This is a genomic window from Rubidibacter lacunae KORDI 51-2 (assembly GCF_000473895.1).
GTDB classification, from domain to species: domain Bacteria; phylum Cyanobacteriota; class Cyanobacteriia; order Cyanobacteriales; family Rubidibacteraceae; genus Rubidibacter; species Rubidibacter lacunae.
Genome location: NZ_ASSJ01000003.1, coordinates 1 through 46,615, shown reverse-complemented (window position 1 = coordinate 46,615; position 46,615 = coordinate 1). Strand labels below are relative to the sequence as shown.

The following is a 46,615-nucleotide window of genomic DNA, read 5'->3' as shown; positions in this document are numbered from 1 at the left end:
AATTGCTTACCTTACTTGAATCTTCAGATGAAGCCACTCCAGAAATTGATGCAATTTGACTCGGATAGTGTCCTGGTAGATTTGGACTGCGAACGTCTTGCGATCGCCGACAAGTTATGATAGATACCCCGCTGGAAATGCATGCTGTTTTTTGATCTTGGAATAAATTAAAGTCCTCGGTGAGCCGTGCTGACGCGAAGGACGGCTTTCATTTTAGTAAGCCCGGTCCGAGCCTCAAGTTTTTGGGAAGTTTGATATTGAGAGCTGGAAATAGGTGGGGTACACTGCAAGCCACACAAATAAAAACCTCTGTCTTTCTTGGGTACCTCATTTCACCGAGCGGGGCTATACCATCTGACGTGCTGTCGTTAAATCAGCTTGATTCCCTGCATTCACCATGGCTATTAGGGCAGAGTCCAGAAAATTCACCAACAGGTGTCGCTTCCGACCATAGAATTTTTTCCCCGTCACAGCCCGGTTCTGCCTCACCCACGTCAATTGTCTTCCCTGATTGGATATCGAGCCAGCCCGCGTTCGGAATCTCGTTAAGTCGAGCGCGGCATCGGACCTGGTTGCTTCTTTGGCCGTGAGTTTGTTGCCAGGTGCGCTGGCACTGCCAACGACGCCGGTAACCATAGACGGTTTGATCGGGCGGGAAGTCGTGGGGGAGTAACTCCCAAACTCAGCCGCTAAGCAGCCAGCAGAGGATGGCCTAAGTGATTTCTCTGAGGTCCACGGTGCGTTGACGAACGCGTCCAGAACCTGACTGGGCGGGTGGGAGCAAGGGGGGAAATCAGTTCCCACAGGGCGTCAGTCAAATCGGTTGCGTAGGGTTTACGAGCTATGGGAGGAGGTAGTGGTGCTCGATTGCCTCCAAGGTTTTGACTGAATTCCCGCTCGCTCCATGTCCTTCATCTTTTCTTTACAGATACCTTCTATTGCTCTATTACGTCCAAGATTTAGGGTTGGCGATCTCTGGAAACTCCATTTGAAAAGGGTCCGAGAGGATGGAAACCCTAAAAATCTTTCTTGACGCAGCACTAGTTCGACCGGCGTTGAAACGCAGTTGGCAGGAGCGCAAGCATTAGCAGCAGCCCGACCGCGATCGCCAGCGGTAGCGCCCCTTTGCCCTGCAGTGCATTGCGACCCGTCACGCCCAGCCACGTGTAGAGCATCACGCCAGGTAAAATGCCCGCGCATGTACCAAGTGAGTAGGCTCCCCAGGAAATCGGCGTGAGTCCGAGCAGGTAATTTGTCAGCGTAAAGGGGGAAAGCGGCGAGAGGCGTGCGAGCAATACGCAGCGCCACGGGTAGCGCTGGGTGACGTGCCGGAACTTTTGCACCAACGGGCGATCGCCAAACTGCCGCAGCGCCCAATCCTGGAGCAGATAGCGCGCCAACCCAAAGGCAGCCAGCGCGCCCAGCATCGCTCCGAGGCTCGTCCACAGCGTTCCCCACGCCAACCCGAAGGCAACCCCACCCGCGATCGCGAGCAGCGTACCCGGAACGTTCAACACGGTCAGGAAAGCTTGAGCGAGGACGAAGCTCGCGATCGCTATGCCGCTCGGCTCTTGCAAGTAGGTTTGCCAAAAGTCGGGCGCCAGTAAAAATGCTAGCGGGCCGCAACAAATTGTTGCAAAACCCGCCAACAAAGCCAATCCCAGCAAAACTGGCGGATTCCTTAGATACCGCTGCCAAGTACGGCGCGATCGCCTGCGATGCCCGCGTTGCGGTTCGAACCGATCGGCGCTCATGCGTCGGCCGAACTCTCGTCGGCGATCGTGGCTGACTTGGAGGGTTCGATCTCGACCTTGTTTGCCAGGGCTTTGCGCGCGACCTTGGTGACATACAACGTCACGGCAACCGTGGCAACGAAGCCGATGATGTTGATCGCCCAACGCAAAACGCTCGTTTGGTCGCCTTCCGTTGCCGCTCCCAGTGTTGCGAGATCCTTGGCCAGCGAGCCGATGTAAACGTACATCACCGTTCCCGGCAGCATCCCAATCCAAGAAGCGAAGAAGTAGTCGCGCAATTTCACCTGCGTTACGCCAAATGCGTAGTTCAAGAACACGAAGGGAAACACCGGCGATAAGCGCGTTAACCCGACAATCTTCCAGCCTTCTGCGGCAACGGCGGCGTCGATTGCCTTAAAGCTCGGGCGATTCTCGATTTGCTTGGCTACACGATCGCGAGCGAGGTAGCGCCCGACCAAAAACGCTGCTGTCGCACCCAGGGTTGCCGCGACCGACACGACGATCGAGCCTTTCACTACGCCAAAGAGCACGCCCGCTCCCAGCGTCAGCGCTGCACCGGAAATCAAGAAAACTGCCGCAGCAATGTAGATGAAGACGAATGCGATCGGTCCCCACGGCCCCAAGCTGTCAATCCACTGCAGGGCACCTTGCAGTGCGTTGTTGATAACTATCGTGATACCCAATTGCTTAGCCGCGATAATCAACACGGCAACGATACCGGCAGCGATCGCTATTTTCGCCCAAGTCTTGAGCTTTTTCTTCGGTCTAGAAGATGCCTCAGCCATCGTCGTTTTCCTCGGAGTTGAGAGCTGGTGGATGCGGACAGTAGGTTCCGGAACGCAAACATCGGGAGTGGGATGACGAGAGTCAAAGCCGAGTATTGTGCCCCGAGCCGCACGTTAGACTAAGGCGCCACCGCAGCTCGAGCCGCTACCCGCCGTGCACCCGTAGCAGTAAGGTCGCGTCTGGACCTCGCGAATAACATCGAGATCGTCGAGTTCTAGCAGCTTGGCAACGGTCAGCGGTGTACCGTCAACCATGCGCGCGGGGACGTTCTCCATCTGGTTGAAGTCGCAATCGTAGACGTTGCCGTGATAGTCAACTGACAGTTCATTACGACACATCAAATCGGCAACCGTCTTGGGGTTATAACTGGCGGCCAGAAACCGCAGATAGGGCCGGTTTAGAGCGCGGCGCTGGAGAAACTGTTGGGTGCGGCCAACTGGGAGATTGGTAATTGTCAGCAACCGGTCGAACTCGATTCCAAAGTGTTCGTGGAGGAATGCTTGGTAATCTCGCTCGAGCGATGCCTGTTGCGGCGGCAGCCGAAACTCATCCGGTGCAATCGGGACGGGGGGATTGTAAACCAAATCTAAAATCAGCTCGGGATCGCGACCGTAGCCGAGGTGGTTGAGCCACTGCAACGCACGAATTGAATCGTGGTACACGCCTGACCCGCGCTGCTTGTCGACGTTATCTTTGAGATAACATGGCAGCGACGCAACGACGCGCAACTTATGTCGGGCGAAATACTCCGGTAAGTCTTCAAAGCCGGGTACGAAATAGATTGTCAAGTTCGACCGAACGATAACTGCTTTCCCCCGCGATCGCGCTGCTTCTACGAGCGGCCGAAACCCGTAGTTCATCTCCGGAGCCCCGCCCGTTAGATCGAGCGTTTCGATCTGGGGAAAGCGATCGATCGCGGTAATTAACAGCTCGCATATCTCCGGCGACAGTTCTTCTGTTCGCTTGGGTCCGGCTTCGACATGACAGTGCGTACACGCCAGATTACAGTGCCGACCGAGATTGATTTGGAGTATAGAAATCGGCTGCTTGGTCAGTGGCATGCCGAGTTTTTCTGAAAAGGGAACAAATGCACTAGGGCCAGCGGACGTATTGATCACGGGTCTTCTTAATGTCTCTGGGAGTGTCGTTGTAAGATGCGGGACAACCATGTGGATCGAGTGGTTGCCAACCCAGCGCGATCGCCGTTAAGCTTCCTTATAGCTTAATGAGCCGCACTCGCTCGGGCGTCCTCATTTCGATATCAACATTACTTAGCCCGACTGAAATTTCCCTGAGAGCTTGCCTCTAGAAGTATTAAGTCGCTGGTGCAGCTTACGGAGACGCCCGCCACACGCAAAAAAAAATTGAGATGTATTTCGCTGGCTGACGGACACTTGTCCTGAAACCCCTGAAATCTCGACACGAGCCTGCATGGCTCCAGGCACTTTTGTCATCTGTCAGTGTATTTCGTCTCGTCAGGCAGGCGAACCATGTGTTTGTAGAGTATGTCGAGCGGGAAAACCCGAGATGTTTAAGTCGAGCGTTAAGAAAGCTATGCTGCCGAGCGACTCATCGACTGCTTTTCTGAGCCTACGCAGACTCACTAGACGTTGATGCGGTAGCCCTCGGGTCCGGCGGAGATGCCGGGTAGCCAGTCGAGCCGGGCCTTCGCGCCGAAGCGTTTGCAAAAGGCATCCGAGAGGGTGGGCGAGCTTACCTGAGCTGGGGCAGTTCTGCGGGCGTGCCCTCAACGCGATCGCTCTGTCGGCGTTAGTCGGCACGCAGACCGTAGAGCTTGTTCGAGCTATCTTCGATGTCGCTGTCGTCTGGGGGGTGCGGAAGATTTCGAGGGCGAAGGGCGCGGTGCCGATGCGAACGAAAAAAACCAGCAACGACGGCGCGTCTGCTGAGGGGGAAATCGGGACGAAAAAGTCATCGACTTGGCGGGTCTCGTTGAAGACGTCGAAGCCGGAGGTGGCGCGACCGAGGGGTTCGAGGAGGTCGGCGAGGAACTGGTTGTCGCGGTCGTCGTAGGGTTGGCGCGACATGGATGGCTTAACAAGATCGCTCCCAGCGTGCCAGATGGGAAGCGATCGCCTGATTTTTCAGTTCCTTTTTCGATAGTGGCAATCGCGTTGGTTAGTTAGTGACAGCTGCCCTGGCGGAGTTGCCAGTTGGACTGAGGACGGTCATCCGCACGCCGGTAGCCGGTGCTACCATTACACCGCGTAGTCGGGGTTGCACCGGATGAGGTTCGGCTAATTCAAAGTTGACGTAAAGCATCAGCATGGCAAGGACGAGTTTCATTTCTGTCAGCCCCAGGGCGTAGCCGATGCAGCGACGGCTGCCGCCTCCAAAGGGGAAGAATTCACTCGGACCGTACTCTCGGTCCAGGAAGCGCTCGGGGGAAAACTGTTCGGGGTCGGGATAAAGGTCGGGGTGTCGGTGCACTAAGTAAATGCACGGCACGAGGAAGCTGCTGGTGGGGTACTTGCGCTCGCCGATAGTCGCTGGTTGAGTGAGAATTCGCGGAAAGGCAGATGGTACGACCGGACAGATACGCAGCACCTCGTTGCAGACGGCACTTAGGTAAGGTGCCTGGACAATCGCGGTGGGCTCGGGGTCGGGACCGAGGGCGAGTAGTTCGGCAAGGAGCTGGGTGCGGACCGACGGGTCGCGATGCGCCCAATAGCAAGCCCATGCTAGCGATGATGCTGATGTTTCGTGACCAACGAACAACAACGATAGCAGTTCGTCGATAATTTCTTCGTCGTCTAGGGACATGCCATCCTCATCGCGCGCTTGGAGCAGCATCGTCAAGATATCCTCCCCACCAAGGTTCCCTTGCTGGCGGCGCGCGTCGATTTCCGCTTGCAACATGCTGCGGGTGCGATGGCGCTGCCTGACGAACTGACCCCACGGACTCCAAGCACCGAAATCTTGGCGCAGAAAGCGCAAGAAAAGAATGGCAGCTCCCAGTGGCGAACGGGTGATTTCTAACCACTGCTGCAGTTCGGTTTCGGCACGTTCGACGCTCGACCCAATTACTGCCCGAATGATGATGCGCAGTGTAATCGTCTCCATAAGCTGGAGAGCAACAATGCGATCGCCAGCGTTGAATTGGCTGCAGACGTCGCGGGCGATCTGGCAGATAAGACTGCCATAGGCACACATGCGCTTGTTGTGGAAAGGCGGCATCACTAGCGTGCGCCTGCGTTTGTGAGGTGCGCCGTCGAGCAGCAGGATGGACTTATCGCCAAAGAAATTGCTAAGGTAGCTGTTGATCCTACCCGAGAGGCAGCGATCGGGACCGAGGGCGAAGATCTCCCGAATGGCACTTGGATCGGCGAATATCACGCACGGGACATCGCCGACAGGAACGATACGGGTGCTGAAGCAGTTCCCATATTTGGCTGCGGTGCGATCGAAGTAGCCATAGGGATCGGCAAGCCACTGCAATTGCTGCACAAGGCGCGGCGCGGGCGGTCCGGGTGGGAGATCGGCGAATTTCATGGGTTAGTGACGAAGGGAATGCTGCTGCCACAAAACTAGCATGATGAAGGCGGTTGCACGTGCGATCCCCGCCGGACTGCAGGGCCCCTGTGGATGGGATTGCTGCACGCGATCGCACCCAATGCCCGTATGGTGATAAATTGTGCCGACAAAACCCCACAAAGCTTATAGGCTGTTTGAAAAGTCGGGTTGCGCGAACTTAGGCACTTGTCTCACGACGAGGGGACATGCTGGCTGACTGACTCATCTCTGAACGCCTCCTGGGTTGCTTGGGAAGCATACCCGGACTTGAGCCAATAGAGAGCCTGCAGCTTTTCTTTGACTCCGGCGTTGGAGGTCGACAGGAGGAGGGAGCGCAGTTCTTCAGCGGACTCAGCGATATCGATGTGGAGCTTTCCCGGCATGATGAATCATCTCGCGAACCTGACACCTACTATTCGCATCACATTTTCTCGGATTGGGTAAATGTTTTAGTTTGGTTGAGTTCTTCGATGCAGCAAGTAACATTTGTCGCTGCCAAGTCGTTTTTGTGGCGGTGACTTTCGAGTGAATAGTTTGCCCGTTCTCCGGGGCTGCAGCTAAAGTCTCAGCCGGATCGCGGTCGTAACTCCGCGCGAATGAACCGGTCTGCAGGTGATACTGACATGACTGACGTCGAGCTGACGTCGGTCATGTTACGGGCGGGAGCGAGCGATGCCAAGCGGTTGGTAACCGGAGCAAGCGGGTTTCTGGGCTGGAACCTGTGTCGGCTAGCGCGCGCGGAATGGAGCGTTTGCGTAACCTATACCCTGTAGCTATCGCGATTTTCCCACTGGTGCGCCGCGATCGCCAGATGTTGCCCTCGATAGTTCCAAAGCGTTTGCACTTGGCTACGATCCGCCATCGAGCGCGGAGGAACTGGCTGCTTTGCGAAATACTGCCAATGGAGTGCTGTAGAAGACCCCTAAAAGCGCTAGCGCGTTTCCTTAGCAGAAAGCATTGCTTGCCGGAATCCCAGGGCGATAAAAATGTTCGACACCGACAGGAAGACCTCCGCGGAACCGTGCAGCCAGTCGACGTTAGCGAGTTCGTCGTGGTATGCCACTTTGGCATAGATGCCAGCTGGAATGGTAACGAACACGAATAGCAATAGCACGTAAAACCCGATCGTTGCCAAGCGGGGGAAGCGACGCGATCGCGTCAGAAACCAGAGGAACCCAAGGTATGGGAACAGCGAAATCGCAAAGAGGTTTTGCTTGTTAAGGAGATCCATCATGCAGCGATCGCTCGGCAGAATCGTTGAAGTTGGCAGGGGATTGAGGCAACTCAGTAGACCTCGTGCCGCGCCAAATCCACCAGGCCGCCGCACACAAGGTTACGTTCCCAACGACCGTGAAGGCTGCTTGCATAGTCACCAGCCACGAGAGCGTGGGAGCATTGTCGAAAAAGTGCCAAGTGACAGCACACATGGCGCTCACCAGCGCGGGCAGCATGCCCCACGCCAGCCAAAACCAGTCGCGATCGCCTGTTAGCTCGCCAAAGCGCCACACGAACCAGATGGCGGCAGCCCATTCGATGACGCTGGAGATGTGAACGATCCAGGTGGGAATCGATAAGACGTGCAAACTAGGTGCCTCGAGTGCTTACCGAATCGATCCTAACTTGACTGTTGCAGGAGAGCGACGATCTGGGCACCGATCTCCTGGGGGGAGATGGATGCATTGCCGCGTGACATTAGCAGCTCAGCGATTGCGAACTCTCACTCGGCACAGCCAACGCCGATCGCGGAACTGGATCGGCAGCAGCGGCAAAGCGCAAGTCGACCAACCCTTCTGGGAGTGGGGGCTGATGAGGGTTAAACGTTGGTTGCCGGTGGTGTGCTTCGGCGCGATCGCCGCTGCTCTATGTTTCAACCGCGAGTCGGTCGCGTTCGAGACCCCCGCCAGCGACCGCTTGCGATCGCAGTGTCTCCAGCAGAGCAATGCGCGGGAAGTTTGGCAGGTCAAACCCAGCTCTGCTGATGACGGCGATACGATACGAGTCGCAAACGGGTCTGGGGAGAGAAAATCCGATTCTGCGGGACTGACGCGCCCGAGTAGAACCAGCCTCTCTGAGTAGCAGCGCGGAACTACCTGCGATCGCAACTACCGGACAGGACGGAGGTCGCGATCGCTCAGGTCGAGCAGGATCGCTTCGAGTTGAGGTGTAAGCGGTTAAGACTATCTGGGGAGTTCCGCAACGGCGAACAGATCGTCTGCGCTATCGAGGATACCGTTGGAGTTTAGATCCCAGTAGAACTCGCGATCGCCCAACGTCCCAGGAATTTCGATAACAGGAGTGTTAGGGTCGAGGACCATCGTGTCAACAGACGGATCGAAGAAGATAAAGGCATAGTCAGTATTCCCACCACCAACGTAGAAGGGACCGCTAGCGAGATCGCCAAAGATGAAGATGTCGGGTCCTGAACTACCGAATAGCTCGTCAATCTCGCCTTGGCCGGGGTTACTGCCGAGGGGACCAAAGTCGAATATAAATTCCCCTGTCAGGGGATCGGTCTCGACCGTGCCCTCAACACCAGCGAGGACGTCAGCTCCTGCGCCACCGAAGAGGACGTCATTCCCCGTGCCACCGAAGAGGACGTCATCCCCCGTGCCACCGAAGAGTTCGTCATCCCCCGTGCCACCGAAGAGTTCGTCATCCCCTGCGTTACCATTGAGCACGTCATCCCCCGTGCCACCGATGAGTTTGTCGTTCCCTGCGCCACCGAAGAGGACGTCCCTCCCCGTGCCACCATTGAGCAGGTCATCTCCTGCGTCACCAAAGAGGACATCATTCCCGGTGTCGCCATTGAGGACGTCATCCCCTGCGCCTCCATAGAGGACGTCATTCCCTGCGCCGCCAAAGAATTCGTTTGTATCGATGTCACCCCTTATAGTGTCATCGTTTTGAGTGCCAATGACATTGGAGAAATTCTGGACGGTGAAGCTCAGAGGACCTCTGGGGAGTCCATAGACAATCAAGGAGTCGTTGGCGAGGTCAACGTCAAAATTATTGAAGCCTCCAAAAATAGGGGGGAGGGAGCCGTCGATGGTGTTAACGATCCCGGCACCCGTCGCGCCAATAATGACTTCGACCGAATCGAGAAAATCAAAACCGCCACTTGACTTGGCGATGCCTTGGGCATTCAGCGTGATAGATACACCGAGAGCGGAATAGTCAACAGTGTCTTGACCGGCTCCACCATGGATCTGATTGTTGCCGGTGCGGTCGTTGATCAACATGGTGTCATCGCCCGCTTCAACGAATACCGTGTCGTCTAACCCATCATTGGTCAGAAAGATCGTATCGTTACCTTCAAAAGCGTTGATGATGTCGACTTCAAATGGATTGTCGAACAAGAAATCGTCGCCTTCCGTCCCAAGAATTGAAGCCATGTCAAGCTCTCCTAATTTGATTGAATTACAAATCAGCACCCGTGCACGCGTGCGAGGATTTGACGCTTCACACAAATGAAATGCCAACCTTTCACGCCTGCGGATTCGATACCAAAAACTGGAAAACTCTTGCTAGGCGATCGACCGACAAAGCAGTCTTTATCAGGAACCCAAAGCGTTAAAGGTTTCTGACATCAACAACTTGACATACGATCGAAGCTGGGCTATGCAATGAATGACTGAAGATGCCAAAGAGCTTTTGATAATGCAATCAAAGGCAGTTGGCGATCTCCTTGGCTTTGCGCCTCTATACTGCGATCCTACTCATATAGCGTCTTAGCTCAAACATGTACGTACGCGGAAAGCAAAAGTGCCTTCTGTTTAACTGCAGAAGGCTTCTTCTTTCGGAGTCAAACTGAGGTTTATATTAGTTTTTATCTCGAAACAAGTCAAGTCTTATTTCAAGTTTTATTCCTCATATTGAGATCGTGGCGTCTCTGACACCGATCGCCTATGAGGAGATGTATGCCAAGTCGCGTGACATTAGTAGCTCAGCGATTGTGAACTCTCGCTCGGCTAAGCCCAACGTCGGTCGCCGAACTGGATGAGCAGCAGCAAGGGATGGTCAGCCTATCCTGCCTGGTGGGAGATTCTGATAAGTGTTAAACCTTGGTTGCCCGCATCGTGTTTCGGCGCGATCGCAGCTGCACTGTTTCCCCAACACGAGCCGGTCGAGTTCGAGATCCCTGTCAGCGAACCGCGTGCGATCGCCCTGTCACCAGAAGCGCGATCGGGGGGAGGTAAAACCGAATCTTTGTAGGACAGCGACACGTTACGTTTCTCGAGCGGGTCGCTGGAGCTGAAGACACGGTACTGCGGGATTGACGCTCCCGAGATAGACTAGCCCCTCGGTGTGGCGTAGCGGGACTATCTGAGATCGCTGTTGCCTGACGGGGCGGAGGTCGCGATCGCTCAGGTCGAGCAGGACCGATCCGAACGGACTGTCGCGAAGATTTTCCTTGGGGATGAATCGGTTAACGCTCAGTTGTTGCCCACCGGAATGGACTGGCACCACGAGCGCTATTCGGGAAACTGCCCCAGCGCGCTGAGATTGTCGAGGCAGAGTCGTAGGCGCGATCGCAAAACCTCGGCGTGTTTGCTGAGAGGGACTTGCCGCCGTGGGAGTGGCGGCGGCGATAGTGCGATCGCTTGGTCCCCTTCCCCCAGGGGTTCGCGCTACTGCTGGTGGCAGTAGAATGCGGACTTCGACCAGGGTGTGAGGCATTAGGGCTTGTGCCGAGCAATTGTGCTTAGCGTCTGAAGCGTGCCAGGAACTCGTCGCGCGTCTGCGTGGCGATCGCCAGTAGGGCTCGCGCTTGCTCGGTCTCTGGAAGCTGCGCGATCGCGGTAGCCGCCCGAGCTAATTCGTCGTCAAGGGTGCCGTAACGCAACCGCATGAGATTCTCTACGCTTGCTCGCGCGTTTGCCTGACGACCTTCTCGGCGACCTTCCTGGAGACCTTCTTGGCGACCTTCTTGGCGACCTTCCTGACGCGCCTCTTGTCGGTTCTCTTCACGCCATCGTAAGTATGCGGGTGACAAGTTCATCAGCACCTCCTCGTCGTCCTGGTTTCTATTTTGCCGGACCTCGATGGTGTAGCGCCAGTTTTCAAGCAGTTCCAGCACCCGCGCCACGGTCGGCGACCCCGGTAGCGCGCGAATCTCCTCGATCGCCGCACGCTGTACTCGCCCGCGACCCAGCACGCGCATCATCAGGGTTTCGGGCGTTGCCGGGAGCTGGTGGATGGCGACGAGGTTGATGCGGTAGCCTTCAGGCCCGGCGTAGATGCCGGGTAGCCAGCCGGGTCGGGCCGTCGCGCTGAAGCGATCGCGAAAGGTATCGGAGAGGGTGGGCGAGAGAACCCATAGTTGCGGCAGTTCTGCGGGCGTGTCTTCACCGCGCTCGGCCCGTCGGCGCTGGTCGGCACGCAGACCGTAGAGCTTGTTCAGGCTGTCTTCGATGTCGCTGTCGTCGGGGGCGTTGCGGAAGATTTCGAGGGCGCAGGGCACGGTGCCGATACGACCGAACAAGCCCAGTAACGCTGGCGCGTCTGCTGAGGGGGAAACCGGGACGAAAAAGATATCGACCTGGCGGGTCTCGTCGAAGACGTCGAAGCTGGAGGTGGCGCGACCGAGGGGGTCGAGGAGGTCGGCGAGGAACTGTTTGGCGAGGTCGTCGTGGGGTTGGCGCGACATGGATGACTTAACGCGATCGCTCCCAGTGTGCCAGATAGGACGCGATCGCGCAGCTGGCGAGCGATCTCGCGAACCACGATCTCACCCCTGCCAGCGGTCGAGCGATCGCGGCGGTCCTCTCCCTGCTAGCCAACGCTTCCGACTTTAGGATCTATCGCCGCAAGCTGCGGGGTATGGCGAAAACGAGCGGCGATAGCTGGTCCGAACTGTCCGCCCGACCCGAGAGCGGGTCACTGGGGGAATCGAGCGCGCTTGAGACAGTTACCGGCGAGTTCCTCCTCGAGCTTGGGGTTTGGCGCGAGGTGCTGCAGTTGCTGGAGTGTCATACCGAGGACCCAGACATCGACGGCAGCGGTTGCATCCGCTGGTTCGACGCCGAGACGCTGACCAAGCTGGCGAAAGAACTACCTGATACCTACCCCAGTGCCCTGCGCGAAGTGCTCAAACAGGATTTTGCCCAGAGGGGCGAAGCGTTTGTCGGACTGCTCCTCGACCCCGTTTTGTTTTAGGAACATGGCATAGTGCGCGTTTTGCACCTGTGCCATTCTCACCGTGGGACTAAGCCACAAAGGATTCGAACAAACTGTCTAGCTCGGGATCGCGGAGAATATAAAGTTGAAAACCGATGTAGTCTTTTACGAGTTCTTTGCATTTGCTCCCGCCCTTATTGAAGAGTTTCTCGACGTTTGTTTGCCGATGGGCTATACGTTCTCGGCGCCAGTCGTGAAGGCTCTCGAACGTCGTCTCGATGGACTATTCCTCCCCAACTCTCCGGACCCGACCATTCCGCTGATTCTGCTTGAAACAAAGATGCAGGTGGACGAAGGGTTATATCGCCGCATCTTTGCCGAACTCGGACTCTAGGTAGTGCAAAATGGAGTCAGGCGCAACTGGGCGGTTGTAGTTATCTATCCCGACCGTGACACAGAGCGTCCAGCCCAGGCTCAGTTAATGGACGCACTGACCCTAAAGCAAATCTATCTTAACGAGCTACCAGCAGGCGGTTCCCGCGAATGCGAGTGCCTGCCACTGGTGGCTGCTAACCGAAACAAGGCCGCAGCAACAGCCCGAGAGCTGGTTGCCAGTGCGCGGAGTTCCTCAGAATCGGCTGAACGCCGGAGGGAGTTCGTCCGACTCGTCTCAACGATCGTGACCCGCAAATTTCCTAACTTGTCCGAAGAAGAGGTCAAACGCATGTTGGAACTCGCGCCGCTCGAACAAACCAAGCCTTATCAGGAGGGTCGCCAGGATATGATCTTCCGGATGGTGATACACAAATTTGGTGAGGTAACTCCGGAACTTCGCGAACAAGTTTCCAACATGAAATCCGAAGAGTTGGGAGACCTCGCCGAGGCAATACTCGATTTCACTCGAGTCGACGACTTACAGTCCTGGTTCCAAGACCGCCAAAGCTGCTGATTCCGAGAACGCTAAAGTCAGAAAAACGCCGCCAGATACGGTAGCAATCCCCTAAACCAGCCGCTTCGTCCCGCCCGTACCGGATGTAATAGTGTCACGCCATTGATTGTTATCGTGACTGAAACCAATAACATCGGCTCCACCCTCAACGAGGCGACACAAAAGGACATTGCGGGACCGGACACTCGGCAGCCGGTAACACCCGCCGCGACGCCAGCAACTCCACGGGAAAGCGCTGAATCATAACCATGTCCGCCTCCTGCACGTATTTGTTGAGTGTCGCATCGTCCCACCCGTGGCGGTCAACCGGCGGCACTGTCGCTACCTTCTCATCCCCTTTCCTGACCTCAAAGCCGATCGCGTGCACCCCACCCGTCGGCGGCGAATAGACCACCGCGATCGCCGCCGTCAGCACCTTGACTGCTGGCACCGGCACCGTTAGCACCACGGGACCCATCTCCGCACCCTAAACTGACGCGAGTGGGAACGCCCGTCACCGGATTGATGCCGTCGGCGCGCTCGCACAACTGAGCTACTTGGTAGCGATCGAGAATTGCATCGGTGAAGTCTGCGCCCGTGATGTCGGCGTCGAAGAAGCGCGTGCGCGTGGCGATCGCCTCAACAAACAGCACGTTGCGCAGGTTGGCGCGGTCAAAGGTAACGCGATCGACCAGTGCGCCCGTGAGATTTGCTCCTTCAAGGTTGGCATCCAACAGCGTGCCCTTCGTAAGGATGGCATTGGTTAAGTCGGAGCCGCTAAAGTCGGCACGACGCATATCGGCGGCTGCAAATACGGCACCGACAAAGTCATTGTTCGACAAATCCTCGCCTTTAAGTTCCGCGTTCGTGTAATTGACAGCTTTGCTGCTGTAGGTAACGGAGTTCTGAGAAACAGTTTGGGCGAGCGCGGGGGTAGCCTCCAGCAGCACCCACTCGGCAGCAAGCAACAACGCCAGCAGCACCATCACCAGTCGCCGCCAATTTCTAGACATCCTCTCTGACTCCACGCGTTTGCCCTAACTCGAGAACGAGCATCGCACAAATTGCCTGAAGACTGCATCTGCCTTAGTGCGTCTAGCAATAGAGACTGCAACGGCCGCGATTTTGGTTTTAGGATTTGACAGGAACGATCCTTCACGCAGGCCGAAGAGATGACAACTACCGAGTTCGATCGCGGCGCGATTGCCGACCGTCCCCCACGCATTAATGCCCTCACGACGATCCGGTTGGGGCTCTACCAAATCGCGATCGGGATGATGGCCGTGCTGACCTTAGCAGTTATCAACCGCGTGCTGATTAGCGAGCTGGGCGTCCCCGGCACCATCGCCGCGACTCTGGTTGCAATTCCCCAGTTGCTTGCATCGCCAGGCAAAATCTGGTTCGGTCAGCTTTCGGATGCCAAACCGCTTTTCGGACTCCATCGCAGCGGCTACGTGTGGTTTGGCGCAGCGGCCTACGGCACGCTCATCTTCATTGCCATCCAAATTGTTTGGCAGCTCGGCGGTGCGATTCGGTCTGTGGACGGTGCACGTGCGGCCGGTGAATGGGCTTGGACGATGCCGATCGCGGGGTGGACGGCCGTTTTAGCGCTGATTTTCGGGGTTTACGGTTTGGCCGTTAACGCCAGTTCCGTGCCCTTCGCCACGCTTTTGGTCGACGTCACCGAACCGGACGAACGATCGCGCGTGGTTAGCGTGGCGTGGTCGTTCCTGATGGTGGGCATTGTTGTAGCGGGCATCGGCGGCAGTAAGTTTCTGGATCGCATCCAATCGGCAACTGATGGCAGCGTCACTTCGATTGAGGCGCTGCAGGGGCCGATTAACGGATTGTTCGCGATCGTGCCGTTAATCGCGCTGGGGCTGGCATTTGCCGGCACTCTGGGCATCGAGCCGAAGTACTCGCGCTACCGGTTGCGATCGCGTCTGAGCGAGGGCGACGACTTGACTCTCGGTCGCGCCCTAAAGGTGTTAACCTCCAGCCGCCAAACGGGCTTTTTCTTCACGTTCCTCATTGCTATGACCGTGGGGTTGTTCATGCAGGAGGCCGTGCTCGAACCCTATGGCGGCGACGTATTCGGCATGACGATCGCCCAAACCACTCAGCTAAATTCGTTTTGGGGCATCGGCATTCTGGTCGGGCTGAGCGCGGCCGGCTTCGCGATCGCGCCGAACCTGGGTAAACGGCTGATGACACGGCTGGGCTGCGGATTGGTCGCTGCCTGCTTCATTATCGTGATTGCTGCAGGCTTCACGCGCTCCCAGCCCGTGTTGCAGGGGGCAGTATTGCTGTTCGGATTCTCGGCCGGGATCGCGACTAATGGGGCGATCGGGCTGATGCTCGACCTGACGGCAGCGGAAACAGCGGGTACCTTCATCGGGGCGTGGGGCTTGGCCCAAGCCCTGGCGCGTGGCGCGGCAACAATTTGCGGCGGCATGCTGCTCGACCTCGGCAATGCACTGTTTTCTGCTCCAGTGTTGGCGTACGGACTGGTTTTCGCCGCACAAGCAGGTTTCATGGTGTTCGCGATCGCCCTGCTCGGTCGCGTGGACGCCACTGAATTTCAGGAAAGCACGCGCAACGCCTTCGTGGCAGCAATGGAAAGCGAACTCGATTAGCAAACTAGCAGTCCGTCCTCTCGCGCGCCCTTGCCCGGTGATGAAAGGGTTTGCTCCAGGCGCGATCGCTTCATACAAGCAAGACAGCCCGGAACAAAATTGCCACGTTCGGTTCCAGGCGAGTAATGGCGAGATTGGCAAGCGCCTAACGGCGGCACATGCGTGGCGGGCAGCTGACATTACCGCTGGCGATCTCCGCGCGTCGGTTCTATCCTAAGAAGCGTTTGGCGTGAGGACGTTTGGCATGGTTCATCGCTTGCTATCCGGCGCGCTGAGCGTCGAACGTTACGAAGTCGCGATCGCCGATTTGCCGCCATCCCTGGCAGGCACGCGCATCGTTCACCTGACGGATTTCCACTACGACGGCCTGCGCCTCTCGGATTGGCTGCTGAGCGACGCGATCGCCGCGAGTAATGCTGCCGAACCGGACTTGGTTCTGCTGACCGGCGACTACGTCACCGACGAGCCCGAACCGATTGAAGATTTGGTGTTACATCTCAAGCACCTCCAGGCGCGCGCGGGCGTGTTTGCTTCACTGGGCAACCACGACTTGCACTTCCCGCGCTCCCGGAATGTCGTCACTTCAGCTTTCGAACGCGTTGGCATCCGCGTGCTCTGGAACGACGTTGCCACCCCGCTCGGTGCGGCCTTGCCGGTGGTCGGACTGGCCGATCTTTGGTCGCGCGGCTATCGACCGGAACCAGTGATGTCGCAGCTCGATCCGCAGCGTCCCCGCATCGTGCTTTCGCACAATCCAGATACTGCTGAGGGCTTGCAACGCTGGCGGGCAGACTTGATCCTTTCCGGGCACACGCACGGCGGGCAAACGTTTCTGATTCCTGGCTGGGGACCGATTCCGACAATCCTACAGCCAATTCGCCGTCGCCTACCGAAGGCACTGGCCAACGTTCTGCCACTCCTCCGCGAGTGCCCCAGTGTCGTCAAACACTGGGAGTGGGCCCAGGGGTGGTTCTCTGTCGGCAGCAATCAACTCTACGTCAATCGCGGTCTGGGGACTTATTTGCCGGGACGGGTGTTCTGCCCGCCGGAAATTGCCATTATGACCCTCGTTCCAGCCGGGTAGCGCGGTCTGTTCGCCGTTAAGGTCGAGCTCTTGCAACAATTATTGGGGGCTAGATCGGGTCCGTCTGGTCGGCGATCGCCTCTCCACGACTGAGCCTGGTGCCGCTGTTTTTTCCTTCGGAGTTACCCTACCTCCAAGACATGCGGTAACTTTGAGAAGTGCGCAGTTGTCTCGTACCGCAGCTGCTATGGTTGTTCGTTTACCTAATTTATTTACGTACTTTCAATGTTGACATCCTGGGCCACGCTGCTGCAGCCCGACCTCGTGTTAGGAGCGCCCGTAATCGAACTGACGCCCGACATTTTGGCAGAGCATGGGTTGCGCGGGCTCGTACTCGATGTCGATGAAACCCTTGTACCGCTGCGATCGCGTCAGGCGTCGGCCGAACTACAACAGTGGGTTGCGGCTATCCGCCAAGAGACCGCGTTGTGGTTGGTCAGCAACAATCTCAGCGAAGGGCGCATTGGTAACATTGCGCGATCGCTGGATGTGCCCTACATCCTCGGGGCGCGCAAGCCGTCGCGCCGCAAGCTACGCCAGGCCGTGCAAGAAATGAATCTGCCGGTGGAGTCAGTGGCAATGGTGGGCGATCGCTTGTTCACGGACGTGCTGGCTGGCAATCGGTTGGGCACGTTTACAATCCTGGTTGAGCCGATGGTTGACCCAGCGATCGCGGCACGGGATTACCCGCTGCGTGCCATGGAGGTGCGTCTCTCCCAGTGGCTCGGCGTGTCGTTGTCCGAGCGCCCGTCTCAGGCAAATTGATGCCGATCGATCTACGGCGACCAAACGACCGGAACCCATACTAGGTTGGGGCTGAAAAGAATTCAAAGAAAACTTTACGGGGCTGCTACGAGGTGAAAGCCTGACTGACTAATACAAGTGTCTCAAACCCAGCAAGCTCGCGGCAAGCTTTCAGGAGAGATATCAGTCAGCCAGCCACCAGCTAAGTAAGTTGAGGGAGCCCGGTTGTCTGTAGGTGGGGTCGAGCGATCGCCGTCCGGGACATTCAGGTAATTTCCCTTTGCAGCCACGGACGGAACTGGCGAACCCATGCATTCTCCCTCGTGATTCAACTGGTACGCAGAAACCCCAAAATGTCCTCTTGCTGGAAGATGGGTAACACGAGCGAGGATTCCTGAGGGCGGGCAGGTGACTTCGACGAGAGGAGCGAGCTCAAGGTGTTGCTGTTGAACCGCCACAATTCCGGTATGCCGAGTACTGCGAAGGTAATGAGCGATCGAGGGAGCTGCAAGGGTTGATTCCAGCGGTAAGACCCGGTCGCTCTGTTAAGGGTGTGGAGCGTCACATTCCCCCCAATCCGACCGATAAATCATTCCACTGCTGCTAGACCGATCGCCCCTCAGAGCAAGCAGTCGAGCAGCGCAGCGGCAATGCGATCGTCCGCCCCCGGCACGCCCAACCGCCGCTGCCCGTTTTCCGCTGCGAGCTGCAGGCGGTCTGGGTCTTGCAGCAAATCCTGGAGACGCCGCGCAACCGATTCCGGACTGTCCGCCAGGATCATCGAACAGCCGAGCAAGCGCGTCTGGGCTTCGGCAAATGCATAAGTAAACTGCGGTCCGCGCCCCGGCAACGCGATCGCCGGTTTCCCTAAGCCCACAAACTGCTCGGTGGCCGTCCCAGCCATGGCGATCGCCACGTCGGCCGCCGTCAGACAGCTACCGTACGCCTGCTGCGTTAACACCAACAATGCGTTACCCCGCCGATACAACTCGCCTTGCGGGTCGCAAAACGGCAGATCCGTTTGTGCATCGAGATCTTCAACCGCTCCCCAGCCAGCCGCCAACACGTCTTCCCGAAACGGAGATCGATCTAGTGCCGGGGCGATCGCCGCCAAAAAACACAGGTGTTGCTGGGTGCGCTTGGCCGCCACTGCCATCGCGCAATCGAGCAACTGCCGCCAATTTGCCTCCGCTTCAGGCGATCGCGAGCCCGGCAGCAACAACACCCGCAGCGCGCGATCCTCCGAGTCCGAAACGATTGCAAACTCTGGAGCGATCGCGTCAACCATTGGGTTGCCCAGATCGAGCGCGTCGATTTTATAGTGCTGCAGGCGCCGCGCCGTGAGCGAGTCGCGCGGGAAAACTGCCCGACAGGTGCGCCCTTGCATCAGCCAGCGCTCCCAGGGCAGATACACCGAGCCCATCCAACGCTCCCATCGCGAGGTTTGCGGCAGCCAGCCCGCCTCGTCGCGCCAGTAATAATCCGACTTCGCCGTGCCCACAAATGCGAACGGCAGCCCCGACAACCACGCCATCAGCAGCGGCACGATATCGCCCACCGCCAGCACGCGCCCGCCTCCCTTCCGCCAACGACGCACGGCGCGCCATTGCGCCCACGTCAATTGCGCCAGACCGCCGCGCAGGTCGCGCCAAAGCTGCCGTCCGTCCATATAAATGAACCCGCCCGAGGGCAGCGGCTGCACCGGACCGACGAGCGGAACCCTCGCGCGCTCGTAAGCACTGCCGCCGCCTACCAACGGCAGTGCAGCGACTTCTAACTGGGGCGATCGCGCCTGAAGCTGCGCGAGCACCCGCACCGCGATCGCGTCTTCCCCGTGACCGTTGCTCAGGCACAGTAACCTTGCAGGCATCGCACTCGACCTCGCATTTGCAACAGCGACCGGCTTCAGCCCGACAGTATAGCCCACTGGGCGACACCCAGTAGTAGCGAGTTGTCGTTGTTAAACCCGAACGTTACAATGGACGAACAAAGCACGGGGCCGTAATGGTTTCGACAGGTTGACGAAAGCTGTTCCGTGATGCAGGTCGAGAGCGAGTCACCTCTCGTTAATCCAGACTCAACCAAAAAAGTAACTGCGAACACCATCGTTCCTTTTGCTCGCAAGGCAGCACTCGTTGCCTAAAAAAAACCTCTAACCTTTAGAGCGCGAGCGTCCGCAGTTTGACTCCGTTAAGGACTGTGGACCAACCCCTAACGGATGCTCGCTCGAACCGCCTTGGCCGGCCGAGCGCTAAGACCTCGCCAAGGGTCCCCGCTATCCGGGATAAGTGATAGACCCCGCTCCGAGGGTAAGACGAGCTAAACCTGTGAACGATTGGAAGGTCAATACTCAGTCTGGACAGCAGTTCGACTCTGCTCGGCTCCACTTTAATTCAAAGCCGCTCTCTTGCAGGGCGGCTTTTGAACGTTTGGGGCGATCTCGTGGTATGCGCAGGTCGATTGGCGGTGATTAAATGTAAGGTAGGGAACGGTTCAAAAAACGCGATCGCGCGTGTCGTCGGACTCTCAGGTTTCGGATCGGAACTGCTAGCACCTGGAAGAAATACATCGTGACTGCAACTCCATCGACATCGACACCTCCCACTCCCGCACAGACAGTCGAACTCGCGCCGAGTTACCTTCTACCGTTCGCGATCTTATTGCTGTCGGTGCCGGTCGTGCTGCTACAGCGTTGGGTCGGACTGACAACCGCGGTCTTTGCCGTGTTTTTGATCGTGCAGGCAGCAACCATTCGCTTGCGCTTCACGGCAACAACCCTGGAGGTCTATCGCTCCGGGCAGCAAATTCGCAACTTCCCATACGCGGAATGGAGCAACTGGCGCGTGTTCTGGCCGCCCGTACCGATCTTGTTTTATTTCCGCGAAGTTAAGAGCATTCACTTCCTACCCATGCTGTTCGACCCGAGCGCGCTACGCGCCTGTTTAGAACAGCGCTGTCCCGTAAAATAAGCCCATCAAGGTTGAGATCGACCGGGCAAAGTCCCTCTTTAGATAAGGAGTCTTTCCACTCGTTCGATCCCATGTCTTCGATTCAGGCGTAGTTGCCGCAACACTAGTTTTCCTCGATGCACGCCGACGAACCCACGCCCGAGCAATCTAACTTCACGCCCGACGCAGCCCCCCCCGAGCCGGCTGCTGCCGACGCAGTCCCTGCTGACTGCAACACCGCCGCCGCGCCGGGCGATGCCATACCAAACGGTACGGACGGCAGCGTATCCGCCTCTGCGATCGCACCCGACGGACTTGCAGTCGCCCCGCTCGAGTCAACGGAGTTACCAGCAGACACGGTGTCTGAGGCGATCGCCTCAGATGCAGACCTTGCCAATTTGACTGCCCGCAAGCAAGCGTTGCTGCAGGAGATCGGCGAGTTGCAAGCTCTTAAAACCGGCGCGATCGCCGCCCAGGCAGACGACTTCCAGAACACTCTCACGCGCATCACCGACGAAAGCCTCAAACCTCTCGAACGCCGCCGTCAATCGCTGTTAGCTGCCGTCGAGCAACTGGAGCGGAGGCGAGATCGCGTGCGCGAAGAGATGCGGACGACCTTCGCAGGTGTGTCGCAGGATTTAGCAATCCGCGTTCAAGGCTTCAAAGACTATCTCGTCGGCAGCTTGCAAGATCTGGCGATCGCCGCCGAGCAACTGGAACTGGCAAGTCCCGAACCCCCACCGCCGCCGCCAGAACCGCGGAGCAATCGCAATACCGCACGCGAGGCAACTAATGCCCCGCCGTCGCCCGAGCTCGTGGCGCAGCGCTTCGAGGAGCAAGCACGTCGCATCCGCAGTATCCTCGACCAGTACCGTCAGTTCCCCGATTACTACGGTCCGCCGTGGCAGTTGCGACGTACTTTCGAGCCCATTCATGCCGAGCGCGTGCGGCAATGGTTGTTCGAGCAGGCCGGACGCGGGACGATCCGCTCCCTCGGCAGCCGCCTGCAGAATATTTTGATTGCATCTGCCTGTATTTCGGTGCTGCGGGCGCTTTACGGCGATCGCGTGCGCACGCTGGTACTGGCCAATTCGCCGGAGCGGTTGGGCGAATGGCGGCGGGGACTGCAAGATTGTTTGGGCATTTCGCGCAGCGACTTCGGTCCCGAACGCGGCATCGTACTATTCGAAGACCCCGAAGCCTTGGTATTGAAAGCCGAACGCCTGAGAGAAAACAAGCAGCTGCCGCTCGTGGCGATTGACGAAACGGAAGGATCGGTGAACTTGTCGCTGCTGCAGTTCTCGTTCTGGCTGGCCTACGCTCCGGACCCGAAGCGGACGTCAAGTTACGAGTACTGATGCGGACGACCAAGCAGCGATCGCTTCCGAGCGTCACATGGCTTGAAACTTGGCAGGCAATCGGATACCAATTGGATACGGGCAATTGTGCCTAGCTTCATTCAATTACTGAGAGTTAATATCCGATCGCGCTCATGCTTGTTTACCTGACAATTGCCGGGTTGATGGTTGCCGCTTACCTGCTGGGTTCCGTTCCCTCGGGCTACCTGGCCGGTCGCTGGTTGCGCGGGATCGATATCCGCGAGTACGGTTCGGGCTCGATCGGTGCAACCAACGTCCTAAGGACACTGGGCACCGGAGCTGGCGTCGGCGTTCTGGCGTCAGATGTTATCAAAGGCGCGCTGGCAATTTGGCTGGTGCGCTGGAGTTTTGGATCGTTCCCGGCGTTGCCAACAAACTGGCTGCCGTGGATAGTAGTCGTTGCCGCACTGCTGGCCGTTCTCGGTCATAGCAAATCCCTGTGGTTGAACTTTTCGGGCGGTAAATCGGTGGCAACGAGTTTGGGCGCATTATTAGTGATGGTTCCACCCGTCGCATTGGGCGGTCTGGCCGCGTTCGCACTCGTCTTGGCCCTGACACGGATTGTCTCCCTAGGCTCGATGCTTGGAGCCGTCGCTGCGATCTGCACGGCTTTCGCGCTCCACAAACCGCTGCCGTATTTGCTGTTTGTTAGTGTTGCCGGGGGGTACGTCCTCCTCCGCCACCGCGCGAATATCGAGCGCTTGCTGGCCGGCACCGAGCCGCGCCTCGGGCAAAAGGCCGCACAGTAGCGAGAATCCTTAAGGACGCACAGTCTGGGCTGGCCGACAAATCTCCTAAAACCCATGAAATCTCACCACGATCTTGCCAGGCTTGAGGTACTGATATCAGTCAGTGGACGCACTGGCTCCGAATTAGCGAGAGACGATTCAGGTACGAGACGAAACCGGTCGCGGGGCCTTACTGCATCCCTGAGGTGGTAGGTAACATGATGTTAAGCACCCACGCACGTTACCCATGCAGCAAGTTGCCTTGAATCTGGTCGCGATTGGGATTTTCGCTGTCACGCTAACGACCCTAACCGGCCCGTTTTTGCACATTTCGCCGCTGGTTCCGGCCGGCCTCACTTTCGGAGCGCTGACGTTGCTGACCACCGATCGCTTTGCGTGGGAGGGTCAGGGTGCGCTCTTGCTGGTGGATGCCTTTGCCTCAGACGAACAGCGCGATCGCGTCCTGCATCACGAGGCGGGTCACTTTCTAGCAGCGTATTTTTTGGGAATTCCAATTGCCGGCTATGCGCTGACCGCGTGGGAAGCCTTCAGACAACAGCAACCAGCAGGAGCGGGCGGCGTGCGCTTCGATACGTCAGCGCTAGATTATGCTGAGGTGGCTAGCGGCAAGGTGGCGCTAGCCGTCGATCGCTTCAGCACGGTTTGGATGGCCGGGATTGCAGCCGAAGAGCGGACTTATGGCAGTGCAACGGGCGGTGGCGACGATCGCGGGCAGCTGAAAACGATGCTGAGGTCTTTGGGCTTTTCCTTGCAGGCACGCAATCAGAAAGAGCGCTGGGCGAAACTGCAGGCACAAGCGCTTCTAGAGCGTCACGCTGATGCGTACATCGCTTTGGTCGAGGCAATGGGCGCGCGAACATCGGTCGAGGAGTGCTACCAAGTCATTCAAGAACGCTGCAAGACAGCTTGATGAGGTGATACCAACTCTAGGAAGTGCTGCGACAAATGGCAGCTCGGGTACTTTTACCCTCGGGGCTCGCTTGCTCCATCTGTCGTAGGCATTCTGCAAATTGGTATGAGATGCCATCCAACCCAAAATGTGTGAAGTTGGGATCGCTTTTCCCCCAGCAATCGCCCAACCTGCCAGTCTTCACTCGTTAATTGCTTCAAGTGCGGCACACATGCCAAGCGTTCGAGATTATGCAGAGTATGCTTGGCGGTAATAATCACGATATTCTTCGGAGAGCAAGGGCTCCCACCAGGCACGGTTGTCGAGGTACCACTGGACGGTTTGCCGCAAGCCGGAGGCGATCGTTGCGGTCGGCTTCCAGCCCAGTTCTGTGTGGATTTTGGTGGCATCGATCGCGTAGCGGCGATCGTGTCCGGGGCGATCTTTGACGAAGGTAATCAACTGCCCGGCCGTTTTGACCGGTAAGGTCGGAGCGAGTTCGTCCATGAGCTTGCAAAGCAAGTGTACGAGGTCGATGTTTTTCACCTCGTTGTTGCCACCGATTGTATAGGTTTCGCCGGGTTTGCCGGCATGCAGGACTAGATCGAGCGCGCGACAGTGATCGAGCACGTAGAGCCAATCGCGCACGTTTTGCCCATCGCCGTAAACGGGAATTGATTTGCCGAGCAGGATATTAATGCAAGTCAGCGGAATTAGCTTCTCGGGGAAATGATAGGGTCCGTAGTTGTTGGAGCAATTCGTGACAATTGCGGGCATGCCGTAGGTGTGGAAGTAAGCACGCGCTAGGTGATCGCTTCCAGCCTTCGAGGCCGAATACGGACTGTTTGGCGCGTAGGGGGTCGTTTCTGAAAAAGGCGGATCGTCGGGATCGAGGCTGCCGTAAACTTCATCGGTCGAGACATGAAGGAACGCCATGCGATTGCCGGCAGTAGCATCGGCACCAAGGCAGGATTTCCAGTGGTATCGGAAGGCATCGAGCAGGACGAACGACCCGACAACATTGGTTTGCACGAAGGCATCTGGCGAATGGATCGAGCGATCGACGTGGGATTCAGCCGCGAAGTGCGCGATTGCCTCAATGCGTTCTTCTGCCAACAGGGTTTCTACGAGAGCGCGATCGCAGATATTACCCTGCACAAAGCGCAGATTGGCATTGGCTTCGAGGTCGGCCAGGTTGGCACGATTGCCCGCGTAAGTTAGGGCGTCCAGGACGACAACGCGGTCCTCAGGATAGGTTTGGCACCAGTAACGCACGAAATTCGAGCCGATAAACCCGGCACCGCCCGTTACGAGCAGGCGTTGCGGTAAGCGTTTTGCAGAGTCTCGACCGGCCATAGTTTCTCTAACGTGCTCCCGAAGTACTCTCGTTCCGTTCCCCAACGGTCAAATTCAGACTCAGTATAAAGGTTAAAACCAACCCAACTGCACGGTACGGTCGATCGCGTGCAGCGAACCCACCGCCTCTGCAACCGAGTTAGTCGTCTGCAAGCACACTGGTAAGTTCGCTCGCCAACTTATCCATAGGGGACGTGGAGACGATGCGCTGGTCGCTCGAGGTTGACTGTGGGCTCTAAACAACCAGCTAGGCTCAGCATTGTTTTATCGCGGGCGCAGCTTGGAGCTACTTCAGGATAACGATGGGAGCGCTTACCGATGGCGCGATGCCAGCACCATTTGAGTTTGGCCGATCGATACTGCTGCAGCCCCAGTCCCGAAGCCTCCCGCCCGAGCTTCTAATGGCGCTGTCGGAAATCCGCAAGCTTGCAGAGTAAGACGCCGAAACGGGCGCAACCCCCCGCCAGATAACAAAAGCGCCCCTGCAGTTACAGAGGCGCACTTCGTATTAGCCCAACATTGACTTACTACAATGCGGGCCAAAAAACACGATCGCTTCGTCTTTCAACACAAAATCCTGTCTCTCGCCCACCTCTGGCGCTGAGTGATCTATCAGGGTGTAAGCCCGCGAACTCGAATCTTACCTCGCCGACTTCAATCGCTAAGTCGTCCGCGATCGCGGCAAGACCAACCTCCGCAATCCCCTCAAACGTGTCTTCAGCCAACCTGTAGCAGCAGCGTTTTCAAGATTGAAAAATCTGCAGTTGGTCGGTTTTTCGCGGCATCGTCCGACCTCTTACCCCGAGGAGTCCGAGCCGCAGACCCTACTCGACTCTCTAAACCGACTGGGCGTGCCCACTAACGGTGCAAGCTCCAGCACACTTAAAACCGCTTGCCCCAACGTCCCTAGCAGACACGTAAAACCGATACTCGTTTTGCTGGTCGACAGCAAGCTCGCCCGTGCTTAAGAGTGCGGCAGCAAATAAGTGAGCGAGGAACACCTAAGAATTTGCGACCGACTTTAAGTACAAGACATTTTTTGGGCGGTCGCGCACTCGCGATCGCGTAACCTGCCCTAACCGACCGCAACAAACGGGCGAGTTGGTTTTGATGGCGGCGCGCCGGTCGCGCCCCAACGTGCTGGTTTTGTCCGTAGTGACGAATACTCTGAACCGCTGCAATTCAGGAGATTAGCCGATGATGCGCAAGCAAACTTTGGAGCAAGCGACGCAGAGGCTGCAGGCGTTGCTCAGGACTTACGGGCCGACGCACCTGTCGAGGGTCGCTTACCGGTCGAGCCAGCTGTCTTCAAGCCAGCAATTGAGTCCGTATTGGCTGCACCCAACTAACCTACCGCACTTGGTGGCAGTGATGGCGAATCGTTGCCAGCTATACCGAGTCGGCCCGGTTATCCGTCTGGAACCTCCTTTGACTATTATCCGTAGCTGACAACCGACTGGCGATCGCTGAAGTCGCCCCCTCAACCGACCTATTCCCGTTTGCGTCCTTTCAGATAAACAGCGGATGCGCGACTCCATCCGCGAATTCTTCTCGTAGTTCTTCTAGAAATTTCTTGAGGTCGGCTTGGCGGTTTCTGCGGGAACTCCTGGATAGTCTTGGAGGTGGTGCCGCTGGTGGTGGCGTTGACACCTGGACGTTAAAGATCGAGTCGCCACCGGGTTTGATAGCGCAGCTCCGATCGTAAGGGTGTTCGTAGCTTTTGCGTCTGCTTTAACGATGAGTTAATTGCCGGGAGTGTTGAGGGCAGAAAGCTTGATGAAAGCATCCATGAAATCACGGATGCTTTCACTAGCGGACTCGGTTTGGGCGCGGTCTCTAGCAGCCGCAAGCCAAGCTTCGTAAGCTTCGTTGAAGACTTGCTCGACTTTGGCTTTATAAATTTCGGGAGTGATGGCTAGGGTGACGAGGGCGTCAGTGCATTTTTTTTCTATGGACTGGATGGATTCGAGAGTGATTTCTGGGTGTTTTGCCATCAGCTCGCCGAAAGTAGCGCGGAAGGCATCGGGGTTGATACCTTCTCGGATGAGGATTTGCACGGCATCCTGATTCTCGGTGTAGAGCTTTTCGAAGTCGCCGGGAGCGAAGGTTGCGGTTGGGTCGTGGGGGCGGCGCTCTCGACTACCGAGGTGATTCGGTTGCTCTAGTAGATAGACGAACTGGCAATCGACGTCGTCGAGGACTGTAGTCGGGTCGATGTTCCAGGCTTCCAGGCAGGTCCCGGTGAGATAGGCGCGGGTGAAATCCACGCCGATGCACTGCGAGCTGTTCAGGTTAGCGTCTTTGAGGTTGGCATCTTTGAGAGTGGCGTTGGCAAGGTTTGCCCCTTTGAGGTTGGCACCTTCGAGTTTGGCTCCATTGAGGTACGTACCTCCTAAATCGGCGCGCTTGAAGTCCTGCTTGTAGCCATTCCTGCTGACGAGCAGGGCACGTGCGGCATTGTTGCGGAGGATTGACGGACCCAAACAAGGGAGGGACAATTTGTGCGCGTCTTTCCAGCAAGTGCGCACGATGACCGCTCCTTGAAAGTTCGTGCTCTTGAGAGTTACAGCAGTGAAGTTGGCATCAGTGAGGTCAGCTTTATTGAAATTTGTACCACCAATAGACCAGACGAAGGATGCAAGTTTGGACCAGAGGTAGGATGCAAGGTTGCGCAACCATTGGTAGCCATAGTAGTCTCGCGCAACTATTCGCCTTCCGATATACACAACAGGGACACCGATAATGAAAGCTCCAACGAGACTAACATTTATATCAGTGACAGCTATAGATCCAGTGAAAACTCCAGCGACAGTGAAAGGGGCAGCTATGACGATAGATCCAGCAACAGCTATAGCGATAGCTCCAGCGACAGGGTAGGTGTATATGGCAGGTAACGATCCAAAGCTAGCGATAGCCGCAAAGAGGAGAGTTCCAGGGATACCGGTATCTGCACTAACAGCGCAACGGAATACGATACAAGAAGAATCACAATATGGGATAGGAAACTCGCCAAAGCGGAAAGAGCAAATACGATCGCTAACACCCCCACAACCCAACGGCGCTGTAGCCCGACTTTTGCCTTGGTAAAGTTCGTTCCGCACAATGTTGCTTCCGAGAAATTAGTACCTCGAATGTCCGCCTCGGTGAAATCCGCCCCGCTGAGGTCGGCGTTCTTGAATGATTGCCCCCGCAGACTGAGGTCGCGGAAGTCTCGGTCCCCCGTGGCGTAGCGCCTCAAAACGTCCTTGGCGTTAGTGCGGTTCGCCATCATTCATCACCTCTTTACTACACAACAGCAAAATTTGATATTTTTGTCGATTGTATGTCAGCACGATTGAATCCGTCTGTAATCGCGGTGCATCTTCGCTATCGCTGTCTACAAAGCATCAGACCCGTCGTCAGCCTTCCAATTTTCCTCGCCGGTAACCTCTGGTGCGGCCTATTGGTAGCCGCCTTGAAGCATTCGGTGACGATCGCTAAGTCTGTCAATGCACTTTTTGGGCAGGGCTCCGCGCCGCGATCGCGCTTGCAACCTTATAGGTGAAAAGGACCCAGGAGTAATTTCAGGGTGTTCTCCTATCAGCTTGTTGAAAGAAGTGAGTAAGATGTCGGGGTTGATGCCATCACGGACGAGGTTTTGCACGGGTATTCATAATCTTGGTGTAGAGCTTTTCGAATTCCCCTGGAGCGAAGGTAGCATTCGGGTTTTGGGGGCGTCGCTCTCGACTGCCAAGGTCATTCGGGTGCTCTAGCAAGAAAACGTATTGGCAATCGACATCTTTGAGGACGGTGCTGTTGTCGATGTTCCAGGCTTGAAGGCATGCCCCGGTAAGTTGGGCGCGGGTAAAATCCACCCCGATGCACTGCGACCATCTTAGGTTTGCGCCTTTGAGGTTGGCTTCTATAAGAATGGCGTTGGTTAAGCTTGCCCCTCTGAGGTTGGTATCTTGGAGGTTTGCTCTGACGAGGTTCGCACCTTCGAAATCTAAGCCCTCTAAATCGGCTCCCTTGAAGTTTGTTTGTAACCATTACCGCTGACTAGCCGAGCACGGATGGCATTTTAGCCGAGGATTGAAGGACCAGAGCGAGCGAGATGCAATTTGCGAGCGTCTTTCCAGCAGGTCCGCGCGATAACTGCTTCGTCAATGTTCGTGCTCTTGAGAGTTGCGCCAGTGAAGTTGACATCAGTGAGGTCGGCTTCATGGAAATTCGTGCCGCCTATGCACCAGACGAAGGATGCAGCATGGCGTATCCTCTTGAGAGTACGGTAATTGCGCGCAACTGCTAACCATCCCCCTAACGCACCTATGCCACTGTAAGCGACAGCTGCAAAGAAAACAGTAAAACTTTTAACAACAATACCTCCAGTTTCACCTCCAGTTATAGCTCCAGTTAGAGTGACAGTGAAAACGATACCTGCAATTACAGCTCCAGCCACAACAACAGAGAGAGCGACAGCTCCAGAGACAGCGATAGATACAGCGGCAGCAACAAAGATGGTGTAATGGGCAGTCTGAAATCCAGCTAAAGCGATAGCAACAAAGGCAGCTAAAGCGACACCGGAATACGACAAGGCATAGGCTTTCCCGGAATAGGCTATGAGGAGAGCCATAAATAGGAATAGGATTACCGCTAAAGCGGCCAGGGTAAATACGATCGCCAACAACCCCACAACCCAACGGCGCTGTAGCCCAGCTTTTGCCCTAGTGAAGTTCGCTCCGCACAACTTTGCTTCCGAGAAATTCGCACCACGAATGTCAGCCTTGCTGAAATCCGCCCCACTGAGGTCGGCATTCTTGAATGATTCCCCGCGCAGGCTGAGGCAGCGGAAATTTCGTTCCCCCGCGGCGTATTGCCTCAGTACGTCCTTGGCTTTCGTATGGCTCGCCATCGATCACACTCTCCTACTACATCACAGCAAAACATGATGTCTCCGATTGTATACCGGCAGGAGTAAATGCGACGTGATTGTCAGAAGGCTTGCCTAAAACATTTCAAAGCGCTCTTTAAAAAGTGTGTTCCTGAGTAATTCCCCTTAGTATAAGTGCTGTCGTGGTTGCACCCAAGCCACATAGCCGAGTATTAGTAAGGCCACAGCCGCAGATAATCCCACAAAGATATGAAGAACTTGGTTCCCCGTGATAATTAAAACGATACCAAAAGCGAAAGTCATAAAGTTTGCAAAAACAACATATAAAAACACTCGCCAATCTCGCATCACGATATACCAATTCCACACAAATATGATTGCAGAAATTAATTGAATGAAATTCATAATAGTTTTACTATTATGGATGCCATACGTCAATGGCACTGCTATCAAGCTACCGATCAATAAGATATCTAGCCATCGAGATTTTCTTAAGCCTAGAGCGATCGAGCACACTCCAGCATTGACAAATGTATAGAAGAGACGATTAAGAGAGCTGATCTGACTGATGTAAATCCAGTTATCTCCTATGTGCTCCGCTATCTCGTAGGAAGAACCAATCGCAAAAGCGGCATAACCAAAGTAAATCAAGGGGAGAGATCTAACTTTGAGAATCGATGTAAAGAATTCACTGCGGCGTGAAAAAATCCAGATACTGACAGCTGCCACAACATAAACTGAGAAGTGAGCAGCAATGATGCCAAATTTCAGGAGTGGATTCATTAGTATTCTGGTATTTATACCTTAAAGATAGGGGTCGAGTCTTTTGGGGTCACTTCAAATTCATAAAGGCTGAATTAAAAGGTTCCAGGGGTTTTAAACAACCCTGAGCCGACTTTGGAAAGCCCGAATTCTTGTTCTCTTGTTGTGAAGTCCGTTCCTAATTTCGCACTACTAGACTTCTCAAGCAGTCATTAAGTCAATTTTATTTGCCTTGAAACTAGCATGCACATATCTGGATGTCAATTTTTGTACGATGCAGCTATGGAAACCCGACCTTTCAAGCCAAAAATCCTTTATAGAGTAAGTTGCAGCCTTTCTAGTTGACCGATCGCGCCTGTCAAACAACAGTGTCATTGGCGGAAAACGAAAGAGCCTGGATGGTGAGGAGAAGAGTTCCCGGCAAGAGTTCAATTGCTCAGGTTAAAGAGCCTAGTGAAAGATAAACCTTCGCACCAATTAGGAAGCGAGCAAACATGAATGTGGAATCAGGACTCAAGCGAGTAGAGGCTAGGCATATCAGCTACTTCAGAACGAGCGGAACAAAAAACCTAGTAAATTGCCATTATGTATTCCGCCGTAAAGCCGACCAGGGAGGGCAAGCGCAAAGACCCGCTAAAAGTGGAATTGTCTGTGCAATCTGTCCCGCCAATAGCGACACTACCCGCCAGTATCACTGTCGTATGATACGCGCAACCCGACTTTTCAATGGCCTCTTAGGGTTCAGGTAACCTGAGGTGAGTCGAAACTATCCCTGTTTGCGGTCTCACTGGCTGATGAGCATAGGTTCGTTAGGCTTTTGCCCGTTCTCCTCAGCTTTAGTCTCAATTGAAGAGTTATTTCAGAGGTTGGCTTGTTGGGAGGCAATTCGGTTATTGTTCTAGCAAGTGACCCACTGCGAACCTAACGGGTCGTCGGAGCCGACGGTCGGCACTCAATCCTTTCGGCCTTCTCAACCTGCCGCGGCTCAGCTCCAAAACGTTAGACACCAGATACGCCTGACGCTTACCATATTTAATCTGTAGAGCGTGGAGAGACCTATAAAGATGAAAAAATAGTTTCTGTGTTCATTGATGCGAATCTATTGTCCCACCAACAAAAACCTCATGTTTGAAGGTGCCTACCATGAAGAAATTTATCCTTGCTATAACCAGTTTGCTGTTTTTGCTTGTGGGAAGTGTGACTTATGCTGGAGAGTCAACAACCCCTCCCCAGCCCAAGCCTATTACAGAAGCTGAAGTGCACGAAGCTCAAAAGATTTGGGGCGATGGCATTGTTGCCATCGGCAACGCCTTCACCAACGAAGAAGACTACAAGGCTCTGGCCGCTACCCACGTGGACACCCTCTACGCCTATGATGAAGGTGTGGTGCTTTTCAAGCCAACTAAGGCCGCCACGCAGCAATTCCGCCTTTCCGAGCCTGAGGCAATCTCGTATTTTGTGACAGGTAAGGTTCCTGAGGATCGTGGATTTGCCCTCCAGCCATGGTCAGCTGTCCGGTTTGAGAATGCAGGCATTCTCATCGACACCGACTCCGCTGTAGCCATGGGGAATTACTTCTTCACTGATACCAACACTGGCAAAGAGGCCAAAGTGGAATTTACCTTCGGCTATGTCCGTGGCGCGGATGGCAAGCTCTTGATTAACGTTCATCATTCGGCGTTCCCCTATCATCCACTCACTGATGATGGTTAAGTAAGACTGTGCAGACTATCAGTCGAAGGTGGTCTTGCCCGGGTTTAGTGGACAGGTCAGTTAAGTCGCTTGTGCGGCTTGCGCCAAGTCCGCTGGCGTTTCGTAGCCTAGGGTCGAGTGCCGTTGCCGATTGTAGAAGACCTCGATGGATTCGAAGATTTCGGACTTTGCTTCCTCCGTGTTGAGATCGTCGGTCTGATACAGGAACTCTGTTTTCAGCGTCGCAAAGAAGCTCTTCACCATCGCGTTGTCCCAGCAATTGCCCCAACGGCTCATCGAGCACTCGATGCCGTACGCTCCTAACCAGCGCTGGTATTCCTTCGACGCATACTGGCTGCCGCGATCGCACTGATGCACTAGCTGTTCGGGCCGACCGCGCTGAGTCAGCGCCATCTTCAGGGCATCTACTGCCATCTAGCTGTCATTGCACGTTGACATCGCCCAACCCACCACGCGGCGCGAGTATAGGTCCAGCACAACCGCCAGGTAAATCCAGCCGCTGCGCGTCCCCACGTAGCTGATGTCAGCCGCCGATTTGCTTTGCAATGAACCACTTTGGCACTGAAGTCGTGCCCGAGTCCGTTGGCTGCCACCGGCTGCTGGGGGTTACTATTAGTTGTGTAGGAGGATCTTTATTGTCCGCATTGTCCTCAAATGACAGCTCACGAAAATCTTGAGTCAGCAACAGCGACAACTGCTTTTTGGTTAGAGGCCAGGCCATATTGCCTTCAGATTCATTCTCCTAACGTCCTCGGGCAATGACAAGCAGCGTTCCTCCAGGAGCGACAAAGGAAGCAATTCGCTCGATTGCATCGGGGCGAAGGTTTGAAGGTAGCACCTGAAGCGTGTACAACTCGTGCACAAAAATCGAACCTGCCTTGCAACTCAAAAGGAGCAGCGAACAAGTCTGCCACGACATACTCCACAGGTGAGTTGGGGTAACGCTTTTTTACTTCGCATTACTGCCGACTTCGAAATGTCGAAAGCAGAAGTTGTGAAACCGCGCCGCGCCAGCTCTTAAGCATCAACTCCAAGGCCCTACCAATTTTGATGGCCATGTCAGTAATACCGAAGCTCCTCTAATTCAACCAAGCAACTAGATTCGGAGTCGGGGCCAAGTCGACCCGTGGGATAATTGAGGTGTCTTCGCCAGAGCGAGAGTAAAGTTCCTCCAATCACCCAAGAGGATCGCCTTAATTCAAACTTCTGTGGGCGCTCTCTCTCGCTGTGATTCTGAGCGCGTCACTCATGGAAAAAGCATATCCAAGGTTTTCCAGAACCGGGTCGCGACAGTCGATGCGCTAGTGCAAAACGTCCGGTTTCGCGACTCCGGTCCATGCGTGGGTTACCTGCCTTCCTTATCTACGTTGATTTTCCACGACAATCCAAAGCGATCGGTTACCACGCCATAAAGGGATGTGAAGCCCGATGAGGCTAGTGGCAAAACAATGTGCCCATCATCTGCTAAAGCTTCGAACATCTCGGTTGCTCGCTGCACTGAGTCCAAACGCAAAACAAAGGAAACACGCGACCCCGAAACATCTGTGTCTGGATCGTCGTAACCCACATCCGTAGCCATGAACTTTGTCTCATTAATGCGGAACGTAGCGTGAAAAATCAGCTGTCGATCCGACGCCTCCGTTTCTTTTGCAAGTGGGCTATCCGCAAATCTCATCAGGAACGTCGTTTCAGCGCCAAGTGCATCACGGTAAAACTCGAGTGCCTCCTCAGTTCGCCCGTAAAAGCTAAGTGAAGGTAGGACTAGCATCGAAACAGGTCTCCAAAGAAAGAATCAAGTCGGACAAAGCACTTGCGTAAGGCAGCTCCAAGATGGGTAGACAATATTCTGCATCAACCCCGCGGCCAAGTGACTCTCCCTGCAAGGCCGAGCAGATCGGCCGCTACGTTGCATGAGTTTGTTACATGGCATATTCGAGATTTTTGCGATATCTGACGATCTGAAGAGGCACCCCAATCGTTCTAGTTTTTGTTTTGCCATCCATTCGAAAACCTGCAAGCTTGTAGAAGCGACAAGCACGTTGATTGTCTTTCAGTACCCAAAGCGTTGCAGAGCTATATGATTGAGTGCAAAGTTCCGCGATGACTGAGGTGCATAGTCTTTGCCCTATTCCTTTGCCCCATTTATCGGGATCGACATAAATTGCCTGGATCTCGGCAATCGCTAAGGGATCGTCGTCTTCATCGCGGGTACCAGCGAAAGATGCGAAGCCTACAATGTGGCCTTCCGTGTCTGCAACCATCGTGCGGAGAGAGGCAGCGGCAATGTTGGCGGCCCATTGCTGTGTACGCTGTGAAACATCCAAGGCGTCAAGGATGTGATTGGGGACAATGCCCGAGTAGGCCTTGCGCCAAGCAGCTATATGAATGCTCGCGATAGCAGCGGCGTCACAATCATCGGCGTTGCGAATCAGCATTGGCACACCTCAGCCACATAACGCCCAGGATAAACCGGCGGCGCACCGGCGCAAAGCGGAGGTGTGCCGATCGACTTGAACCTATTGCTCCTCCTCATTTCTAGCAATGTATTGAACGACAGACGCAAAACCTGTATGGCCCTCACCCTCGCGAACCTCACGTTCAATTTCTCTCAGTAGAATTGGTTTGAGTCTGGGAAATTCGTTTCGCAGTTTGTCAACGCTCATGAGCATGTCTATATCTTTAGGGCCGCCGGTGTTTTTTGCCAACTGACTTTCAGAGTAGGACTCAAGAAGAACGATGCCATTTGGTTTTAGAGCTGTTTCAATGAGTGGGTAAAGCTTTTCACGGATTGAACTGGGCAAATGAGCAGAAATAGATAAAACCGATCCATAGTGGCCTCGTTTGGGCTGATACTCTGCGAGATCGACCACCTGGGTCTCAACAACTACCCTACGTAACTTTGCAAGGGCCTGAGCTTTTTCGAGGGCAACCGATGAGTAATCTACGCCCAACACATTTAAACCTCGCTCTGCAATAAAAACAGCATTTCGTCCTTCACCCTCAGATAGGGATAGCACAGGACCATGAAGTAGATGTGCATTTTCCACCAGGAAAGCATTCGCCTCGGTGCCGTAAAGATATTTCGTGGACTTATACCGGTCATTCCAGAAATTTTTGTCATACATAGTATTCTCCATGAGTCCTCCCAAGGAACATAAGCTAATCTATCCAGAAACGTCGCTTTGTGTTTTGGCTGGCTACAGTAGTAGCCAAGCTTTTGGCAACCGCTATCAATATTACTCAGGTGCTACTTTGCCCCGAAACTCTGGCTCAACAAACCAGTCTTTCGATTTGCATAAGAGCAGCACGAACTTCCTCTCCAGCTTACCTCTTTTTTTTCTCCTGTCCTTACTTCCAACAATCGATTCACTAAGTATTCATAGCTTTTCATGTTGTATCCCAGGTTCTTCAGTCCAATCCACTCTGCTGTTCTTGTCTGCTCGATCGCTCTCAACAATTTCCCTCTCATCTCATTCACCATCCCTCCAAAAACATGCTCCACACGCGCTCTCACTTTTGACTTCTCTCGATCCGTCGCGTTCTGCTCCTCCGTTAGCTGGCTATTTCGCTTACCGTTCTCTTGAATCTGGCTCTTCATGCCCATCGCTGCCAATACACATTCCCGCTTATCACTGCAATACGCGCTGTCTCCCCTCAGCTCGTCTGCCTCGTTCCTTCCCTCTACTAATCCTCCCAACACTTGTGAATCGTGCACGCTCGCATTAGTCACCTTCTAGGTGTGAATCAACTTGTATTCTCGGTCTTCTCCCACGGGGTTCTTGTAGCAGTAGTAACTCTGGCCGTGCTTCTTATCCATCTTGCCTCGCAGTCTTTCTGCATCAGCTTCTTGGGCTGCTGCTGCTCCGGTGTCTCTCCCCGCTTGGTTGCTTGGTTCTCTAAGGAACGGTTGTGCTGCTTTGGCACCGGCACCAGCTTCGCATCCACCATCTGACCCCCTCGCCCCTGATATCCGACTTGTCTGAGATACTCACCAAACTGCACGAACAATTCCGCAGTCAGCTCCCGCACTTTCAGCCGCGCTCGCAACAGCCACACTGTGTTGGCATCAGGGACTGCGTCCTCAATTCCCAGACCCGTGAAGCTCATGAACTAGAATCGGTCGGTCACTTAATGTTCGTGTTCATCTTCGCTTATGTTGTACAACTGCTGCAGAATCAATAGCTCGAACATCAGCACCTTGTCCACGGATGGTATCCGGGGTTGCTCCTGCATTCATTCTCGTAGTTTTGGTTCGGGGTTGTGCGGAAGCTGTCCCAGGAAATGAGCTTGTTGAGCTGCACGAGCATGTGCTTCTGTTTCCAGCTTGGCTTGGGGTTGCTCCCAATCCCAAAGGCTTTTTTGTCCCATCAAACCAACCTCTCTCAACGCTCTTTCTTCGGAGATGTTGTCTATTTTCGGGGCGCTCATTAGTAGGTCGCTATAGACCCTGTTTATGGAGGCTGTCGAGAGATAGATCAACCCCAAGATTCGCTTGAGCGTTGCATAGGGTTCTTCCTCTTCGCTATCATGCACGACTGACGACGGCTATCAGAGATATGGTAGTCAGCCTTTCCAGAAACTCGCCGCGCAGGCGGTCGGATTTCGTGAGATCCTTCTTCCTTCTGGGCATGTCGCAGTTTTCCTCTTTGGCGACTTTATCGTCGTGCACCACTTAAATAAATGAACCTAAACCTCTAGACCTGATAGGATATCGTAACCTAACCCTCACTTCTCTCAGTCACATCCAATACTACGGAGACCATTCGACTTCAAGAATGTAAGGAGAGTGGCAAAATGAGTGTAGTGACCTTTAACTGTATTAACTTGTATGCGCGCTCTGGAATTTGGAAATGCGCTTCTTGCCACCTCAACTCCTTTCCTCACCTTGTTGCTGGCAGTTGGTCTGTTCTTCTTTATTCGCGCATCAGTGAAAGACCGGACTACTCGAGTGAGGCTTACTAGCGAGTTGCCAGAAACTGAATTGCTCTTGCAGATACAGACGTATTTCATCAATCGCTCGTATCGCGTGAAATCGATCGCGCCGGGGCGGGAGCGTATCGTCCTCGAGGGTTACGTTCGTCCCAGTTGGTTTCTTGCAATCTTCCTTACTCTTCTGGCTGCATGCGGCTGCATTTGCTTAGCACTTGTGTTGTCTTTCACTCGGCCTGAAGTTCGCGATCTTTTCGTCGGTATGACCCTTCTCGCGCCTCTTGCCGGTACCTTCTATTGGCAACGCGCAGGTCGCGTTGAAGAAGTCGTTCTCGACCTGGATGCATCAGCTGCACCCGATCGCCTCGCGATTGAGATTACCGCCCACCGCGATGAAATTATTCAGCTAAGGAAGTCCCTCCCGCTGACAGGAACCGATTCTTAACCGTTGCAGTGATGTTGGGTAAGCCGAGCGGGTGCACTGACGGACAGTTTAGTCAAGCTAGAGAAGCAGTGGGAGTTAGTTCAGCTAGCGTGCTAATGCGAAATCGAAATCAGGGACGCCCGAGCCTGGATGCGACCGGCAGCTGCGATCGCGTCGAGTTCCAGTTCTGCGGACCCGTTTGGAGAGCCAACACCTGCCCAGCTGGCAAATAACCTCGCGGCCTGACGGTACACGCTGGCAATAGCAACCCGCTCTTGTAGGGCAACCTGCCAACGCAGGGGGAAACTATTCCCACTCTCAGCTCCTGCAATCGCTCCGACTAAGGCACCGACCACTGATGGCGAGACGTTGGCTCCACCCGCAACCTTGACGGCCCGAGCAACCTGCAAGCTTGGTTGCCCCGGCAGTGCGCGAGCATACAAGGCGATTGCCAGAGCGCGATCGCCCATAGGTACTCGAGCCTCGACGATCTGCTCCGCATACTCGGCCAAACCGACGCCGTTTGCACGGCTCGCTCGCGCTATTTCTAGTGGCACGGTCAGCTCGTTCGAATCGGCAGGACCGACCAGTCGGTCGAAATTCTCAGCTGGCGACCTCTGCTGGAGTGCAGTAGCAATTGCAGTTGCAAATGTTAGTGCAGCTGCAGGTGTTTCTTTCGCTCCAAGCCACAGAAATGCAGCCAGCAAAATCTCGCGTCGCAACCTCTCGGGTAATTCGTGGTAGTACAGTGCAACTGGCAGTACCGCGATCGCGGCTTCACTGCTAGCGGCCGTTCCAATGCGGGTTAGATGCGAGGCGCGATCGCAGCGCGCCTCCCAGTCGGCTGACGCAAATGTCGCTGTATCGATCGCACAACTTGCCCCCAGCATGGCAACTTGCCACCAGGGAGATGGCACGGCATTGCCGCTAATCAGCTCTCCAAGCAGTGCCCCCACCAAACATCCTTGAAAGCGAGTTAGTAATGGCACCGGACTTCCGCGCTGCCCGCACATTCGCCGTCCTCGCGACGTGTTAGCGATCAGTCGGTTAGAGCCGATTGGCGCAAGTGTGCGAGCAAGGCATCAAGACCGAGCAGATAGCTGCGCGCTCCAAAACCGCTGATTTGCCCGATAGCTACCGGCGCAATGTAAGAATGCTGGCGAAATGACTCCCGGCCGTGTATGTTGCTCATGTGAATTTCCACGGTCGGTATAGCGCAGGCTGAAATTGCATCGCGAATTGCCACACTCGTATGCGTGTAAGCTCCGGGATTGATCGCCAATCCATCGTGCTCGCCTACAGCGGCTTGAATAACATCCACTATCAGCCCTTCGTGATTGGACTGCATGCAAACAACCCTAGATCCAGCGAGCCGACCTCGTTCTTTCAGGCAGGCATCGATCTCGTCTAGGGTTGTGGAACCGTATATTTCCGGCTCTCTCCGACCTAACAGATTTAGGTTCGGTCCGTGAATTATCAGTACGCTGAGCTGGTCCAAATCAGTATCGAAACAGAATCTAGCGAGGGCGCAACTGCGACTCGTCGACCGGGATAGGAATCAATTCCGGTTCCTGCTCAGCGTCCGGACCGAGCAGAACCTCGATCAAACGACGAGTCCATTCTCGTAATCTTTCCAGAACCTTATCCAAGTAGTCCATGCCGTCGCTGGCTCCTTGTTTACGACAGATGTTTTCTAAATCGCAATTACAAGCCTAACTTACCCAACATCGACCTGCCACTTCTGATGGACGATCCGCTTGTCTCTCAGTAGACCGAAGGTCGAACGATCTGCAGCATGCTTGCCGTTGCTTTTTTTGTGAAGTTATGTAAATTCTAGCACGGCCGCTCGCTTGCCACTCTCTCGCAGGGAACAGCTTTATAAGGGTGGAACAGACCCATCGGGGTAGCAGCAGGCAAGCAGCTGACGGCGCAGTCGGTCGAGGGCATTGCAAACGCTGCTATGACGAATAGCATCGCGCTCGCGCCAGCTACCCAAATGCAGCTCGTAGCTGGTCGTTCTTCCATTTGGGTCGGCAAGACCCACATATACCAGCCCTATAGGTTTGGTGTCTGTGCCGCCATCCGGTCCGGCGATGCCAGTTATGCCGACTGCCCAGTCTGAACCGAGCTGCGTGCGAACCCCAGCAGCCATGGCTTCAGCAACATCAGCACTGACCGCTCCCTGTCGAGCAAGCAGTTCGGGAGCGACCCCGAGCAACTCAGTCTTAATCGCGTTCTGGTAGGCAATAATGCCGCCGCGAAAGTACGCAGAACTCCCAGGTACTGATGTCAGAGCATGCCCGAGTCCGCCGCCCGTGCAGGACTCGGCTACGGCCACGGTTGCGTCCAGAGCGCACAGATGCCTGCCAACGGCCGATGCCAGGGTGTCGTCATCCACACCAAAACAATCGGGCCCGGCGATCGCGCGCAGTTGGGACTCGATCGGCGCAATCGCTTCACGAGCAGCTGCTTCGGAAGGCGCACGGGCTGAAATTCGCAAGCGAACCTCGCCGCGCGACGCATAGGGAGCCACAGTCGGGTTGGGTAGGTCGAGGAAAGCCCTGACTTTTTCGGCAAGAGTGGATTCGCCGATTCCCCAGAATCGCAGCATGCGACTGTGCACGATTTCCCGTCCATAGCCCAGGCTCTTTAGGTAAGGCACTGCACTTTCGTACCACATGCACTGCATCTCCCCTGGCACGCCGGGAAAAGTCAGTACTGATAGCCCCGGCCGCGGTTGCCAAATGATGCCCGGAGCGCTGCCAGTAGGATTGGGCAGTACCTCAGCTCCGTCGGGGAAGAGAGCTTGTTTGCGGTTGCTGGGCGACATCGTCCGCCCGCGCCGCGCGAATTTTGCTTCGATCTCGGCTAATACTTCCGGACGCTCGCGCAGCGGGGAGTCAAAAAAGTCGGCGAGGGTAGCCGTTGTCAGATCGTCAGGTGTCGGACCGAGCCCGCCTGCAAACAGCAAAATCTCGGCGCGATCGCAGGCAATTTGTAGGGCGCGTTTGATGCGCTCTGGATTGTCGCCGACAACACTTTGGTAATAGTGCGGGACGCCGAGACTCGCGAGTTGCTGACCAAAGAACTGCGCGTTGGTGTTGACGATATCGCCGAGTAGCAGCTCGGTGCCGATGCAAATAACCTCTGCGCTCATAACTCTCGGTCGTGATGTTCCCTCACATTATCGCCTGCCGATCGGGAACGCCTCTCCCGCCCGAGGCGATGCTGGCGCCGTCGCAATACTTGCCAACCGACATATACCAGCAGCAGTGTCGCAGCGATCGCGTAGGCCCAACCGCTGGGAATACCGGAGAATCCCAATGCCAGGCTGCCGACCCAGAGGGTCAGGGCATACATAAAGAGCACCGTTAACCGCTGCGGAATTCCAGCTTTAAGCAAGCGGTGGTGCAGGTGTCGCTGGTCGGCGGTAAATGGCGACTTCCCCCCCCATAACCGCGAAATGATGACGACGGACATATCGGCGATCGGAACAGCCAGGATTAAAAACGGCAGCAGTACAGCCGTAACCGCAGCCGTTTTGACCAGTCCGACAACGCCGATGCCGGCCAGCATGAAACCGAGATAATACGCACCGCTGTCGCCCATGAATATTTCAGCGGGATTGAAGTTATACCGCAGAAAACCCAGTGCGCCGCCAGCCAGGGCAGCGGCAACCAAAGCAGCAGCGGGTTGGTCCATCGCCAGCGTCACGATCAACATGACGACGGCAGCAATTCCGGAAACACCCGCAGCCAAGCCATCAAGTCCGTCGAACCAGTTGATGGCGTTGACCATCCCCACCAACCAGATGACCGTGACAGGCAAGCTCAACCAACCAAGATGAAAGAGGTCGATGAAGGGGACGGACAAAAACTCGATCTGAACGCCGGTCATCCAGACCAAACTGGCAGCGACCCCCTGCAAGACCAAGCGGACTCCGGCGGAAAGGTTGAAGAGATCGTCGCAGAGCCCGATCGCGAAGAAAACAAACCCGCCGACGGTAATGCCCCAAATTTCCCACTCTTTGTCGGTCGGTAGCGTGCCGAAGCCACCTAACCGCCATACCGTCAGCAGTGCTACTAGAACGCCAATAAAGATCGAAACTCCGCCAATGCGCACGATCGGCTCGCGGTGGACCTTCCGTCTGCCGGGACGATCGACGTGTCCGCTCTTAAGACCGATCGCCTTGACTGCAGGCGTACTCCACAGCACTACAGACGTCGAGATGAGAAAGGCGATCAGATGGTACAGCTGCGCGGGCGGTACTGAAGGCATCCGAGCACTTATGGAGAAGATACTCCGAGCTTACACGACGACTCCTGATTTCGCATAGCCTCAAAGACTGCGGCCAGAACATCTAGAAGCGATCGCTGAAGATGAGGTTGCAAGACTTCAATAGAACCCGATCGCGGCGGGCGAGTTTATTTTCCAAAGGATTCTCCACTGGGAGTTTTCAATGCAGTCGATGCAGTCGATCTCCCGCGCGGCGATCCATCGCGATTGTTGTCAAGAAACTCGCAACGAACTGTTCCGGCAAATTAAGAATCGTGTCGCTGTCGGACGTCTGCATTTCCTTAAAGTGAGGGCGCGATCGCCCAGAAGCTCCGAGGTTTTGGCTATTACTGCGATATCGACTAGGTGCAATTGCCTGGCGCGAGGCTGCTAGCCGCGTTTGAGACAATGCAAGCTAGCGAAAATGCGAACACCGCAGACGCCTGTTGGAGGCGAACGATTTTATGAAGCTTGCTTACTGGATGTACGCGGGACCGGCGCACATCGGCACGCTACGGATTGCGAGTTCGTTTAAGAACGTCCACGCAATCATGCACGCGCCCATCGGCGACGATTACTTTAATGTCATGCGCTCGATGCTGGAGCGCGAACGCAACTTCACCCCGGTGACGACGAGTTCGGTAGACCGCACGGTGCTCGCCCGCGGCTCTCAGGAGAAAGTTGTCGATAACATTACCCGCAAAGATGCTGAGGTATCACCAGACCTAACGGTGCTGACACCAACGTGTACCTCCAGCATCCTGCAGGAAGATTTGGAAAACTTCGTGGAGCGCGCCCAGCTGACCGCCCGCTGCGATGTAATGCTGGCCGACGTGAACCACTATCGCGTCAACGAACTGCAAGCGGCAGATCGCACGCTAAACCAAATCGTCGAGTTCTATATCGACAAGGCACGCAAGGGCGGGACGCTCCCCACGGGCAAAACCGAGCGTCCTTCAGTCAACATTATCGGCATCACTAGCCTCGGGTTCCACAACCAACACGACTGCACCGAACTCAAACGCTTGATGGCAGACCTCGGCATAGAGGTCAACCAGGTGATTCCCGAAAAAGCATCGGTGCACCATCTCAAGGATCTGCCGAGAGCTTGGTTCAATCTCGTGCCGTACCGCGAAGTGGGATTGATGACTGCTCGCTACCTGGAAGCAGAATTTGGCATGCCGTTTGTAGACGTGACGCCGATGGGCGTAGTCGAAACCGCACGCTGCATTCGTGCCATCCAGCAGGTGCTAAACGCGAGCGGTGCTGCCGTCGATTACGAGGACTATATTGATAACCAAACTCGCTACGTGTCCCAAGCAGCTTGGTTCTCGCGCTCGATCGATTGTCAGAATCTCACTGGGAAGAAAGCGGTCGTGTTCGGGGACAACACGCACGCGATCGCAATGACGAAAATCCTGGCACGCGAGATGGGTATTCGCGTCGCGATCGCCGGTACGTATTGCAAATACGATGCCGACTGGTTCCGCACCCAGGTCGGCGAGTTTTGCGATGAAGTTCTCATCAGCGACGATAATGGTGCGGTCGCGGACGCGATCGCGCGGGCCGAGCCGGCAGCTATCTTCGGCACCCAGATGGAACGGCATATCGGTAAGCGCCTGAACATTCCCTGCGGCGTAATTGCAGCCCCCATTCACGTTCAGAACTTTCCCATCGGCTACAAACCTTTCGTGGGCTACGAAGGAACGAACCAAATCTCTGACTTGGTTTACAACTCGTTCACCCTCGGGATGGAAGATCACTTGCTGGAAATCTTCGGCGGTCACGACACCAAGGAAGTTATCCACAAGAGCATCTCGGCAGACTCCGACCTCAACTGGACCAAGGACGCCTTGGCCGAATTGAACAAAGTCCCTGGTTTCGTGCGCGGTAAGGTGAAGCGCAACACCGAAAAGTTCGCCCGCGAGCGCCAACTCAGCAGTATTACTATTGAGCTGATGTACGCTGCGAAAGAAGCCGTTGGGGCCTAGGCGATCCTGCCTCTAGCCCTGCAGCCAGGCGATCGCGAGCAGAACTTGCGATCGTTTGACTGCAGAGAAATCGTCCCTCTGACTCCAGCCAACCATCAGGGGAAATCGAGCACTTTAAAAACGAGAGCGCCCCGGACAACGCACCATTACCGTTTTATTACTACCGCAGTTGGCGGTCTTTTCTGTCTGGCAATTCTTCGGAAGCGCTTGAAGGGTGCACGAGCTTCGGCTCGCTGCTGGTAGAGTCACTTGTTGGCTTTACTAAACGGTGCTTATCCACTTCACAAGATCTAAAAGGGGATTTTCGATCGGTACTGAATCCATTAATCTTGGAGGAACTTCTCGCCGACTAACGCGGCGAGTCGGAGGCGTGCTTTAGTTCCCTTTTGCTCATAACGGTCGTGCAAACTGGATTTTCTCTGTGCAAATTCCAAAAAACGCAGTTCGTGCGCTCGACCCGGCCGCGCTGATTGCTCGCCAGCGGGCGTACTTCACCAGCGGCGCGACTCGCGAGCTAGAGTTTCGACGCGGGCAACTCTTGAGCTTGCGTCAGGCGATCGCCGACCGCGAATCCCAAATCTGCGACGCCCTGGCAGCCGACCTCGGCAAGCCGGCCTTCGAAGCAGTTGTGAGCGAAATCGTTTTCTGCTGTCAAGAAATCGACTATGCTCGCAAGCACCTGCGGCAGTGGGTGCGACCCGAGAAGGTCGGGCTGGCGCGGACTGTGTGGCCGGCACGCGGGCAAATCCGTTCGGAACCGCTCGGGGTTGTGCTGATAATCGCACCCTGGAACTACCCGCTGCAGCTCGCGATCGCGCCCCTCGTCGCCGCGATCGCAGCGGGCAATTGCGCGATCGTCAAACCATCAGAACTGACGCCCCACACGTCCCGCGTCCTTGCCGAACTGATAGCGGCAGCCTTCGCACCGGAGTATGTCAGCGTTGTCGAGGGCGATAAAACCGTCGCGCAGCAACTCCTTGCCGAGCGCTTCGACCATATCTTATTCACCGGCGGCTCGCGCGTTGGCAAAGTCGTCATGGCAGCTGCTGCGGAGCATCTGACGCCGGTTACCCTCGAACTCGGCGGTAAAAGTCCGTGCCTGGTCGATCGCGACGCAGACATTGAAACCGGCGCGCAGCGGATCGCTTTTGGCAAGTTCTTCAATGCCGGTCAAACCTGCGTTGCCCCCGACTACCTGCTGGTGGATCGCGCGATTAAAGACGACTTGCTGGCTGCCCTGCGGCGCGCGATCGCCAAATTCTACGGCGACAACCCAGCAACCAGCCCCGACTACGCGCGCATCGTCAGCGACGGGCACTTCCAACGGCTGAGCGCGCTGCTCGACCGCGACGCGATCGCGATCGGCGGACAAAGCGACTCGACCACGCGCTATATCGCCCCCACTGTCCTCGATGGCGTCGCGTGGGACGATCCGATCATGGAAGATGAAATCTTCGGACCGCTGCTGCCCGTTCTGACCTATACCGACCTCGATGCCGCGATCGCGGCGATCGCGGCGCGACCCGCGCCGCTAGCCTTATACGTTTTCTCACGCCGCCACGATGTCCAAACGCGCGTGCTGGAAGGAACGACGTCCGGCGGCGTCTGCATCAACGACACGATCGTACACATCATTTCGTCGACCCTGCCGTTCGGAGGCGTCGGCGCTAGCGGTATCGGTGCCTATCACGGCCGTACCGGTTTCGATACCTTCTCGCATCGCCGCAGCGTTGTCCGAAAAGGGTTCTGGCCCGAGATCGAGTTACGCTACCCACCCTATGAAGGGAAACTCTCGCTATTTCGCAAGTTGCTAGGATAAATCGCGTCAGCAACTCGCCGCTCAATCCGGGTGACATCCTCCCGACGCTAATGCTACGCATACAGCGCGGGCTTCCTCAGTGACTCTCAGCTACTGCTGAGACATTTCCTGAGAGATTAAGGGCTTGATGTCCCACAGCCCTATTGAGAATATTGATCGCCGCGTTGCGGTCCCTGTTTAGAACCAGTCCGCAGGAAGGGCAGCTATGCACCCTGTCAGCCAGCGTCTTTGGTACCCGCTCACCACAGCCCGAACATTCAATGCTGGTTCCGTGTGGATTCTCGGCAATGGTTAACTTGGCAGCTCTTTCAGCCTTCCAAGCGCCCATTTGCAAGAATGTACCCCATGCAGCATCAGCGATTGACTTCGCCAGTCTGGTGCGAGCAAGTCCTTTGATATTTAGCTTTTCATGAGCAACAACATCGTACTTTGAGAACAGCGAATCCCACACCTTAGAAAAGAAGTCGCGCCGCTGACGCGATATCTTTAGATGCAGTTTGGCGATGCGATTCACCTGTTTGCGCCAGCGATTTGACCCCTTTTTCTGCCTAGCCTGGATTATTCATGAGTAGGCCAAAATGGGCAGAGCCTGGGGAACATCAAGGGTAACCCAGGCTGTCGAACCTTCTCGTCGGTCTATTTCTGCCTCAATCTGCCTTTGTCTGCCTAATTCGGGCACGATTGCAGCTCATTTTCTCCGCGAAGACATACGTCTCCCTTGGCGGATTCACCGCTCATTGCGCTGTTGCGCTTGCTCCACATAACTGCCGCGCTATCTGACGGATTTCCTCGGCATATGGACAGTGGGACGATAGGTCTATTAGCACGCGCCGCGCTGTCGTTCGCACTCGCCCAGCGACTTTAATCAGCGTTGCGCGCAATCGGGTCACTTGAGCTCGCTCCAGACGCGTTCCCTTCGCTGCCTCTC

General features: G+C 55.6%; 52 protein-coding genes, 1 other RNA gene and 3 pseudogenes. 20 read left to right on the top strand and 36 right to left on the bottom strand.

Annotated features, from left to right (window positions below):
• Positions 1 to 1,040: 1,040 nt before the first annotated feature.
• The 6 genes from KR51_RS00780 to KR51_RS00755 all read right to left on the bottom strand — a co-directional run bounded on the left by KR51_RS00780 (position 1,041) and on the right by KR51_RS00755 (position 6,457).
• Complete coding sequence (locus KR51_RS00780) at positions 1,041 to 1,754, bottom strand: TVP38/TMEM64 family protein (protein ID WP_022603861.1); 714 nt, start codon at positions 1,752 to 1,754, stop codon at positions 1,041 to 1,043.
• Positions 1,751 to 2,539, bottom strand: coding sequence for a TVP38/TMEM64 family protein (locus tag KR51_RS00775; RefSeq protein ID WP_022603860.1), 789 nt, complete (start codon positions 2,537 to 2,539; stop codon positions 1,751 to 1,753). Before KR51_RS00775 ends, KR51_RS00780 begins: the two co-directional genes overlap by 4 nt.
• A gap of 114 nt (positions 2,540 to 2,653) precedes the next feature.
• Entirely contained in the window at positions 2,654 to 3,601 is a 948-nt protein-coding gene (arsS, locus tag KR51_RS00770; protein WP_051358000.1) for an arsenosugar biosynthesis radical SAM (seleno)protein ArsS, read from the bottom strand.
• Positions 3,602 to 4,015: 414 nt separating this feature from the next.
• A complete protein-coding gene (locus KR51_RS00765) occupies positions 4,016 to 4,588 on the bottom strand; it encodes a hypothetical protein (protein ID WP_022603858.1) in 573 nt (190 codons plus the stop codon).
• 91 nt (positions 4,589 to 4,679) lie between these two features.
• Positions 4,680 to 6,053 (bottom strand): cytochrome P450, encoded by a 1,374-nt coding sequence (locus tag KR51_RS00760; protein ID WP_022603857.1) that lies wholly within the window; start codon positions 6,051 to 6,053, stop codon positions 4,680 to 4,682.
• 212 nt (positions 6,054 to 6,265) lie between these two features.
• Positions 6,266 to 6,457 carry a hypothetical protein gene (locus KR51_RS00755; RefSeq protein ID WP_022603856.1) on the bottom strand — a complete coding sequence of 64 codons (192 nt, stop codon included), beginning with the start codon at positions 6,455 to 6,457 and terminating at the stop codon, positions 6,266 to 6,268.
• Between the two features lie 213 nt (positions 6,458 to 6,670).
• Here KR51_RS00755 and KR51_RS18995 point away from each other — a divergent pair, with 213 nt between their 5' ends.
• On the top strand, positions 6,671 to 6,847 hold the full coding sequence (locus KR51_RS18995; protein ID WP_232214485.1) for a hypothetical protein: 177 nt from the start codon (positions 6,671 to 6,673) through the stop codon (positions 6,845 to 6,847).
• Positions 6,848 to 7,005: 158 nt separating this feature from the next.
• Here the strand turns inward: KR51_RS18995 and KR51_RS00750 are convergent, their stop codons facing one another.
• Together KR51_RS00750 and KR51_RS00745 are read right to left on the bottom strand one after the other, a co-directional pair.
• The gene (locus tag KR51_RS00750; protein ID WP_022603855.1) at positions 7,006 to 7,308 is read right to left on the bottom strand and encodes a DUF3593 domain-containing protein; all 303 of its coding nucleotides are present in this window, start codon (positions 7,306 to 7,308) and stop codon (positions 7,006 to 7,008) included.
• On the bottom strand, positions 7,292 to 7,657 hold the full coding sequence (locus KR51_RS00745) for a DUF2499 domain-containing protein (RefSeq protein WP_022603854.1): 366 nt from the start codon (positions 7,655 to 7,657) through the stop codon (positions 7,292 to 7,294). The genes KR51_RS00750 and KR51_RS00745 overlap by 17 nt, the downstream gene beginning before the upstream one ends.
• A gap of 223 nt (positions 7,658 to 7,880) precedes the next feature.
• Between KR51_RS00745 and KR51_RS00740 the strand changes: the two genes are divergently transcribed.
• Complete coding sequence (locus KR51_RS00740; RefSeq protein ID WP_022603853.1) at positions 7,881 to 8,150, top strand: hypothetical protein; 270 nt, start codon at positions 7,881 to 7,883, stop codon at positions 8,148 to 8,150.
• 101 nt (positions 8,151 to 8,251) lie between these two features.
• On the opposite strand, the gene KR51_RS00735 is transcribed toward KR51_RS00740, so the two are convergent.
• Positions 8,252 to 9,466 (bottom strand): calcium-binding protein, encoded by a 1,215-nt coding sequence (locus tag KR51_RS00735; protein WP_022603852.1) that lies wholly within the window; start codon positions 9,464 to 9,466, stop codon positions 8,252 to 8,254.
• Positions 9,467 to 10,070: 604 nt separating this feature from the next.
• On the opposite strand from KR51_RS00735, the gene KR51_RS00730 reads away from it, so the two are divergent.
• Positions 10,071 to 10,286 (top strand): hypothetical protein, encoded by a 216-nt coding sequence (locus tag KR51_RS00730; RefSeq protein WP_040654617.1) that lies wholly within the window; start codon positions 10,071 to 10,073, stop codon positions 10,284 to 10,286.
• 12 nt (positions 10,287 to 10,298) lie between these two features.
• On the opposite strand, the gene KR51_RS20420 is transcribed toward KR51_RS00730, so the two are convergent.
• Positions 10,299 to 10,541, bottom strand: a complete 243-nt coding sequence (locus KR51_RS20420; RefSeq protein WP_232214484.1) for a hypothetical protein — start codon at positions 10,539 to 10,541, stop codon at positions 10,299 to 10,301.
• Between KR51_RS20420 and KR51_RS21120 the strand changes: the two genes are divergently transcribed.
• Entirely contained in the window at positions 10,434 to 10,721 is a 288-nt protein-coding gene (locus tag KR51_RS21120; protein WP_408638074.1) for a thermonuclease family protein, read from the top strand. The two genes, KR51_RS20420 and KR51_RS21120, sit on opposite strands and share 108 nt — an antisense overlap.
• Positions 10,722 to 10,776: 55 nt before the next feature.
• Here KR51_RS21120 and KR51_RS00725 read toward each other — a convergent pair whose 3' ends face one another.
• Entirely contained in the window at positions 10,777 to 11,721 is a 945-nt protein-coding gene (locus KR51_RS00725) for an RpnC/YadD family protein (protein WP_022603851.1), read from the bottom strand.
• A 173-nt stretch (positions 11,722 to 11,894) separates the two neighbouring features.
• On the opposite strand from KR51_RS00725, the gene KR51_RS00720 reads away from it, so the two are divergent.
• From KR51_RS00720 to KR51_RS20410, 3 genes and pseudogenes are all read left to right on the top strand, one after another.
• Positions 11,895 to 12,230: a hypothetical protein gene (locus tag KR51_RS00720; RefSeq protein ID WP_040654616.1), complete on the top strand. Its 336-nt coding sequence runs from the start codon at positions 11,895 to 11,897 to the stop codon at positions 12,228 to 12,230.
• 106 nt (positions 12,231 to 12,336) lie between these two features.
• Positions 12,337 to 12,909, top strand: a pseudogene (locus tag KR51_RS20415) (DUF2887 domain-containing protein); the annotation flags it as partial.
• Between the two features lie 6 nt (positions 12,910 to 12,915).
• Positions 12,916 to 13,140, top strand: coding sequence for a DUF4351 domain-containing protein (locus tag KR51_RS20410; RefSeq protein ID WP_269634855.1), 225 nt, complete (start codon positions 12,916 to 12,918; stop codon positions 13,138 to 13,140).
• Between the two features lie 145 nt (positions 13,141 to 13,285).
• Here KR51_RS20410 and KR51_RS00705 read toward each other — a convergent pair whose 3' ends face one another.
• Both KR51_RS00705 and KR51_RS00700 read right to left on the bottom strand, forming a co-directional pair.
• The gene (locus tag KR51_RS00705; protein WP_156914894.1) at positions 13,286 to 13,456 is read right to left on the bottom strand and encodes a hypothetical protein; all 171 of its coding nucleotides are present in this window, start codon (positions 13,454 to 13,456) and stop codon (positions 13,286 to 13,288) included.
• 31 nt (positions 13,457 to 13,487) lie between these two features.
• Entirely contained in the window at positions 13,488 to 14,132 is a 645-nt protein-coding gene (locus KR51_RS00700) for a pentapeptide repeat-containing protein (RefSeq protein WP_022603850.1), read from the bottom strand.
• A gap of 159 nt (positions 14,133 to 14,291) precedes the next feature.
• Between KR51_RS00700 and KR51_RS00695 the strand changes: the two genes are divergently transcribed.
• The 4 genes from KR51_RS00695 (at position 14,292) to KR51_RS00685 (ending at position 17,604) form a co-directional block, all read left to right on the top strand.
• Positions 14,292 to 15,755, top strand: a complete 1,464-nt coding sequence (locus KR51_RS00695) for a BCD family MFS transporter (RefSeq protein WP_022603849.1) — start codon at positions 14,292 to 14,294, stop codon at positions 15,753 to 15,755.
• Between the two features lie 40 nt (positions 15,756 to 15,795).
• On the top strand, positions 15,796 to 15,972 hold the full coding sequence (locus KR51_RS18990; protein WP_156914893.1) for a hypothetical protein: 177 nt from the start codon (positions 15,796 to 15,798) through the stop codon (positions 15,970 to 15,972).
• A 27-nt stretch (positions 15,973 to 15,999) separates the two neighbouring features.
• Positions 16,000 to 16,839: a metallophosphoesterase gene (locus KR51_RS00690; protein WP_022603848.1), complete on the top strand. Its 840-nt coding sequence runs from the start codon at positions 16,000 to 16,002 to the stop codon at positions 16,837 to 16,839.
• 225 nt (positions 16,840 to 17,064) lie between these two features.
• On the top strand, positions 17,065 to 17,604 hold the full coding sequence (locus tag KR51_RS00685) for a YqeG family HAD IIIA-type phosphatase (protein ID WP_022603847.1): 540 nt from the start codon (positions 17,065 to 17,067) through the stop codon (positions 17,602 to 17,604).
• Positions 17,605 to 17,726: 122 nt separating this feature from the next.
• Here KR51_RS00685 and KR51_RS18985 read toward each other — a convergent pair whose 3' ends face one another.
• Together KR51_RS18985 and KR51_RS00680 are read right to left on the bottom strand one after the other, a co-directional pair.
• Positions 17,727 to 17,894, bottom strand: coding sequence for a hypothetical protein (locus KR51_RS18985; protein WP_022603846.1), 168 nt, complete (start codon positions 17,892 to 17,894; stop codon positions 17,727 to 17,729).
• A gap of 308 nt (positions 17,895 to 18,202) precedes the next feature.
• Positions 18,203 to 19,453 carry a lipid-A-disaccharide synthase-related protein gene (locus KR51_RS00680; RefSeq protein ID WP_022603845.1) on the bottom strand — a complete coding sequence of 417 codons (1,251 nt, stop codon included), beginning with the start codon at positions 19,451 to 19,453 and terminating at the stop codon, positions 18,203 to 18,205.
• A gap of 125 nt (positions 19,454 to 19,578) precedes the next feature.
• Here KR51_RS00680 and ssrA point away from each other — a divergent pair.
• The 5 genes from ssrA to KR51_RS00660 all read left to right on the top strand — a co-directional run bounded on the left by ssrA (position 19,579) and on the right by KR51_RS00660 (position 23,569).
• Positions 19,579 to 19,972: a transfer-messenger RNA gene (gene ssrA, locus KR51_RS17840) on the top strand.
• Between the two features lie 181 nt (positions 19,973 to 20,153).
• Positions 20,154 to 20,552, top strand: a complete 399-nt coding sequence (locus tag KR51_RS00675) for a DUF3119 family protein (RefSeq protein ID WP_022603843.1) — start codon at positions 20,154 to 20,156, stop codon at positions 20,550 to 20,552.
• A 116-nt stretch (positions 20,553 to 20,668) separates the two neighbouring features.
• On the top strand, positions 20,669 to 21,889 hold the full coding sequence (locus KR51_RS00670; protein WP_022603842.1) for a DUF3086 domain-containing protein: 1,221 nt from the start codon (positions 20,669 to 20,671) through the stop codon (positions 21,887 to 21,889).
• Positions 21,890 to 22,023: 134 nt separating this feature from the next.
• Complete coding sequence (plsY, locus tag KR51_RS00665) at positions 22,024 to 22,659, top strand: glycerol-3-phosphate 1-O-acyltransferase PlsY (protein WP_022603841.1); 636 nt, start codon at positions 22,024 to 22,026, stop codon at positions 22,657 to 22,659.
• Between the two features lie 226 nt (positions 22,660 to 22,885).
• The gene (locus KR51_RS00660) at positions 22,886 to 23,569 is read left to right on the top strand and encodes a hypothetical protein (RefSeq protein ID WP_022603839.1); all 684 of its coding nucleotides are present in this window, start codon (positions 22,886 to 22,888) and stop codon (positions 23,567 to 23,569) included.
• 228 nt (positions 23,570 to 23,797) lie between these two features.
• Here KR51_RS00660 and rfbB read toward each other — a convergent pair whose 3' ends face one another.
• From rfbB to KR51_RS00630, 7 genes and pseudogenes are all read right to left on the bottom strand, one after another.
• Positions 23,798 to 24,904, bottom strand: coding sequence for a dTDP-glucose 4,6-dehydratase (gene rfbB, locus KR51_RS00655; RefSeq protein WP_022603837.1), 1,107 nt, complete (start codon positions 24,902 to 24,904; stop codon positions 23,798 to 23,800).
• Between the two features lie 1,742 nt (positions 24,905 to 26,646).
• A complete protein-coding gene (locus KR51_RS00650) occupies positions 26,647 to 27,432 on the bottom strand; it encodes a pentapeptide repeat-containing protein (protein WP_232214483.1) in 786 nt (261 codons plus the stop codon).
• An 18-nt stretch (positions 27,433 to 27,450) separates the two neighbouring features.
• Positions 27,451 to 27,630: pseudogene (locus KR51_RS21115) on the bottom strand (hypothetical protein); the annotation flags it as partial.
• Positions 27,631 to 27,752: 122 nt separating this feature from the next.
• Positions 27,753 to 28,172 (bottom strand): pentapeptide repeat-containing protein, encoded by a 420-nt coding sequence (locus KR51_RS00645; RefSeq protein WP_022603829.1) that lies wholly within the window; start codon positions 28,170 to 28,172, stop codon positions 27,753 to 27,755.
• Between the two features lie 355 nt (positions 28,173 to 28,527).
• Positions 28,528 to 28,911, bottom strand: a pseudogene (locus tag KR51_RS20040) (pentapeptide repeat-containing protein); the annotation flags it as partial.
• A 53-nt stretch (positions 28,912 to 28,964) separates the two neighbouring features.
• Positions 28,965 to 29,795: a pentapeptide repeat-containing protein gene (locus KR51_RS00635; RefSeq protein WP_040654607.1), complete on the bottom strand. Its 831-nt coding sequence runs from the start codon at positions 29,793 to 29,795 to the stop codon at positions 28,965 to 28,967.
• A 144-nt stretch (positions 29,796 to 29,939) separates the two neighbouring features.
• Positions 29,940 to 30,557, bottom strand: coding sequence for a hypothetical protein (locus tag KR51_RS00630; RefSeq protein ID WP_022603827.1), 618 nt, complete (start codon positions 30,555 to 30,557; stop codon positions 29,940 to 29,942).
• A 1,122-nt stretch (positions 30,558 to 31,679) separates the two neighbouring features.
• Between KR51_RS00630 and KR51_RS00625 the strand changes: the two genes are divergently transcribed.
• Positions 31,680 to 32,249 carry a hypothetical protein gene (locus KR51_RS00625; RefSeq protein ID WP_022603825.1) on the top strand — a complete coding sequence of 190 codons (570 nt, stop codon included), beginning with the start codon at positions 31,680 to 31,682 and terminating at the stop codon, positions 32,247 to 32,249.
• A 60-nt stretch (positions 32,250 to 32,309) separates the two neighbouring features.
• Here KR51_RS00625 and KR51_RS17120 read toward each other — a convergent pair whose 3' ends face one another.
• The 8 genes from KR51_RS17120 to KR51_RS17105 form a co-directional block, all read right to left on the bottom strand.
• Positions 32,310 to 32,663 carry an IS3 family transposase gene (locus KR51_RS17120; protein WP_051357998.1) on the bottom strand — a complete coding sequence of 118 codons (354 nt, stop codon included), beginning with the start codon at positions 32,661 to 32,663 and terminating at the stop codon, positions 32,310 to 32,312.
• Positions 32,664 to 32,795, bottom strand: a complete 132-nt coding sequence (locus tag KR51_RS20845) for a hypothetical protein (protein ID WP_269634853.1) — start codon at positions 32,793 to 32,795, stop codon at positions 32,664 to 32,666.
• Positions 32,796 to 33,594: 799 nt separating this feature from the next.
• The gene (locus KR51_RS00615; protein WP_022603823.1) at positions 33,595 to 34,017 is read right to left on the bottom strand and encodes a VOC family protein; all 423 of its coding nucleotides are present in this window, start codon (positions 34,015 to 34,017) and stop codon (positions 33,595 to 33,597) included.
• Positions 34,018 to 34,168: 151 nt separating this feature from the next.
• On the bottom strand, positions 34,169 to 34,684 hold the full coding sequence (locus KR51_RS00610; RefSeq protein WP_022603821.1) for a GNAT family N-acetyltransferase: 516 nt from the start codon (positions 34,682 to 34,684) through the stop codon (positions 34,169 to 34,171).
• 81 nt (positions 34,685 to 34,765) lie between these two features.
• Positions 34,766 to 35,386, bottom strand: a complete 621-nt coding sequence (locus KR51_RS00605; RefSeq protein WP_022603820.1) for a class I SAM-dependent methyltransferase — start codon at positions 35,384 to 35,386, stop codon at positions 34,766 to 34,768.
• A gap of 110 nt (positions 35,387 to 35,496) precedes the next feature.
• Positions 35,497 to 35,979, bottom strand: a complete 483-nt coding sequence (locus KR51_RS17115; RefSeq protein WP_071783172.1) for a transposase — start codon at positions 35,977 to 35,979, stop codon at positions 35,497 to 35,499.
• A gap of 14 nt (positions 35,980 to 35,993) precedes the next feature.
• Complete coding sequence (locus KR51_RS17110; RefSeq protein WP_022603818.1) at positions 35,994 to 36,356, bottom strand: IS5 family transposase; 363 nt, start codon at positions 36,354 to 36,356, stop codon at positions 35,994 to 35,996.
• Between the two features lie 126 nt (positions 36,357 to 36,482).
• Positions 36,483 to 36,782: a hypothetical protein gene (locus KR51_RS17105; RefSeq protein WP_022603815.1), complete on the bottom strand. Its 300-nt coding sequence runs from the start codon at positions 36,780 to 36,782 to the stop codon at positions 36,483 to 36,485.
• A 295-nt stretch (positions 36,783 to 37,077) separates the two neighbouring features.
• Here KR51_RS17105 and KR51_RS00595 point away from each other — a divergent pair, with 295 nt between their 5' ends.
• Positions 37,078 to 37,623: a cofactor assembly of complex C subunit B gene (locus tag KR51_RS00595; RefSeq protein ID WP_022603814.1), complete on the top strand. Its 546-nt coding sequence runs from the start codon at positions 37,078 to 37,080 to the stop codon at positions 37,621 to 37,623.
• A 92-nt stretch (positions 37,624 to 37,715) separates the two neighbouring features.
• Here KR51_RS00595 and KR51_RS00590 read toward each other — a convergent pair whose 3' ends face one another.
• The 4 genes from KR51_RS00590 to KR51_RS00575 form a co-directional block, all read right to left on the bottom strand.
• The gene (locus tag KR51_RS00590) at positions 37,716 to 38,591 is read right to left on the bottom strand and encodes an ADP-ribosylglycohydrolase family protein (RefSeq protein ID WP_198016645.1); all 876 of its coding nucleotides are present in this window, start codon (positions 38,589 to 38,591) and stop codon (positions 37,716 to 37,718) included.
• A 50-nt stretch (positions 38,592 to 38,641) separates the two neighbouring features.
• Positions 38,642 to 39,100 (bottom strand): type II 3-dehydroquinate dehydratase, encoded by a 459-nt coding sequence (gene aroQ / locus KR51_RS00585; RefSeq protein ID WP_022603812.1) that lies wholly within the window; start codon positions 39,098 to 39,100, stop codon positions 38,642 to 38,644.
• A 378-nt stretch (positions 39,101 to 39,478) separates the two neighbouring features.
• The gene (locus tag KR51_RS00580; protein WP_022603809.1) at positions 39,479 to 40,759 is read right to left on the bottom strand and encodes a competence/damage-inducible protein A; all 1,281 of its coding nucleotides are present in this window, start codon (positions 40,757 to 40,759) and stop codon (positions 39,479 to 39,481) included.
• Positions 40,756 to 41,880 carry a glycosyltransferase family 4 protein gene (locus KR51_RS00575; RefSeq protein ID WP_022603808.1) on the bottom strand — a complete coding sequence of 375 codons (1,125 nt, stop codon included), beginning with the start codon at positions 41,878 to 41,880 and terminating at the stop codon, positions 40,756 to 40,758. The genes KR51_RS00580 and KR51_RS00575 overlap by 4 nt, the downstream gene beginning before the upstream one ends.
• Positions 41,881 to 42,341: 461 nt before the next feature.
• On the opposite strand from KR51_RS00575, the gene bchB reads away from it, so the two are divergent.
• Both bchB and KR51_RS00565 read left to right on the top strand, forming a co-directional pair.
• Complete coding sequence (gene bchB / locus KR51_RS00570; protein ID WP_022603807.1) at positions 42,342 to 43,868, top strand: ferredoxin:protochlorophyllide reductase (ATP-dependent) subunit B; 1,527 nt, start codon at positions 42,342 to 42,344, stop codon at positions 43,866 to 43,868.
• A 421-nt stretch (positions 43,869 to 44,289) separates the two neighbouring features.
• Complete coding sequence (locus tag KR51_RS00565; RefSeq protein ID WP_022603806.1) at positions 44,290 to 45,687, top strand: aldehyde dehydrogenase; 1,398 nt, start codon at positions 44,290 to 44,292, stop codon at positions 45,685 to 45,687.
• 76 nt (positions 45,688 to 45,763) lie between these two features.
• On the opposite strand, the gene KR51_RS00560 is transcribed toward KR51_RS00565, so the two are convergent.
• Entirely contained in the window at positions 45,764 to 46,246 is a 483-nt protein-coding gene (locus tag KR51_RS00560; RefSeq protein WP_269634854.1) for an RNA-guided endonuclease InsQ/TnpB family protein, read from the bottom strand.
• Positions 46,247 to 46,421: 175 nt separating this feature from the next.
• Positions 46,422 to 46,615 (bottom strand): transposase (locus tag KR51_RS17835; RefSeq protein WP_071783171.1); only part of this gene is annotated, 194 nt, incomplete at its 5' end.

Excerpts from the sequence above, each read along its gene's own strand:
- KR51_RS00780 (WP_022603861.1), bottom strand. The coding sequence starts at position 1,754 with ATGAGCGCCGATCGGTTCGAACCGCAACGCGGGCATCGCAGGCGATCG.
- KR51_RS00775 (WP_022603860.1), bottom strand. The coding sequence starts at position 2,539 with ATGGCTGAGGCATCTTCTAGACCGAAGAAAAAGCTCAAGACTTGGGCG.
- arsS (WP_051358000.1), bottom strand. The coding sequence starts at position 3,601 with ATGCCACTGACCAAGCAGCCGATTTCTATACTCCAAATCAATCTCGGT.
- KR51_RS00765 (WP_022603858.1), bottom strand. The coding sequence starts at position 4,588 with ATGTCGCGCCAACCCTACGACGACCGCGACAACCAGTTCCTCGCCGAC.
- KR51_RS00760 (WP_022603857.1), bottom strand. The coding sequence starts at position 6,053 with ATGAAATTCGCCGATCTCCCACCCGGACCGCCCGCGCCGCGCCTTGTG.
- KR51_RS00755 (WP_022603856.1), bottom strand. The coding sequence starts at position 6,457 with ATGCCGGGAAAGCTCCACATCGATATCGCTGAGTCCGCTGAAGAACTG.
- KR51_RS18995 (WP_232214485.1), top strand. The coding sequence starts at position 6,671 with ATGAACCGGTCTGCAGGTGATACTGACATGACTGACGTCGAGCTGACG.
- KR51_RS00750 (WP_022603855.1), bottom strand. The coding sequence starts at position 7,308 with ATGATGGATCTCCTTAACAAGCAAAACCTCTTTGCGATTTCGCTGTTC.
- KR51_RS00740 (WP_022603853.1), top strand. The coding sequence starts at position 7,881 with ATGAGGGTTAAACGTTGGTTGCCGGTGGTGTGCTTCGGCGCGATCGCC.
- KR51_RS00735 (WP_022603852.1), bottom strand. The coding sequence starts at position 9,466 with ATGGCTTCAATTCTTGGGACGGAAGGCGACGATTTCTTGTTCGACAAT.
- KR51_RS00730 (WP_040654617.1), top strand. The coding sequence starts at position 10,071 with ATGAGCAGCAGCAAGGGATGGTCAGCCTATCCTGCCTGGTGGGAGATT.
- KR51_RS00725 (WP_022603851.1), bottom strand. The coding sequence starts at position 11,721 with ATGTCGCGCCAACCCCACGACGACCTCGCCAAACAGTTCCTCGCCGAC.
- KR51_RS00720 (WP_040654616.1), top strand. The coding sequence starts at position 11,895 with ATGGCGAAAACGAGCGGCGATAGCTGGTCCGAACTGTCCGCCCGACCC.
- KR51_RS20410 (WP_269634855.1), top strand. The coding sequence starts at position 12,916 with ATGTTGGAACTCGCGCCGCTCGAACAAACCAAGCCTTATCAGGAGGGT.
- KR51_RS00700 (WP_022603850.1), bottom strand. The coding sequence starts at position 14,132 with ATGTCTAGAAATTGGCGGCGACTGGTGATGGTGCTGCTGGCGTTGTTG.
- KR51_RS00695 (WP_022603849.1), top strand. The coding sequence starts at position 14,292 with ATGACAACTACCGAGTTCGATCGCGGCGCGATTGCCGACCGTCCCCCA.
- KR51_RS18990 (WP_156914893.1), top strand. The coding sequence starts at position 15,796 with ATGAAAGGGTTTGCTCCAGGCGCGATCGCTTCATACAAGCAAGACAGC.
- KR51_RS00690 (WP_022603848.1), top strand. The coding sequence starts at position 16,000 with ATGGTTCATCGCTTGCTATCCGGCGCGCTGAGCGTCGAACGTTACGAA.
- KR51_RS00685 (WP_022603847.1), top strand. The coding sequence starts at position 17,065 with ATGTTGACATCCTGGGCCACGCTGCTGCAGCCCGACCTCGTGTTAGGA.
- KR51_RS18985 (WP_022603846.1), bottom strand. The coding sequence starts at position 17,894 with ATGGGTTCGCCAGTTCCGTCCGTGGCTGCAAAGGGAAATTACCTGAAT.
- KR51_RS00680 (WP_022603845.1), bottom strand. The coding sequence starts at position 19,453 with ATGCCTGCAAGGTTACTGTGCCTGAGCAACGGTCACGGGGAAGACGCG.
- KR51_RS00670 (WP_022603842.1), top strand. The coding sequence starts at position 20,669 with ATGCACGCCGACGAACCCACGCCCGAGCAATCTAACTTCACGCCCGAC.
- plsY (WP_022603841.1), top strand. The coding sequence starts at position 22,024 with ATGCTTGTTTACCTGACAATTGCCGGGTTGATGGTTGCCGCTTACCTG.
- KR51_RS00660 (WP_022603839.1), top strand. The coding sequence starts at position 22,886 with ATGCAGCAAGTTGCCTTGAATCTGGTCGCGATTGGGATTTTCGCTGTC.
- rfbB (WP_022603837.1), bottom strand. The coding sequence starts at position 24,904 with ATGGCCGGTCGAGACTCTGCAAAACGCTTACCGCAACGCCTGCTCGTA.
- KR51_RS00645 (WP_022603829.1), bottom strand. The coding sequence starts at position 28,172 with ATGGCGAACCGCACTAACGCCAAGGACGTTTTGAGGCGCTACGCCACG.
- KR51_RS00635 (WP_040654607.1), bottom strand. The coding sequence starts at position 29,795 with ATGGCGAGCCATACGAAAGCCAAGGACGTACTGAGGCAATACGCCGCG.
- KR51_RS00630 (WP_022603827.1), bottom strand. The coding sequence starts at position 30,557 with ATGAATCCACTCCTGAAATTTGGCATCATTGCTGCTCACTTCTCAGTT.
- KR51_RS00625 (WP_022603825.1), top strand. The coding sequence starts at position 31,680 with ATGAAGAAATTTATCCTTGCTATAACCAGTTTGCTGTTTTTGCTTGTG.
- KR51_RS17120 (WP_051357998.1), bottom strand. The coding sequence starts at position 32,663 with ATGGCAGTAGATGCCCTGAAGATGGCGCTGACTCAGCGCGGTCGGCCC.
- KR51_RS00615 (WP_022603823.1), bottom strand. The coding sequence starts at position 34,017 with ATGCTAGTCCTACCTTCACTTAGCTTTTACGGGCGAACTGAGGAGGCA.
- KR51_RS00610 (WP_022603821.1), bottom strand. The coding sequence starts at position 34,684 with ATGCTGATTCGCAACGCCGATGATTGTGACGCCGCTGCTATCGCGAGC.
- KR51_RS00605 (WP_022603820.1), bottom strand. The coding sequence starts at position 35,386 with ATGGAGAATACTATGTATGACAAAAATTTCTGGAATGACCGGTATAAG.
- KR51_RS17110 (WP_022603818.1), bottom strand. The coding sequence starts at position 36,356 with ATGAGCTTCACGGGTCTGGGAATTGAGGACGCAGTCCCTGATGCCAAC.
- KR51_RS00595 (WP_022603814.1), top strand. The coding sequence starts at position 37,078 with ATGCGCGCTCTGGAATTTGGAAATGCGCTTCTTGCCACCTCAACTCCT.
- KR51_RS00580 (WP_022603809.1), bottom strand. The coding sequence starts at position 40,759 with ATGAGCGCAGAGGTTATTTGCATCGGCACCGAGCTGCTACTCGGCGAT.
- KR51_RS00575 (WP_022603808.1), bottom strand. The coding sequence starts at position 41,880 with ATGCCTTCAGTACCGCCCGCGCAGCTGTACCATCTGATCGCCTTTCTC.
- bchB (WP_022603807.1), top strand. The coding sequence starts at position 42,342 with ATGAAGCTTGCTTACTGGATGTACGCGGGACCGGCGCACATCGGCACG.